The sequence below is a fragment of the Glycomyces sp. MUSA5-2 genome, assembly GCF_037034145.1.
Lineage (GTDB): Bacteria > Actinomycetota > Actinomycetes > Mycobacteriales > Micromonosporaceae > Glycomyces > Glycomyces artemisiae.
Genome location: NZ_JBAGKG010000005.1, coordinates 55745 through 111814 on the forward strand (window position 1 = coordinate 55745; position 56070 = coordinate 111814).

At 72.9% G+C, this 56070-nt stretch carries 50 protein-coding genes and 2 tRNA genes (2 of these 52 only partly in view); 20 read left to right on the forward strand and 32 right to left on the reverse strand.

Annotated features, from left to right (window positions below):
- Together panC and WA640_RS16675 are read right to left on the reverse strand one after the other, a co-directional pair.
- A protein-coding gene (panC, locus tag WA640_RS16670; RefSeq protein WP_335989044.1) for a pantoate--beta-alanine ligase crosses the window boundary here: on the reverse strand, positions 1-812 show its 5' portion. The gene continues 16 nt to the left of window position 1, outside the view; 812 of the gene's 828 nt are visible here — the first part of the coding sequence; its start codon is at positions 810-812; the stop codon falls past the left edge of the window.
- Positions 809-1711, reverse strand: coding sequence for a Rossmann-like and DUF2520 domain-containing protein (locus WA640_RS16675; protein WP_335989046.1), 903 nt, complete (start codon positions 1709-1711; stop codon positions 809-811). The genes panC and WA640_RS16675 overlap by 4 nt, the downstream gene beginning before the upstream one ends.
- 126 nt (positions 1712-1837) lie before the next feature.
- Between WA640_RS16675 and WA640_RS16680 the strand changes: the two genes are divergently transcribed.
- Positions 1838-2767 (forward strand): SAM-dependent methyltransferase, encoded by a 930-nt coding sequence (locus tag WA640_RS16680; protein WP_335989047.1) that lies wholly within the window; start codon positions 1838-1840, stop codon positions 2765-2767.
- Positions 2768-2831: 64 nt separating this feature from the next.
- Here WA640_RS16680 and WA640_RS16685 read toward each other — a convergent pair whose 3' ends face one another.
- The gene (locus WA640_RS16685; protein ID WP_335989048.1) at positions 2832-3749 is read right to left on the reverse strand and encodes an AraC family transcriptional regulator; all 918 of its coding nucleotides are present in this window, start codon (positions 3747-3749) and stop codon (positions 2832-2834) included.
- 30 nt (positions 3750-3779) lie between these two features.
- The gene (locus WA640_RS16690; RefSeq protein ID WP_181245659.1) at positions 3780-3935 is read right to left on the reverse strand and encodes a hypothetical protein; all 156 of its coding nucleotides are present in this window, start codon (positions 3933-3935) and stop codon (positions 3780-3782) included.
- 85 nt (positions 3936-4020) lie between these two features.
- Between WA640_RS16690 and WA640_RS16695 the strand changes: the two genes are divergently transcribed.
- The gene (locus WA640_RS16695) at positions 4021-5658 is read left to right on the forward strand and encodes an ABC-F family ATP-binding cassette domain-containing protein (RefSeq protein ID WP_335989049.1); all 1638 of its coding nucleotides are present in this window, start codon (positions 4021-4023) and stop codon (positions 5656-5658) included.
- Between the two features lie 87 nt (positions 5659-5745).
- Here WA640_RS16695 and WA640_RS16700 read toward each other — a convergent pair whose 3' ends face one another.
- From WA640_RS16700 to WA640_RS16710, 3 genes are all read right to left on the reverse strand, one after another.
- Positions 5746-6948: a cytochrome P450 gene (locus WA640_RS16700; RefSeq protein WP_335989050.1), complete on the reverse strand. Its 1203-nt coding sequence runs from the start codon at positions 6946-6948 to the stop codon at positions 5746-5748.
- A 127-nt stretch (positions 6949-7075) separates the two neighbouring features.
- Positions 7076-7903, reverse strand: a complete 828-nt coding sequence (locus tag WA640_RS16705) for an HAD family hydrolase (RefSeq protein ID WP_335989051.1) — start codon at positions 7901-7903, stop codon at positions 7076-7078.
- Positions 7904-7967: 64 nt separating this feature from the next.
- Positions 7968-8822, reverse strand: coding sequence for an HAD family hydrolase (locus tag WA640_RS16710; RefSeq protein WP_106362935.1), 855 nt, complete (start codon positions 8820-8822; stop codon positions 7968-7970).
- Between the two features lie 129 nt (positions 8823-8951).
- Here WA640_RS16710 and WA640_RS16715 point away from each other — a divergent pair, with 129 nt between their 5' ends.
- Positions 8952-9317, forward strand: a complete 366-nt coding sequence (locus WA640_RS16715) for a DUF488 domain-containing protein (protein ID WP_106362934.1) — start codon at positions 8952-8954, stop codon at positions 9315-9317.
- Positions 9318-9501: 184 nt separating this feature from the next.
- On the opposite strand, the gene serS is transcribed toward WA640_RS16715, so the two are convergent.
- Complete coding sequence (serS, locus tag WA640_RS16720; protein ID WP_106363419.1) at positions 9502-10761, reverse strand: serine--tRNA ligase; 1260 nt, start codon at positions 10759-10761, stop codon at positions 9502-9504.
- A gap of 65 nt (positions 10762-10826) precedes the next feature.
- On the opposite strand from serS, the gene WA640_RS16725 reads away from it, so the two are divergent.
- From WA640_RS16725 to WA640_RS16745, 5 genes are all read left to right on the forward strand, one after another.
- Positions 10827-11168 (forward strand): metallopeptidase family protein, encoded by a 342-nt coding sequence (locus WA640_RS16725; RefSeq protein WP_442904777.1) that lies wholly within the window; start codon positions 10827-10829, stop codon positions 11166-11168.
- 219 nt (positions 11169-11387) lie between these two features.
- Positions 11388-11771 (forward strand): TOBE domain-containing protein, encoded by a 384-nt coding sequence (locus WA640_RS16730; RefSeq protein ID WP_106362932.1) that lies wholly within the window; start codon positions 11388-11390, stop codon positions 11769-11771.
- Positions 11772-11798: 27 nt separating this feature from the next.
- A complete protein-coding gene (gene modA / locus WA640_RS16735) occupies positions 11799-12572 on the forward strand; it encodes a molybdate ABC transporter substrate-binding protein (RefSeq protein ID WP_335989055.1) in 774 nt (257 codons plus the stop codon).
- A gap of 24 nt (positions 12573-12596) precedes the next feature.
- Positions 12597-13397, forward strand: coding sequence for an ABC transporter permease (locus tag WA640_RS16740; RefSeq protein WP_106362930.1), 801 nt, complete (start codon positions 12597-12599; stop codon positions 13395-13397).
- The gene (locus WA640_RS16745) at positions 13394-14482 is read left to right on the forward strand and encodes an ABC transporter ATP-binding protein (RefSeq protein ID WP_335989057.1); all 1089 of its coding nucleotides are present in this window, start codon (positions 13394-13396) and stop codon (positions 14480-14482) included. The genes WA640_RS16740 and WA640_RS16745 overlap by 4 nt, the downstream gene beginning before the upstream one ends.
- A gap of 73 nt (positions 14483-14555) precedes the next feature.
- Here the strand turns inward: WA640_RS16745 and WA640_RS16750 are convergent, their stop codons facing one another.
- The 4 genes from WA640_RS16750 to pheA form a co-directional block, all read right to left on the reverse strand.
- Positions 14556-15857, reverse strand: coding sequence for an MFS transporter (locus tag WA640_RS16750; protein ID WP_335989059.1), 1302 nt, complete (start codon positions 15855-15857; stop codon positions 14556-14558).
- Between the two features lie 123 nt (positions 15858-15980).
- Entirely contained in the window at positions 15981-16712 is a 732-nt protein-coding gene (locus WA640_RS16755) for a helix-turn-helix domain-containing protein (protein ID WP_335989060.1), read from the reverse strand.
- Positions 16713-16770: 58 nt separating this feature from the next.
- Positions 16771-17409 carry a GOLPH3/VPS74 family protein gene (locus tag WA640_RS16760; RefSeq protein WP_335989061.1) on the reverse strand — a complete coding sequence of 213 codons (639 nt, stop codon included), beginning with the start codon at positions 17407-17409 and terminating at the stop codon, positions 16771-16773.
- 59 nt (positions 17410-17468) lie between these two features.
- Positions 17469-18386, reverse strand: coding sequence for a prephenate dehydratase (gene pheA / locus WA640_RS16765; protein ID WP_335989062.1), 918 nt, complete (start codon positions 18384-18386; stop codon positions 17469-17471).
- 238 nt (positions 18387-18624) lie between these two features.
- Between pheA and WA640_RS16770 the strand changes: the two genes are divergently transcribed.
- Together WA640_RS16770 and WA640_RS16775 are read left to right on the forward strand one after the other, a co-directional pair.
- Positions 18625-18697: transfer RNA gene (locus tag WA640_RS16770), tRNA-Glu, on the forward strand.
- A gap of 88 nt (positions 18698-18785) precedes the next feature.
- Positions 18786-18860, forward strand: a tRNA-Asp gene (locus WA640_RS16775).
- Between the two features lie 56 nt (positions 18861-18916).
- On the opposite strand, the gene WA640_RS16780 is transcribed toward WA640_RS16775, so the two are convergent.
- Positions 18917-19183: a hypothetical protein gene (locus WA640_RS16780; protein WP_335989063.1), complete on the reverse strand. Its 267-nt coding sequence runs from the start codon at positions 19181-19183 to the stop codon at positions 18917-18919.
- Between the two features lie 201 nt (positions 19184-19384).
- Here WA640_RS16780 and WA640_RS16785 point away from each other — a divergent pair, with 201 nt between their 5' ends.
- Complete coding sequence (locus WA640_RS16785; RefSeq protein ID WP_442904768.1) at positions 19385-21433, forward strand: RNA degradosome polyphosphate kinase; 2049 nt, start codon at positions 19385-19387, stop codon at positions 21431-21433.
- Positions 21433-22317 (forward strand): NUDIX hydrolase, encoded by an 885-nt coding sequence (locus WA640_RS16790; RefSeq protein ID WP_335989065.1) that lies wholly within the window; start codon positions 21433-21435, stop codon positions 22315-22317. The genes WA640_RS16785 and WA640_RS16790 overlap by 1 nt, the downstream gene beginning before the upstream one ends.
- A 60-nt stretch (positions 22318-22377) precedes the next feature.
- On the opposite strand, the gene WA640_RS16795 is transcribed toward WA640_RS16790, so the two are convergent.
- Positions 22378-25467 (reverse strand): glycoside hydrolase family 3 C-terminal domain-containing protein, encoded by a 3090-nt coding sequence (locus WA640_RS16795; RefSeq protein WP_335989066.1) that lies wholly within the window; start codon positions 25465-25467, stop codon positions 22378-22380.
- 231 nt (positions 25468-25698) lie between these two features.
- Between WA640_RS16795 and WA640_RS16800 the strand changes: the two genes are divergently transcribed.
- Both WA640_RS16800 and WA640_RS16805 read left to right on the forward strand, forming a co-directional pair.
- Positions 25699-28194 (forward strand): Hsp70 family protein, encoded by a 2496-nt coding sequence (locus WA640_RS16800; protein ID WP_335989067.1) that lies wholly within the window; start codon positions 25699-25701, stop codon positions 28192-28194.
- Positions 28191-28700 carry an SRPBCC domain-containing protein gene (locus WA640_RS16805; protein ID WP_335989068.1) on the forward strand — a complete coding sequence of 170 codons (510 nt, stop codon included), beginning with the start codon at positions 28191-28193 and terminating at the stop codon, positions 28698-28700. Before WA640_RS16800 ends, WA640_RS16805 begins: the two co-directional genes overlap by 4 nt.
- A 106-nt stretch (positions 28701-28806) precedes the next feature.
- On the opposite strand, the gene WA640_RS16810 is transcribed toward WA640_RS16805, so the two are convergent.
- The 3 genes from WA640_RS16810 to WA640_RS16820 all read right to left on the reverse strand — a co-directional run bounded on the left by WA640_RS16810 (position 28807) and on the right by WA640_RS16820 (position 31730).
- Positions 28807-29802, reverse strand: a complete 996-nt coding sequence (locus WA640_RS16810; RefSeq protein WP_335989069.1) for a chaplin family protein — start codon at positions 29800-29802, stop codon at positions 28807-28809.
- A 315-nt stretch (positions 29803-30117) separates the two neighbouring features.
- On the reverse strand, positions 30118-30540 hold the full coding sequence (locus WA640_RS16815) for a hypothetical protein (protein WP_146147982.1): 423 nt from the start codon (positions 30538-30540) through the stop codon (positions 30118-30120).
- Positions 30541-30980: 440 nt separating this feature from the next.
- Positions 30981-31730 carry a DedA family protein gene (locus WA640_RS16820; protein ID WP_335989652.1) on the reverse strand — a complete coding sequence of 250 codons (750 nt, stop codon included), beginning with the start codon at positions 31728-31730 and terminating at the stop codon, positions 30981-30983.
- 224 nt (positions 31731-31954) lie between these two features.
- On the opposite strand from WA640_RS16820, the gene WA640_RS16825 reads away from it, so the two are divergent.
- A complete protein-coding gene (locus WA640_RS16825) occupies positions 31955-33136 on the forward strand; it encodes a hypothetical protein (protein ID WP_335989070.1) in 1182 nt (393 codons plus the stop codon).
- Positions 33137-33155: 19 nt separating this feature from the next.
- On the opposite strand, the gene WA640_RS16830 is transcribed toward WA640_RS16825, so the two are convergent.
- The 4 genes from WA640_RS16830 to WA640_RS16845 form a co-directional block, all read right to left on the reverse strand.
- Positions 33156-33998 carry a hypothetical protein gene (locus WA640_RS16830; RefSeq protein WP_146147981.1) on the reverse strand — a complete coding sequence of 281 codons (843 nt, stop codon included), beginning with the start codon at positions 33996-33998 and terminating at the stop codon, positions 33156-33158.
- Positions 33999-34135: 137 nt separating this feature from the next.
- A complete protein-coding gene (locus tag WA640_RS16835; RefSeq protein WP_091033022.1) occupies positions 34136-34495 on the reverse strand; it encodes an ArsR/SmtB family transcription factor in 360 nt (119 codons plus the stop codon).
- 526 nt (positions 34496-35021) lie between these two features.
- A complete protein-coding gene (locus tag WA640_RS16840) occupies positions 35022-36041 on the reverse strand; it encodes a LacI family DNA-binding transcriptional regulator (RefSeq protein WP_335989072.1) in 1020 nt (339 codons plus the stop codon).
- A gap of 34 nt (positions 36042-36075) precedes the next feature.
- Positions 36076-36942 carry an HAD family hydrolase gene (locus WA640_RS16845; RefSeq protein WP_335989073.1) on the reverse strand — a complete coding sequence of 289 codons (867 nt, stop codon included), beginning with the start codon at positions 36940-36942 and terminating at the stop codon, positions 36076-36078.
- A 225-nt stretch (positions 36943-37167) separates the two neighbouring features.
- On the opposite strand from WA640_RS16845, the gene radA reads away from it, so the two are divergent.
- Positions 37168-38568: a DNA repair protein RadA gene (radA, locus tag WA640_RS16850; RefSeq protein WP_106363415.1), complete on the forward strand. Its 1401-nt coding sequence runs from the start codon at positions 37168-37170 to the stop codon at positions 38566-38568.
- Positions 38569-38756: 188 nt separating this feature from the next.
- On the opposite strand, the gene WA640_RS16855 is transcribed toward radA, so the two are convergent.
- The gene (locus WA640_RS16855; RefSeq protein WP_442904778.1) at positions 38757-39125 is read right to left on the reverse strand and encodes a MerR family transcriptional regulator; all 369 of its coding nucleotides are present in this window, start codon (positions 39123-39125) and stop codon (positions 38757-38759) included.
- Between the two features lie 60 nt (positions 39126-39185).
- On the opposite strand from WA640_RS16855, the gene WA640_RS16860 reads away from it, so the two are divergent.
- Entirely contained in the window at positions 39186-39953 is a 768-nt protein-coding gene (locus WA640_RS16860; protein ID WP_335989075.1) for an alpha/beta fold hydrolase, read from the forward strand.
- 11 nt (positions 39954-39964) lie between these two features.
- On the opposite strand, the gene WA640_RS16865 is transcribed toward WA640_RS16860, so the two are convergent.
- Positions 39965-42703, reverse strand: a complete 2739-nt coding sequence (locus WA640_RS16865; RefSeq protein ID WP_335989076.1) for an ATP-binding protein — start codon at positions 42701-42703, stop codon at positions 39965-39967.
- 69 nt (positions 42704-42772) lie between these two features.
- A complete protein-coding gene (locus WA640_RS16870) occupies positions 42773-43375 on the reverse strand; it encodes an NADPH-dependent FMN reductase (protein WP_106362913.1) in 603 nt (200 codons plus the stop codon).
- A 237-nt stretch (positions 43376-43612) separates the two neighbouring features.
- On the opposite strand from WA640_RS16870, the gene WA640_RS16875 reads away from it, so the two are divergent.
- The gene (locus WA640_RS16875) at positions 43613-44983 is read left to right on the forward strand and encodes an MFS transporter (RefSeq protein WP_146147980.1); all 1371 of its coding nucleotides are present in this window, start codon (positions 43613-43615) and stop codon (positions 44981-44983) included.
- Here the strand turns inward: WA640_RS16875 and WA640_RS16880 are convergent.
- Positions 44980-47787 carry a helix-turn-helix transcriptional regulator gene (locus tag WA640_RS16880; protein ID WP_335989078.1) on the reverse strand — a complete coding sequence of 936 codons (2808 nt, stop codon included), beginning with the start codon at positions 47785-47787 and terminating at the stop codon, positions 44980-44982. The genes WA640_RS16875 and WA640_RS16880 overlap by 4 nt on opposite strands.
- 177 nt (positions 47788-47964) lie before the next feature.
- Between WA640_RS16880 and WA640_RS16885 the strand changes: the two genes are divergently transcribed.
- Complete coding sequence (locus tag WA640_RS16885) at positions 47965-48564, forward strand: hypothetical protein (protein WP_335989079.1); 600 nt, start codon at positions 47965-47967, stop codon at positions 48562-48564.
- 205 nt (positions 48565-48769) lie between these two features.
- On the opposite strand, the gene WA640_RS16890 is transcribed toward WA640_RS16885, so the two are convergent.
- The 5 genes from WA640_RS16890 to WA640_RS16910 all read right to left on the reverse strand — a co-directional run bounded on the left by WA640_RS16890 (position 48770) and on the right by WA640_RS16910 (position 54183).
- Positions 48770-49684, reverse strand: a complete 915-nt coding sequence (locus WA640_RS16890) for a hydroxymethylglutaryl-CoA lyase (RefSeq protein WP_335989080.1) — start codon at positions 49682-49684, stop codon at positions 48770-48772.
- A gap of 59 nt (positions 49685-49743) precedes the next feature.
- Complete coding sequence (locus WA640_RS16895; protein WP_335989081.1) at positions 49744-50340, reverse strand: TetR/AcrR family transcriptional regulator; 597 nt, start codon at positions 50338-50340, stop codon at positions 49744-49746.
- A gap of 190 nt (positions 50341-50530) precedes the next feature.
- Positions 50531-51382 carry a mechanosensitive ion channel family protein gene (locus WA640_RS16900; protein WP_335989082.1) on the reverse strand — a complete coding sequence of 284 codons (852 nt, stop codon included), beginning with the start codon at positions 51380-51382 and terminating at the stop codon, positions 50531-50533.
- A gap of 75 nt (positions 51383-51457) precedes the next feature.
- A complete protein-coding gene (gene dcd / locus WA640_RS16905; protein ID WP_106362905.1) occupies positions 51458-52033 on the reverse strand; it encodes a dCTP deaminase in 576 nt (191 codons plus the stop codon).
- A gap of 32 nt (positions 52034-52065) precedes the next feature.
- Positions 52066-54183 (reverse strand): hypothetical protein, encoded by a 2118-nt coding sequence (locus WA640_RS16910; RefSeq protein ID WP_335989085.1) that lies wholly within the window; start codon positions 54181-54183, stop codon positions 52066-52068.
- Positions 54184-54281: 98 nt separating this feature from the next.
- On the opposite strand from WA640_RS16910, the gene WA640_RS16915 reads away from it, so the two are divergent.
- A complete protein-coding gene (locus WA640_RS16915) occupies positions 54282-54992 on the forward strand; it encodes a glycosyltransferase family 2 protein (protein ID WP_335989086.1) in 711 nt (236 codons plus the stop codon).
- On the opposite strand, the gene WA640_RS16920 is transcribed toward WA640_RS16915, so the two are convergent.
- Positions 54993-55592, reverse strand: a complete 600-nt coding sequence (locus WA640_RS16920; protein ID WP_335989088.1) for a LutC/YkgG family protein — start codon at positions 55590-55592, stop codon at positions 54993-54995.
- Positions 55589-56070, reverse strand: the final stretch of a protein-coding gene (locus tag WA640_RS16925) for a LutB/LldF family L-lactate oxidation iron-sulfur protein (RefSeq protein ID WP_335989090.1). 937 nt of this gene lie beyond the right edge of the window; 482 of the gene's 1419 nt are visible here — the last part of the coding sequence; its start codon lies beyond the right edge, outside the window — the gene reads right to left on this strand; its stop codon occupies positions 55589-55591. Before WA640_RS16925 ends, WA640_RS16920 begins: the two co-directional genes overlap by 4 nt.

Sequence of the window (56070 nt, forward strand, 5' to 3'; positions counted from 1 at the left end):
ACTTTCACGGGGGCGTTGTCGATCAGGCGGGTCGTGCCCGCCTTCGCGGCGATGAGGATCCTCGCCGGGCCCCGGTCGGGGGCCTCGCCGAGGTCGTTCGCCCGGACGGCGACATAGTCGACGTCCAGGCCGGGCTCGGCCGCCAGGACCTTCTGGGCGGCGGCGAGCGGGTCGGGGGAGGTCTGGGCGGCCTCGATCGCGCGGGGGATCGCGAGCGCGGCGGCGCGCTCGGCCGCCGACAGGAACACGTTGCGGCTCGACCGGGCCAGGCCGTCGCCTTCGCGGTCGGTGGGGACGGCGACGATCTCGATCCCCATGTCGAGGTCGCGCACCATGCGCCGGACCATCGCGAGCTGCTGGAAGTCCTTCTCGCCGAACATCGCGACGTCAGGGCGGGTCAGGTGGAACAGCTTCGCGACGACGGTGAGCACGCCGGTGAAGAACCCGGGCCGCGACGCGCCTTCGAGGAGCTCCCCGTCCGGGCCCGCGTGCACCGTCGTCAGGCCCTCGCGCCCGTCCGGGTACATCTCGGCGACGCTCGGCGCGAACACGAGGTCCACGCCGTCGGCCTCGCAGATCGCCAAGTCCGCGTCGAGGGTCCGCGGGTACTTGTCGAGGTCCTCGTTCGGGCGGAACTGGAGCGGGTTCACGAACACCGTGACGATCACCGAGTCGGCGACCTCCTTGGCGCGCTTGAAGTTCGCGCGGTGGCCCGCGTGGAGCGCCCCCATGGTCGGGACGACCGCGACGCGCCCGGGCAGGGCGGCGCGGGCCTTCGCCAGGTCGGCCTTGGTGTGAACGAGCGCCGTCATGGCGTCTCCTCCTTGTCGGGGTGGGCGAGCACATCGAGCAGGCCCTCGGCGTCGGCGCTCTTCAGGCGCCCCGAGTCGAGGGCGCGCTCGGCGGTGCGCCGGGCCATGGCCCGGTAGGTCTCGGCGATGTCGGTGCCCGCGAGGGCCTCCAGGTGCCGGGCGACCGTGCCCGCGTCGCCGCGGGACACCGGCCCGGTGAGGGCCGCGTCGCCGTGCCGCAGGGCGTTGTCGAGCGACGCCGACACCAGCGGCGCCATGAGCCGCTCCGGTTTCGCGATGCCGATGGCGCGCAACTGGTCCGCGGCGTCGTTCACGAGGGTCATGAGGTGGTTCGCGGCGTACACGAGCGCCGCGTGGTACCGGGCCCGGTCGGCCTCGTCCACGTGCTCGGGCTCCCCGCCCATCTCCAGGACCAGCGCCTCCCCGACGAAGCGGGCCTCGGCCTCGCCGGTGACGGCCCACGAGATGCCGTTCAGGCGCTCCAGGTCCTCGTCGCGGCCCGTGAACGTCATCGCCGGGGCCAGCGCGATCGTCAGCGCCCCCGCGTCGCGCGCCGGGCGCAGCGCCTCGACGCCGAGCGCGCCGGAGGTGTGGACCCAGATCTGGCCGGGCCGCACGGGCAGCGAGGCCACGAGCGGGCCGATCGCGTCGTCGGGGACGGCCACGAGCACCAGGTCCGCGGCGGCGGCCACGTCAGGGGGAGGGAGGATCTCGGCGCCCGGGAGGTGCCGGGCGACGCGCTTGCGGGAGTCGTCGGATACGGCGGAGGCGGCCACCACGCGGTGGCCGGCGCGGGTGAGGGCCGCCCCGACGACGGAGCCGACCCGGCCCGCGGAGACGACGCCGACCGCGAGCCGTGAGGCCGGTCGCTGCGACGCGCCGCTGCGCTGCTGATCCATGATGCTGATCCAGTCCTTCGGAAGGTACCGGTCATTGCTTACGCGTTAATTGTGCGTCTCCGGCTCGGCAACGCCAGCCCGGGAGCCCCCGAGTGGTCATTCTCACTGCACGCCTAGGGTCGGTGCATGGCCGGATTCGAGCGGTGGGGCGAGGCGATGCGCCGCGCCCTCTACGGCCCCGGCGGGTTCTACCGGCGCGAACTCCCCGCGAACCACTTCGCGACCAGCGCCCAGACCAGGGCCTTCGCCGCCGCGATCGCACGGCTCGCGACCGAGACGGACGTGCGTCTCGGGCGGCCCGACGGATTCACCGTGGTCGACGTCGGCGCGGGCGGCGGCGACCTCCTCGCCCACCTCGCCGCGCTCCTGCCCGACCGCATCGCCCTCACCGCCGTCGAGCTCCGCCCCCGCCCGAGCGGCCTCCCCGAGCGCGTCGCGTGGACTCCTGAGCCGCCCGAGCGCATCACCGGGCTGCTCACAGCCTGCGAACTGCTCGACAACGTCCCCTGCGACATCGCCGTGGTCGACGCCGAGGGCGTCCGCCGCTACGAGGAGGTCGACCCCCGCGGGGCGGTCCGGTCCGGCGCGCGCCTCGACGCGGCCGACGCGGACTGGCTCGACCGGTGGTGGCCGGTCAAGGCCCCGGGCGAGCGCGCCGAGATCGGCCGCCCGCGCGACGAGGCCTGGCGCGCCCTGACCGCCCGCCTCGACCGGGGCACGACCCTCGCCGTCGACTACGGCCACACCGCGGACGCCCGGCCCGAAGGCGGCACCCTCACCGGCTTCAAGGACGGCCGCCTCGCCGCCCCGATCCCGGACGGCACCTGCGACCTGACCGCCCACGTCGCCGTCGACGCGATCGGCGCCGACCGCGTCATACGCCAGCGGGACGCCCTGCGGGCCTTGGGGATGCGGGGCGAGCGGCCGCCGCTCGGCCTGGCGCGCACGTCGCCCGTGGAGTACGCGCTGGCGCTCGCGGCGTCGGGCGAAGCGGCCCGGCTCGCCGACCCGGCGGGGCTGGGCGCGCACTGGTGGATGCGGACCGACAAGGACTGATGCGGCGCCGCGGCGTCCCGGGCGGCGCGTTCGGCCAGGTCCGCGGCACCGCGTCCGGCTCGGCTCAGACGGCGGCCTTCGCGCGGTACGCCGTGGGGCTCGTGCCTTTGCGGCGCTTGAACGCGTTGCTGAACCCGAACTGGTCGGCGTAGCCGACGGTGCGGGCGATCTGGGCGACGGTGAGGTCGGGGTCGGCGAGGAGCTCTTCGGCGAGCTCCATGCGCCGCGCCGTCAGGTACGTGAGCGGCGGCTCCCCCATGACCTCGGTGAAGCGCTTGGCGAGCAGCGCCCGGGACACGCCCGCCTGCAAGGCGAGCCCGGCGACGGTCCAGGGCGCGGCCGGGCGGGTGTGGATGGCCTCCAGGGCGGGCCCGGCGACGGGGTCGGCGAAGCCGCGGTACCAGCTCGGCGCGGCCTCGGCCTGCTCGTCGAACCAGGTGCGGAGCGTGCAGACCAGGCCCCAGTCGAAGAGGCGGTCGATGTACGCCTGCGTGCCGGGCTTGCGCGAGGCGAGGTCGTCGGCGCACACGGCGAGGAGCGAGGAGGTCTCGTCATCGTCGTCGACGACGACCACCGGCGGGAGGGCGCGCAGGAGCCGCTCGTGGCGGCGCCCGGTGGCCCGGTAGGCGCCCACGAACAGGTCCGTGGCGGGCCCGTCGCCGCCGGGCGGCGCGGCCTCGTAGGCGCATGCCTCGGGGTCGAAGCAGGTGAGCCAGTAATCGAGGTGCGGGCGCTCCACCGACGCCGCGTCGTCGGCCATGCGGAACGGCTCGTGGCCGCGCACGACCGCGGTCTGGCCCTCCTTCACGGGGACGGCGGTGCCGTCGGCGAGGAGGATCACGCCGCCGCCGCGGGCGACGGTGACCATGGTGAGCGGGGCCCGGTCGTCGAACCGGACCACCCAGGGGGCCTTGAGGAGCGCGTCGCCGAGGATCGCGCCTTCGGCGCGGATGCCGCCGAGGAGTTCGCTGAGCGGGTCCATGCCGCAATGGTAAGGAGGGGTCCGGGGGGATCACACCCGCGCGAGCAGCCATCCGATCCCGGCGATGAGCGCGATCAGTCCGAACGCGACGTAGATGGCCAGCTCGACCCAGTCGCTGGCGGACAATCGCCGCCAGAAGCCCTTGGGGGTCCGCTCGGGACCGCTGGAGTCGGGGGTGTCGTTCATCGCTCCAGCGTATTCAGGTCCCCGGGGCCGCGGCCACCGCCGCAAACGCTTTGACGGGCGGAGCACGTCCGACCACAATCGCGGGATGGGATTCGCAGACCTCTCAGGCGTGGGATACGTGCTCGGCGACGGGCGGACGCTGTTCTCGGACGTGTCGTTCCGTGTCGGCGAGGGCGCGAAGGTCGCGCTCGTCGGCGCGAACGGGACGGGCAAGACGACGCTGCTCCGGATCGTCACGGGCGACCTGAAAGCCGACTCCGGGACGGTCGCGCACGGCGGCGGCCTGGGCGTGATGCGCCAGCTCGTGGGCATGCGCGAGGGCGAGCGGCCGCTCGGGGACCTCGCCGCCGAGCTGGGCCCGCCGCGGCTGCGCGACATCTGGAAGCGCAGGCGGAAGGCCGAGGCGCGCATGGCGGGCGGCAACGAGCGCGACCAGCTTGCGTACGCGCAGGCCCTCGCCGACTGGGGCGAGGCGGGCGGGTACGAGTTCGAGGTCGTGTGCGACACGGTCGCGGTGTCGGTGCTGGGTCTGCCGTGGACGGAGGTCGAAGCCCGGCCGCTGCGCACGCTCTCGGGCGGCGAGCAGAAGCGGTTCGCGCTGCACCTGCTGCTCCGGGGCCGCGACGAGGTGCTCGTGCTCGACGAGCCGGACAACTTCCTCGACGTGCCCGCGAAACGCGAACTGGAGCAGGCGATCCGGGAGTCGGACAAGTCGATCCTGTTCGTCTCGCACGACCGGGAGGTCCTCGCCAACACCGCCGACCGGGTGGTGACGCTCGAAGCGGGCACGGCGTGGACGCACGGCGGCGGGTTCGCGACCTGGCACGAGGCGCGCACCAACCGCCACGAGCGGTTCGAGGAGCTGCGGCGCCGTTGGGACGAGGAGCACCACAAGCTGCGCGAGCTGATGCTCATGTACAAGAACAAGGCCGCGTACAACGACGGGATGGCCTCCCGGTACCGGGCCGCGCAGACGCGGCTGCGGAAGTTCGAGGAGGCCGGGCCGCCGCCGGAGCCGCCGCGCGACCAGGACATCCGCGTGAAGCTCGAAGGCGGGCGCACCGGCAGGCGCGCGGTCGTGTGCGAGCAGCTGGAGCTGGAGGACCTGACGTTCCCGTTCGACCTGGAGGTCTGGTACGGCGACCGCGTCGCGGTTCTGGGCGCCAACGGGACCGGCAAGAGCCACTTCCTGCGCCTGCTCGCCCGCGGCGGCACCGACCCCGAGCAGGGCGTGGTCGCCGAGCTGGAGCCGGTGCGGCACACCGGGACCGCGCGCCTGGGCGCGCGCGTCCATCCGGGGCACTTCTCGCAGACGCACGAGCATCCGGAGTTCGCGGGCCGCACGCTGCGCGAGATCCTGTGGGACGGCGACCGGGACCGGCCGTCGCTGGAGCGGTCGAAGGCGATGAGCGCCCTGTCGCGCTACGAGCTCGCGCTCCAGTCCGAACAGGACTTCGGGACGCTCTCGGGCGGGCAGCAGGCCCGCTTCATGGTGCTGCTGCTGGAGCTGTCGGGCGCGACGTGCCTGCTCCTGGACGAGCCGACCGACAACCTCGACCTGGCGAGCGCCGAGGCGCTCGAAGAGGGCCTGAAGTCGTTCGAGGGCACCGTCATCGCGGTGACGCACGACCGCTGGTTCACGCGCGGCTTCGACCGGTTCGTGGTGTTCCAGCGCGACGGCGAGGTCGTCGAGTCCGACGAGCCCGTCTGGGACGTTCGCTGAACCTCTTGCGCCGCATATAGAAGGCGCGACCGGGATCGCCACTGGTGGACGACGGTCCCGGCCGCGCCGGTCAGGGGCGGCGGGCGTTCACCAGGCGACGGGCAGCGTGTGGACGCCGTAGACGTTCATCTCGCTGCGCATGGGGATGTCCGCGGAGGGCACGGCCAGGCGCAGGCCCGGGAAGGCCGCGAAGAGCCTCGCGAAGCCGATGCGCATCTCGACGCGGGCGAGCTGCTGGCCCACGCACTGGTGGATGCCGTGGCCGAACGCGAGGTGCCCCTTGGCGTCCCGTTCGACGTCGAGGTCGCCCGGGTGCTCGTACCTGCCGGGGTCGCGGTTGGCGGCCTGGAGGGCGACGGTGACGTGGTCGCCCGCGCTGATGCGGCGGCCTTCGATCTCGGCGTCCTCCTTGGCGATGCGCATGACGCCGTTGTGGGCGACGGTGAGGTACCGCAGGAGCTCCTCGACGGCCGCGGGCCACAGCCCGGGGTCGGCGGTGAGGCGGGTGAGCTGCTCCGGGTGCTCCAGGAGCGCGATCGTGCCCAGGCCCAGCATGTTCGCGGTGGTCTCGTGGCCCGCGACGAGGAGGATGAGGCCGATCCCGGCGGTCTCGACGTCGTGGAGGTCCCCGTCGGCGGCGAGCACGGAGAGCATGTCGCCGCCGGGGTCGGCGCGCTTGGCGGGCACGAGCTGCACGAGGTACCCGAACAGCTCGGCCATGGCCTTGTTGCGCTCCTCCACGGAGAGCGAGAGGTCGAGCATGTCGGTCGAGTTGCGCTGGAACGCGTCCCGGTCGGCGTACGGGACGCCGAGCATCTCGCAGATCACCAGCGACGGGACGGGGAGCGCGAACTCGCGCACCAGGTCCGCGCCCGGCCCGGCGGCCCGGAGCACGGCGAGGCACCCGTCGACGATGCCGGCGATGCGCGGCTCCAGGTCCTTCATGCGCTTGACGGTGAACACGCCGGCGACCTTGCGGCGCAGGCGGGTGTGCTCGGGCGGGTCGAAGAACAGGAAGAACCCGGGCGGCACCTGCTCCGATATGGACACGAACACGTGCGGGAGGTCGGTGGGCGAGTGGACGAACCGCTCTGCGGTGGAGAACCGCGGGTCGGCGAGGATCCGCCGGGACAGGGCGTGCCCGGTGGCGAGCCACCCTTCGGCGCCGTCGGGGTAGTACCTGATGCGCCGCAGCGGCTCGTCCTGGAGCGCAAGGAGGGCCGCGGGCGGGTCGTAGCGGGTCTCCCTGCGGTAGGGCATCCCGTGCGGCAGGTCGTCGGATGGGGGCATGCGGTGTCTCCCTGTGCGCGAACGTGCTCGGCCAGTGATCCCACCAGGGAGGAGCCTATGGCCGTTCGCGCCGGGGCGCAACGGATCTGCGCCGCTTGTCCTTGATCCGACAGTGCCGCGGGCGGGCCTACGGCAGTTCGAGGAGCGCCTCGACGTACTGGGCGACGCCGTCGTCGTTGTTGCCCGCGGGGGCGATCTCGCTGGCCGCGGCCTGCACCCACGGGTGCCCGTTGGGCATGGCGACCGAGTGCCCGGCGGCGCGCATCATCGACAGGTCGTTGGTGGCGTCGCCGAAGACGAGCACGTCGGACCAGTCGATGCCGAACTTGTCGAGCACGACCTGGATCCCGGCGGCCTTCGTCACCCCCACGGGGCACACTTCGAGCATCCCGACGCCCGATTCGGTGACGGTGACCAGGTTCTCGTCGATGACGTCCTGCGCGGCGACGAGCAGCTCGGGGCCCGAGTGGTGGTCGGACACGAAGTAGCCCTTGACCATCGGGCCGGTGAACGCGACGTCCCGGGGCGCGGTCTCCAGGCGCACCGCCGGCCACGGCCAGTCGGGCATCTCGTCGCCGGTGAGCGGCCGGTCGGGGTCGGCGGGCTCGGCGAGCGCGCGCACCGGGCCGACCTCGGCTTCGATGAGCCGCAGCGCCTCGTGCAGGATCTCGCCGTCCACGGACCGGTCGGCGAGCTGCACGACCGTGTCGTCGTAGCGGCACTCGTACACGAACGCGCCCTGGCCGAGGACGAGGAAGTCCGCCGAGGGGACGTCGTTGCGGCACATGTCGAGCAGCCGCGGTCCGCGGCCGGTGGCGCCCACCAGGATCACCCCGGAGGCGGCGAGCCGCTTGAGCGCCGACATCGTTCGGGGGGAGACGGACTCGTCCGAGCGGACGACCGTCCCGTCGAGGTCCGTCGCGACGAGCTTCGGGAGCCGGGCCAGTTGGATCATGCGTCCTCCTCGGTAGTCTCGACCCGCTGCCGCGAATCGCTCGTTCGTCGAACCTCCGCCGGGATCAGGGGAACCAGCGGGCCAGCACCTTCGCGACGCCGTCCTCCCACACCGAGGGCGCGACCTCGTCCGCGGCGGCCCGCACGTCGGGGTCTGCCTGCGCCATCGCGACGGCGTGTCCGGCCCACGCGAACATGGTCAGGTCGTTGTGGGCGTCGCCGAAGACCACGGTGTCGGCCGATGATACGCCGTAGCGCTCGGCGATGCGGGCGATGCCGGTCGCCTTCGTCACCCCGGGCGGTCCGATGTCGACCCAGCCGTTGTAGCCGACCTCCACGTGGTACGCGAGCGGGTCGAGGGCCGCGCCCTCGGCGAGCCGCATCGCGTGCGGGCAGCGCGTGGCGCTCCCGTACTTGTTGTCGGAGGCCACGCGCGCGACGATCCGGGCCGCCGGGCGGTCCAGGAGGTCGTCGAGGCCGATGACCCCGGCCCACTTCGCGTGGAAGTCCCGCTTGAAGCCCTTCGTGTGCCACCAGCCGTCGAGGCCGTGCGCGACGGCGAACTCCACGGCCCCGTCCGCGGCGAGGAACGCCTCGACCGCGGACCGCACGTCCACCACGGCCTCGTAGGAGACCTCGCCGCGGCCCAGGTCGAACTCGGCGGCGCCGTGGTTCGCCGACGCGAACCCCTCGTCGAGCCCCAGGTCCGTGGCGGTGCGGATCGTGCCCCACAGGGCCCGGCCGGTGACGACCGCGACCGGCACGCCCGCCTCCCTGACCCGCCCGATCGCGTCGATCACGGCGCGGCTGGGGGTCGTGAGCTGCTCGTCGTGGTAGTCGACGACGGTGCCGTCGAGGTCCACGGCGACGAGCTTCGGGGGCTGCTCTCTGCTCAACGGGGCCGGGGCGATGTCTGACACGCCTCAACGGTAGCCCGGCGCGGGTGAACGGCAGGGTGTCGAGCGGCTGAACTCACGTGGCCGGCCTCATGAAAGCTGCAATCGCACCAAACACCCTCATCACTGGCCGAAGGGGCATACCGTGCGTACATGTCCGACATCACGATCGAACGCGTCTACGACTACCGCCGGGACCCGCAGCGGGCCGGGACGGTGTTCCTGGTCGACCGGCTGTGGCCGCGCGGGGTCAGCAAGGAGGACCTCGACGGCGTCGAGTGGGCCCAGGACGCGGCGCCCTCCCCGAACCTCCGCATCTGGTTCGGCCACATGGCCGACCGCTTCGAGGAGTTCACCGGCCGCTACCGCAGCGAACTCGACGGCCACCCCGAACGCGCCCAGCCGCTCCTCGACGCCGCCCGCCAGGGCCCCGTCACGCTCCTCTACGCCGCCAAGGACCCCGAGGTCAACCACGCCCTCGTCCTCAAAGCCTGGCTCGACGAGCAACTCTCGGATTAGCGCCGCCCGCCGAAATGTCGGACCCCCGTGGCACGGTCTTTGAACCGGGGGCCCGCAGGTTGGGCGGGACGCGCGACCAAAACGCGGCTTGGGCTGCCCGCGAACCGAACCGGCCGCCAGCGAAAAAACGGCCCGCCGACCTGGAGGTCGGCGGGCCGTTTCGTTGCCCCGGACTGCGTCCGGGCTACTTCTTCGGCTCGATGACGTCCTTGCCCAGGAACGGGCGCAGCGCCTTCGGCACCGACACCGAGCCGTCGGGCAGCTGGTGGTTCTCCAGGATCGCCACGATCCAGCGCGTCGTCGCGAGCGTCCCGTTCAGCGTCGCCGCGACCGCGTTGCGGCCCTGCTCGTCCCGGTACTTCACGTTCAGGCGCCGCGCCTGGAACGTCGTGCAGTTCGACGTCGACGTCAGCTCCCGGTAGCGCCCCTGCGTCGGCACCCACGCCTCGCAGTCGAACTTCCGCGACGCCGACGTCCCCAGGTCGCCCGCGGCCACGTCGATGACCCGGTACGGCAGCTCCATCTTCTGGAGCATCTGCTCCTCATAGGACAGGAGCTTCTCGTGCTCCGCCGCCGCGTCCTCGGGCCGGCAGTACGAGAACATCTCGACCTTGTCGAACTGGTGCACCCGGATGATCCCCCGCGTGTCCTTCCCGTACGAGCCCGCCTCGCGCCGGAAGCACGACGACCAGCCCGCGTACCGCACCGGCCGCGTCAGCTCGCCCAGGTTCTCCCCCGAGTGGTACGCCGCGAGCGGCACCTCCGAGGTCCCGACCAGGTACTGCTCGTCGCGCTCCAGGTAGTAGATCTCGTCGGAGTGCTCGCCGAGGAAACCCGTGCCCTCCATGGCGTCCGGGCGCACCAGCACCGGCGGGATCATCGGCGTGAAGCCCGTCTCCACCGCCTGCGCCATCGCCAGGTTCAGCATCGCCAGCTGGAGCAGCGCCCCGTCGCCGGTCAGGTAGTAGAACCGCGAGCCCGAGACCTTCGCGCCCCGCTCGGTGTCGAGCAGGCCCAGCGCGGTGCCGATCTCCAGGTGGTCCTTCGGGTCCTCGATCTCGGTGCGCTCGCCGACCTCGCGGAGCACCACGTAGTCGTCCTCGCCGCCGGGCGGCGCGGCCTCGGCGACCAGGTTCGGGATGGCCTTCCCGGCCGCGTCGAACGCCGCGGCCGTCTCGGTCACGCGCGCCTCGGCCTCCTTGACCTCGGCGGCCAGGGTCTTCGTGCGTTCGAGCAGCGCCTGCTTCTCGTCGGCGGCCGCGCCCGCGATCCGCTTCCCCAGGCCCTTCTGGTCGGCGCGGAGCGTCTCGAAGGCCTGGAGCGCACTGCGGTGCTCGGAGTCGGCGGAGAGCAGGGCGTCGACGGCGTCCGGGGACGCGCCCCGCTTGCGCTGGCTGTCGCGGTAGGCGTCAGGGTGCTCTCGCAGTGCTCGCAGATCAATCACGTCCACAGATTACCGGCCGGGCCGCGGGCCTCCCCAGCGCATATTGTGGGCGTGTGGCGGTAGATATGGACGAGGCGGACTTCGAGGCGGCGGTGTCGGACGCGCTCGACGCGGTGCCCGCCGAACTGATGGCGATGCTCGACAACGTGGTGATCCTGGTCGACGAGGAACCCGAGGGCACGGACAAGGATCTCCTGGGCCTCTACCAGGGCACGGCCCTCACCGACCGCGGCTGGGAGTACGGCGGGGTCCTCCCCGACACCATCACGATCTACCGCGGCCCGACCCTGCGCATGTGCTCCACGCCCGAGGAGGTCGTGGAGGAGGTCGCGGTCACGGTCGTCCACGAGATCGCCCACCACTTCGGCATCGAGGAGGAGCGCCTCCACGAACTCGGCTGGGGCTGACGGGGCCGCTTGCGGGCGGCGGGACCGCGCTTTGAGGGCAGCACAAACCGCCGTTCGGCCGCGCGTCCCGACCAACCCGCGGGCCCCCGGTTCAAAAACCGTGCCACAGGGGTCCGACATGCTGGCGGCGCCGCAAACACGAGGGTTTCACGCTAACGAGTTTGCAAATGCAAGCAGTTGTCAGCACTGGCGTCGCATCCGCGAGGTTATGCTCGTACGGTGACGACGTTTCGCATCGGGGAGGCCGCCGAGCTGCTCGGGGTCTCCGCCGACACCCTCCGCCGCTGGATCGACGCCGGGCGGCTCGACGCCGAGCGCGACGAGCACGGGCACCGGGCGATCACCGGCGCCGACCTGGCCGCGTTCGCCCGCGACCGGGCCGCCGCGCCCGACGGCAACGGGACCTCCTCGGCGCGCAACCGGCTGCGCGGCATCGTCACCGCGATCGTCAAGGACCAGGTCATGGCCCAGGTCGACCTCCAGGTCGGCCCCTTCCGGGTCGTGTCGCTCATGAGCCGCGAAGCCGTCGACGACCTCGGCCTTGAAGTCGGCTCGCTCGCGACCGCGGTCGTCAAGTCCACCAACGTCGTCGTCGAAGCCTGACGGCCAGCGCCGAACCGGGAGCCCCGCATGCGCCGCACCACACCCGCCCTCGCCCTCACCGCCGCCCTCGCGCTCGCCGCCCTCACCGCGTGCAGCGGCGGCGGCGACCTCGACCAGACCGACCCCGACATCGCGCCGAAGACCCTCACCGTCCTCGCCGCCGCTTCCCTCACCGAGGCGTTCACCGAGATCGGCGACCAATTCGAGGCCGAGCACCCGGGCGTCACCGTCGAGTTCAGCCTCGCCGCCTCCTCCGACCTCGCCGCGCAGATCACCGAAGGCGCCCCCGCCGACGTGTTCGCCTCCGCCGACCAGAAGAACATGGACAAGGTGGTCGACGCCGGCGCCGCGGTCGACCCGCAGGTGTTCGCCCTCAACCAGCTCGTCATCGCCGTCCCCGCAGGCAACCCCGACGGCGTCGCCGGCCTCGCCGACCTCGCGGGCCTCGACTTCGCCGCCTGCGCCGCGGAAGTCCCCTGCGGCGCCGCCGCCGAGACCGCCATCGCCGCTTCCAGTGCCGACCTCACGCCCGTCACCTACGAGGCCGACGTCAAGTCCACCCTCCAGAAGCTCACCCTCGGCGAAGTGGACGCCGCGCTCGTCTACCGCACCGACGCCATCGCCGCCGACGACGAGGTCGACGCCGTCGAGTTCCCCGAGTCCGCCGAGGCCGTGAACGCCTACCCGATCACCGCGCTCGCCGACGCCCGCGAAAGCCACCTGGCCGCCGAGTTCACCGAGTACGTCCTCGGCGACGACGCCTGGTCTGTCCTCGAAGCCGCCGGATTCCAGCGGCCCTAGCCGGAGACGGAGGAGGGGAACGCCATGCCCGCCAAGCGAACCCGGCGCCGCCGCGTCCCGGCCGCGCTGCTCGCGCCCGCCGCGGTCGGCCTCGCGTTCCTCATCCTCCCCCTCGCGGGCCTCCTCGCCCGCGCCCCGTGGACCGAACTGCCCGCGCGCCTCGCCGAGCCCGCGATGCTCGACGCCCTGCGCCTGTCCCTCGTCACCGCCACGCTCGCCACCGCGCTGTCGCTCCTGTTCGGCGTCCCCATCGCGTGGCTCCTCGCCCGCGGCGACTTCCCCGGCCGCAGCCTCCTGCGCGCGCTCGTGACGGTGCCGCTGGTGCTCCCGCCCGTGGTCGGCGGCGTCGCGCTGCTCCTCGTGTTCGGGCGCAGCGGCTTCGTCGGGTCGTGGCTCCACGAGCGGTTCGACGTCACGATCCCGTTCTCCACCACCGCGGTCGTCCTCGCGATGACGTTCGTGTCGATGCCGTTCCTCGTCGTCTCCGTCGAAGGCGCGCTGCGCGGCGCCGACGTGCGCTTCGAGGAGGCCGCCGCGACCCTCGGCGCGGGCCGCTGGACCGTCTTCTCCCGCGTGACGCTCCCGATGATCGCCCCGGGCGTCCTCGCCGGGGCGGTGCTGTGCTGGGCGCGGGCGCTCGGCGAGTTCGGCGCGACCATCACGTTCGCCGGGAACTTCCCCGGCCGCACGCAGACCATGCCGCTCGCGGTCTACCTTGCGCTGCAATCGGACCTGGAGGCCGCGATCGTGCTCAGCCTGATCCTCCTCGCCGTCTCCGTGGCGGTGCTCGCGTCGCTGCGCGACCGCTGGACGGCCGTCGCATGAGCGGCCTCGACGCGCACCTGGTCGTGGACCGCGGGTCCTTCCGCCTCGACCTGCGCCTGACGGCCGCGCCCGGCGAGACCGTGGCCCTCCTGGGCCCCAACGGCGCCGGGAAGACCACGGCGCTGCGGGCCCTCGCGGGCCTGGAGGCGCTCTCGGGCGGGCACATCGACCTCGACGGGACCCTCCTCGACAGTGCCGGTCTCGACAGTGCCGGTCTCGAACACCCCTCCGGGGCCGCGCGCTGGGTGCCGCCCGAGCACCGCCGCATCGGCGTCGTCTTCCAGGACTACCTGCTGTTCCCGCACTTGAGCGCGGTCGACAACGTCGCGTTCGGGCCGCGGCGCCGCGGCCTCGGCCGCGGCGAGGCGCGGGCCCTCGCGGCCGACTGGCTCGGCCGGGTCGGCCTGGGGGACTTCGGGAAGCGCCGCCCCGGGCAGCTCTCCGGCGGGCAGGCGCAGCGCGTGGCGCTCGCGCGGGCGCTCGCCACCGACCCGGCGCTGCTGCTCCTCGACGAGCCGCTCGCGGCCCTCGACGCGCGCACCCGCCTCGACACGCGCGCCGAGCTCCACCGGCACCTCGCCGGGCTCGCGGGCCCGGCGGTACTCGTGACGCACGACCCGGTGGACGCGCTCATGCTCGCCGACCGCCTCGTGGTCGTCGAGGACGGCCGCGCGGTCCAGGAGGGCGACGCCGAGTCGATCACGGCCCGGCCGCGCACCGACTACATCGCGCGGCTCGTAGGCCTGAACCTGTACCGCGGCAACGCCTCCGGGCGGACCGTGGCGCTCGCCTCGGGCGAGTCGCTCGCGACCGCGGAGCCTATGGAGGGCGACGCGTTCGCGGCGTTCCCGCCGAGCGCGGTGGCGCTGTTCCGGTCCCGGCCCGACGGGAGCCCGCGCAACACGTGGCGCGCGGTCGTCGCCGGGGTCCACCGCCACGGCGACCACCTGCGCGTCCAGCTCGACGGCCCCCTCCGCGCGGCGGCCGACATCACCCCGGCCGCCGCCGCCCAGCTCGGCCTCGAACCCGGCCAGGAGGTCTGGGCCGCGGTGAAAGCCACCGAGATCCGCGCCTACCCGGCTTGACGTACAGCGAGGGCCGGAGGCACGCACCGCCTCCGGCCCTCTGATTTCCTGTTTCCTATCGGCGGGCCTGCTTTCACCATCCCCGTGGCGGGTGCGGCGCTAAGGCAGCGGCGCCCGCGAGGGCGCGCTCCGGGGCGGGCCGGGCGGCGGGGGTGCCGCCGGTGCCGTCCGCTCGGGCGGCGCGGCGGATGAGGGGGAGGCAGGCGAGGACGATCGCGATCGAGACGAGGCCGACCGCGATGAACGCGGTCTGCACGTCCATGACCGTGGACATCGCGCCGCCGAGGAGGAACCCGATGAGCTGGGCCGCGTTGACGCGGCCGTTCACCGCGGCGTTCGCGCGGCCCCGGAACGCCTCCGGCACGCGGCGGGCCACCGCGATGCCCAGCGCCGAGTTCTCGCCCGCGTTGAACATGCCGCCGATCAGGTTGAGCGGCACCATGAGCAGCACCGACGCGAGCGGCACGCCCTGCCCGATGCACACCAGGCCGACTCCGGCGAGGCACGCCATGAGCATCCACGCGAGCTGCACGTCCCGGTCGAGGCGGCGGATCAGCGCCGCGGCGAGCCACGCCCCCGCGACCATGCCCACGGTCCAGCAGGACCTGATGAGGCCGTACATCGACTCGGTCGCGTCGTAGACCTCGCGGACGAGGAACACGCTGAGGACGTTCACGGCGCACATCGCGGCGATGACGGCGCTGAGGCCGAAGACCATCGCGGTGAGCAGCCGGTCGCCGCCGAGCCGCCACGGGGCCGCGTCCGTCGCGGCCTGCGCGGCGGGGTCGCGGCGCACGCCGCCGCGGCGGGTGCGGATGTCGAGGCAGAACAGGACGCGCAGGAGCGCGAACCCGGCGGCGAGCATGAGGGCCGCAGCGGCGGAGTGGGCGCCGATGACGACCCCGGCGAGGGCCGGTCCGGCGGCGAGGCCGGTGAGGGTGCCGGTCTGGACCATCGCCACGGCGTGCGGGAGGTCCTTCGGGCGGGCCATGACCGGGACGAGCGCGCTCACGACCGGCATGTTGACCGCGGTGCCGCAGGCGTTCAGGATCACCAGCGCGAATAGGGCGATCAGGTTGTCGGTGAACGCCATCGCGACGATCGAGGCGGCCTGGAGCAGGCCCGAGCAGGCCATGAGGGTGCGGCTGTCGAAGCGGTCGGCGAGGCGGCCGGTGACCGGGGAGAGGACCACGAGGGGGAGGGTCGCGCAGATGATGAGCGCGGCGATGGCGATGCCGCCGTAGCCGTCGGTCTGGAGGCGGAGGGTGAGGGCGAAGTCGGCCGTGAACATGGCCGTGCCGGCGAGGAACGCGCAGGCCGCGGAGGTGTAGACGTCGGACCAGCGGGTCCCGTCGAGGAAGGATGTGAAAGACATATTTCGAAGATACGCTTTCACGTCTGATTGCGAAAGAGGTTTTTCAGATTTTTTCGAAGTAGTTCTTTCACGACTTTCCGTGAGGGGCCTGCGGAGCGGGCGGGCGCGCCGCCCGCCCGGTGCTCAGACGTGCGGGAACAGGCGGAACAGCATGTCGAAGACGATCGTGCCGTCCTCGGGGTCCGGGCCCGCCTCGGCCCGCTCCAAAGTCATGTTCGCGAACTCGGCCTCCAGCTCGTGGAACCGCCGGATGAACTCCGCCGACTCCGCCGGGGTCAGCCGCAGCCGCGCCTGCGTGGTCACCGAGGCGTCCCGGATCTCGCGGCTCGCGTCGAGCCGGACGTCGAGCCAGCGCTCGAAGTTGCGCTCCTGCTGGTCGCTGAAGACCCGGCCCATGGTGCGCTCGACGATCCGGTCGGCGGGCGTGGCGTCGTCGTCGGCGGAGATCGAGAAGCTGTAGAGCTTCAGGCGCCACACCCGCTCGCGGGCGTCGCCGCGGCTCGGGGCCTCCTCGATGAACCCGGCCTTCGCGAGGGTCCGCAGGTGGTAGCTCATCGCGCTCGGCGTCATGCCCGCGACCTCGGAGATCTCGGTCGCGGTGGCGCCGTCGAAGCCCTGGGCGCGGCGCGCGGCGAGGAAGTCGAACACGGCCATGCGCGCGGGGTGGGCGAGGGCCTTCATGCGCTCCGGGTCGCTGATCTTCTCCTGGTCGGGGAGCTGCTTCCCCTTCGGTCCCGCGGAGGGCGGGACCGGCGGGACGGGCGGGACCGGAATGCCGGGCGGGATCGGTATCGCCGGGGGCGTCGGGACCAGCGGCGGCCCCCCGTGCCGATGCGAAGGAGATGTTTCAGACATGCCTCAAGTCAACCACGCCGCGGCGGCGACCGCACCCAGGACCGCTCGCGGGTCCCTCTCAGGCGCCGCCGCCGGAGCTCGCGGCGGCCGCCGACGCGGCGTCCTTGTGGCTGACGGCCTTGCGCACGGCCTCGCCGACCCACGAGTCGCCGCCCATGGCCTTGAGCTCCTTGCGGGAGGGCCGGGACGCGCGGTCGGGGAACGCTGCCGCGTCGATGCGGATGGCGCTGACCAGGGACAGGAGGGCCTTGGTGCGGTCGTCGAAGGCGCGGCCGGTGCGGGCGGCGGCGCTCAGGCGGGCGCGGGCGTCGGCCTTCGGGTCGGGCGTCTGCGGGAGGTACCGGTTCAAGGGGAACAGGCCGAGGGCCTTGCCGCGCTCATGGCGCAGGGCGCCGCGGGCGACGAGCGCGTCGAGGACGGTCCGCTTGAGGCCCTTGGCGGTCCGCTCGACCGTGACGCGGGCGATGCGGGGCTTGTCGGCGCCGATCGCGGCGAGCCCGGCGTCCACGACCGGGTCGCCCGTGGGGGCGGAGTCGAGGACGCGGACCTTCCCGGACTCGACGCCGACGCGTCCAGCGAGCGCGAGCTCGTAGAGGACCGCGCCGGCGAGTCCGAGTTCGAGGTGGCCGCCGGACCGGTCGCGGCCGGTGGTGTCGTCGTGGGCGAGGAGCGCGAGCTCCTCGGGCAGTGAGGCCATGGCCCCAGACTAGGCGGGGGAGACGCGGCGCGGGGTCCGCGCGCCCGCGGGAGGGGCCGTCAGGCGGCGCCGCCGGTGCGCAGCCGCTCCAGCCAGGCCGCGGCGTCGGCGAAGTCGGCGTCGCTGAGGCCCTCGGGGTGCGGGACGGGCCGGTCGGAGTGGTCGCGCGGGTAGGACCCGAGGTACCTGACGTCGGCGCAGATGCGGCGCAGCCCGGTGAGGGCCTCGCCCATGCGGGCGTCGGCGAGGTGCCCGGTGCAGTCGAGGAAGAACGCGTACCTGCCGAGGCCCTCGCCGGTGGGGCGCGACTCGATGCGGGTGAGGTTGATCCCGCGGATCGCCAGTTCGGTGAGGACGGCCAGGAGCGCGCCGACCCGGTCGTGGTCGATGTAGACGACGAGGGAGGTGATGTCGTTGCCGGTGGGCTCGGGCGGGGCGGCGGGCCGCACGACGTGCACGAAGCGGGTCTCGGCCCCGGAGCTGTCGCCGATGTCGAAGGCCTGCACGGGGAGTCCGGCGGCCTCGGCGGTGAAGGGCGCGCACACGCAGGCGTCGAACTCCCCGTCGGCGACGCGCTGGGCGGCCTGGGCGGTCGAGAGCGCCTGGTGGACGACCGCGTTCGGCAGCTCGCGGCGCAGGTACCCGCGGGTCTGCGCGATGGCGTGCGGGTGGGAGGCGACGGTGGCGATCTCGGCGAGGGGCTTCGCGGAGGCGAGCACGAACGTGACGGGGAGGACGACCTCCCCGGCGATGACGAGCGGGTCGCCGCCGACGAGCTCGTCGACGGTGAGGGTGACGGTGCCCTCCTGGGAGTTCTCGATCGGCACGAACCCGGCGCCGACGTCGCCGCGGCGGACCGCGTCGAGGACCTCGGGGATCGAGGGCATCGGCACGGTGGCCGCGCCCTTGGCGGCGGGCAGCCGGCGGAGCGCGGCTTCGGTGAAGGTCCCGCGCGGTCCCAGATAGGCGAACTCCATGGACCAACGCTAGCAAGGCGGTCGGCGCGGGGCCGCGAGCAGCGCCTCCGGGCGCCGCGCGGGCCGCCTTGAGACCGTGCCTTGCAACCGTGCCTTGAGACCGCGGTCTCAACGGCCACCCTCCTTCGGAGGGCCCTCCGTGGTCACGTATGCTTGTCGAGCCCAAGCGGAATTCCGCGGTGGTGAGCCGGAGAAAACGGAATGCGACACTCTTTGCCGCGTGCCAGGATCAACGTGCGCCCCCATCGTCTAGTGGCCTAGGACGCCGCCCTTTCAAGGCGGTAACACGGGTTCGAATCCCGTTGGGGGTACAGCCCAGACGCGGCGCCGGTCACACGGACGCGGATGGTATAAATGAAGAGGTCTTGCGACCTTGAGGACTCGGCAGAGTTCAGTCAAGGTCCCGTAGAGCAGCTAGGAGTGCTCGCCACCCTGTCAAGGTGGAGGTCGCGGGTTCAAATCCCGTCGGGACCGCAGAAGGGAAAGGCCCGCTGGTTCGCCAGCGGGCCTTTTCCGTGTGTTCACTGCGCTCAATAGGACGGCGGCTCCTCCGGGAGGTACTCGTCCGGGACCGGGTCGCCGGGGCGCGGGCGGTCGTCGCCCGCGGCCGTGTCGGGCTCCTCGGCGGCCAGCTCCTCGGCGAGCGGGGCGCCGCGGCGCTCCTCGTCGGCGGTCATGCCCCACCGGTCGGCCTCGCTGTAGTCGCGGGCGTCGAGGATGTCCTCCTCGACGTCCTCACCCTCCTCCTCACCGTCGTCGATGTAGCCGTACGGGTCGCCGTCGTTGTCGTCGCTCACGGCGCCTCCTCTCCGCTGTGGTTTCGGCTCCGGCGCCCAGTGTTCCCCGACCAGGCCGTCCCCGCACGCGTTCGCCGCAGACCGGCGCGGACGCGCTGCCAGCGGGACTCCCCTGTGGTCACGGAACGTGATCCGGCGATCATGAGCGGATTTCAAAGCGCGTTCACCACGAGTTCATTTTCTTCGTTAACCTTGTGATGTATGACGAATAGTGACCCTGTTCCCCTCGTTGACGCCGGTTTGCCACCCGACCGGTTCCTCGATCGCGAGGAGAGCTGGCTGCGGTTCAACGGGCGCGTCCTGCGCCTGGCGCAGTCGCCCGAGCTGCCCCTGCTCGAACGGGTCCGGTTCCTCTCGATCTTCTCCAACAACCTCGACGAGTTCTTCATGGTCCGCGTCGCCGGGCTCATGCGCCGCCTCGCCACCGGCCTGCCCGTGCGCACCTCCACGGGCCGCTCCCCGCACGCGCTCCTGGGCCGGATCGCCGGACTCGCGCACCAGCTGAGCATCGAGCACGCCGAGTACTTCCGCGACGAGATCGCGCCGCTCCTCGCCAAGGAGGACATCGCGATCGTCCGCTGGGCCGACCTGGAGGACGTCGAGCGCGCCCGCATGCAGGAGCTGTTCCGCACCCGCGTGTACCCGGTGCTCACGCCCCTCGTCGTCGACCCCGCGCACCCGTTCCCGTACATCTCCGGGCAGTCCCTCAACCTCGCCGTGCAGGTCCGCGACCCCCGCAACGGCACCACCCGGTTCGCGCGCGTGAAGGTCCCGCCGCTGCTGCCGCGGTTCATCGCCGTCGCCCCCGGCCGGTTCACGCCCCTTGAGGACGTCATCGCCGCGAACCTCGCGCAGCTGTTCCCCGGCATGGACGTGCTCGCCCACCACACGTTCCGCGTCACCCGCAACCAGGACCTGGAGATCGACGAGGACATCACCGAGAACCTCCTCCAGACCCTGGAGCGGGAGCTGCTGCGCCGCCGCTTCGGGCCCGTCGTGCGCCTCGAAGTCGAGGACACCATCGACCCGCGCGTCCTCGACCGGCTCACCGCGGAGCTCGGCGTCGACGACGAGGTCGTCTACCGCCTCCCCGGGCCGCTCGACCTCGCCGGGCTCGACGCCATCGCGAACATCGACCGCGCCGACCTGAAGTACCCGCGGTTCCGGCCCTCCGAGCGGGTCCTGCCGCCCGAGTCCGACCTGTTCGCCGTCATGCGCGACCGCGACGTCCTCGTCCACCACCCCTACGACTCGTTCACCGCCTCGGTGGAGCGGCTCATCGAGGAGGCCGCCGCGGACCCGAAGGTCCTCGCGATCAAGCAGACCCTGTACCGCACCTCCGGCAAGTCCCCCATCGTCGACGCGCTCATCAACGCCGCCGACGCCGGGAAGCAGGTCGTGGTCGTCGTGGAGATCAAGGCCCGCTTCGACGAGCAGGCGAACATCGACTGGGCGCAGAAGCTGGAGCAGGCCGGCTGCCACGTCATGTACGGGATAGTGGGCCTCAAGACGCACTGCAAGCTCTCGCTCGTGGTGCGGCAGGAGGCCGACGGGACGCTCCTGCGGTACACGCACGTGGGCACCGGCAACTACCACCCCACGACCGCGCGCCTCTACGAGGACTTCGGGCTCCTCACCACCGACCCCGAGGTCGGCGAGGACGTCAACGCCGTGTTCAACCACCTCACCGGCTACTCCCGCGACGTCGACTACCACCGGCTCCTCGCCGCCCCGCACTCCCTGCGCCCCGGCCTCATCGAGCGCATCGAGCGCGAGATCGACAACCACAAGGCGGGCCTGCCCGCGCGCCTGCGGTTCAAGTGCAACTCGCTCACCGACGAGGGCATCGTGGACGCCCTGTACCGCGCCTCCCAGGCGGGCGTCCAGGTCGACCTGCTCCTGCGCGGCATCTGCGTGCTCCGGCCCGGCGTGCCCGGCCTGTCCGAGAACATCCGCGTCCGCTCCGTGCTCGGCCGTTTCCTCGAACACTCCCGGGTGTACGTGTTCGAGAACGGCGGCGACCCGGAAGTATGGTTGGGCAGCGCGGACCTCATGCACCGCAACCTCGACCGCCGGGTCGAGGTCCTGGTGCGGGTCCTCGGCGACGCCCATCGCGCGCAGCTGACCTCGCTCCTGGACCGCGGCATGGACGACGGCACGCGGACCTGGCGGCTCGGCCCGCTCGGGCTGTGGTCCCGCCCGAGGGGCGGCGCGGACCTCCAGGAACAACTCATGCAGGAGCACCGTTGATGCAACCCGAGATCCTCGCCGCAGGCGCCGTGCTCTGGCGCCCGGGCGAGGACGGCCGCCCCGAGCTGGCCCTCATCCACCGTCCCAAGTACGGCGACTGGACGTTCCCGAAGGGCAAGCTCAAGCGCGGCGAGCACCTCCTCGCCGCCGCCCAGCGCGAGGTCTTCGAGGAGACCGGCATCCGCCCCGTCCTCGGCCGCCCGCTCGCGCCCTCCTTCTACGACAAGGAGGGGAAGCTCAAGCGCGTCGACTACTGGTGCGCGACACCGGCAGCCGACGGCGAGGCCGTCGACGAGGCCGTGGACCCGCGCGAAGTGGACGACCTGGAGTGGATCCCGCTCGACCGGGTCGCCGAGCGGCTCACCTACGAGCGCGACCAGCCCGTGCTGGAGGACTTCTCGCGCGAGATCGCCCGCGAGACCGTCCCGATCGTGTTCGTGCGCCACGCGATCGCGATGTCGAAGGCCGACTGGTTCGACCAGGACGAGCTGCGGCCCTTGAACCAGCGGGGCCGCGAGCGCGCCCAGCAGCTCGAAGTGCTGCTCGCCGCGTTCCCCGCGGGCGCCGCGTACTCCTCGTCGAGCGCCCGCTGCCTGGAGACGCTCCTGCCGTACTGCGCCGCCGAGGGCGTCGCCGTGACCGGCCTGCCCGAGTTCACCATCGGGACCCTCAAGCCCGCCAAGGCCACCGCGCGCCTCGACGAGATCATCGAGTCGGGGAGGCCCGCGGTCGTGTGCGGGCACGGCGAGCACATCGACGAGATGATCGCTTACACGAGCGGCCGCCTCGGCACCACGGTGCCGGTGGGGCCCTTGGAGAAGGGCGAGTTCGTGGTCTTCCACACCGCGGGCGGGCGGATCGTCGCCACCGAGCACCACGACTAGAGCGCAGCATGAAGGGGGCGGGACCGTTCGGTCCCGCCCCCTTTCTTCTATGCGATTCGCTTAGCGGGCCAGGCGGATCGTGTCGATGTAGATGCCCCCGGAGCGGAAGACCAGGTACAGGTCCTGGGTTCCTTCGGCGCCGGTGAGGGGCGCGGTGACGTCGGCGAAGGACTGGAGGCCCGCGGTCTTCGGGACCTCGACCTCGGCGAGGAGCGGTCCGTCGGGGGCCGCGGCGCGGACCTCGATCACCGGGTCACTGAGGTCGGCCCAGTCGGCGGTGGTCGTGGCGGTGCGCAGCTCGATCGCCTCGGCGCCGTCCAGGACGGCCCTGGTGAAGCCGACGTGGCTGCCCGCCCGGCGCGAGCCGGTCGAGTGGTAGCCGCCCTCGCGCTTGAGGGTGTTCAGCTTCGCGACCTCCCAGTAGGTGAGGCCCTCGGCGATCGTGGCCTTCTCCCAGACGTTCGCGGTCCGGGAGAGGTCGAGCGGCGCGATCGTCTCGCCCTGGATGCGGACCTCGGCCTCCGGGCCCTCGCTGTCGGTGCCGATGCCGAACAGGTAGTCGCCGGTCTCCACGATCCGCTTGCCGCTCACCACGTCCCACACGAACAGGTGCTGCGGGTCGACCTCGATCTCCACGCGGCGGGTCTCGCCGGGGGCGATGTCGCGGGCGCGGGTGAACCCGGCGAGCCGCGTCCCGGGGACGCGGTCGCCGTACGCCGACTCGCCGATGCTCGCGAACAGGAGCACGACCTCGTCGGAGGTCCGGTCGCCGGTGTTGGTGACGTCGACCGCCGCGGTGAACCGCTCGGTGGCATCCACCGTGGACGGAGCATGGAGGTCGCCGTACTGGAACGCGGTGTAGCTCAGGCCGTGCCCGAACCCGTAGACCGGCTCGGCCTTCGAGTACTGGTAGGTGAGCCCGGCGCTGATGACGTCGTATTCGAGCATGTCGACGTCGCTGACGCGGAAGGCCTCGGCGCGCGGGCCCGCCTTCGGGAGCGAGGACGTGTCGGCGAGCCAGGTCGAGGTGAGCCGCCCGGCCGGCGAGTAGTCGCCGCTGATCGCGTCGGCCAGCGCGGGGCCGAGGGCCTGCCCGGCGTGGGAGGTGTAGAGGATCGCGGCCACGTTCGGGTCGGCGGCGATGTCGCCGATCGCCAGCGGGTAGGCCGAGACCACGACCACGACGGTGCGGCCGGGCTTGGCGGCGGCGACCTCGCGGACGAGGTCGGCCTGGCGCGGCGCGAGGTCGAGGCCGGGGCGGTCGAAGCATTCGCGGGCGTTGACCATCGGGTGGTTCCCGACGAGCACGACGGCCCAGTCCGCTTCGGCCGCGACGGCCGCGGAGGCTCCGGGTCCGTTCTCGACGATCGTCTCGGAGAGGACCGGCTCGGCCGGGCCCTTCACGAGCGGCAGCGTGCCGTCCGCGGCGAGGCACAGGTGGAAGGGGCCGTCGGCCTCGGCGGGCACGTGGTTGACGCCGAAGAGCTCGACCGCTCCTCCGTCCGCACCGCCGTCGCGGCGGTAGTGGAGGTTCTGGTGGGTGAACCAGGCGTCGCCGTCCTCCATGACGTCGGTGACGGCTTCGAGGCGCGGCCCGCCGCCGCCGGAGGCGCCGGCCTGGTTCTCGAAGGTGGCCGGGCCGTCGCTGCGCTGCAACAGGTTCGCCTGGACGAACTTGCCGGTGGCGTTGTGGCGGAACATGTGCTGCTCGTGCGCCCAGTCCCAGACCTCGAACGTCTCGGTCGCGCCGAGGTCGTCGGACCGGGCGGCGACGGCGCCGTCCTCGGCCACGGTGACGTACTTGCCGCCCGCCTGCCAGGCGACGGTGTCGTTGCCGCTGTGGTGGGTCACGTTTCCGAAGCGCTCGCGCAGGGCCTGGAGGGGGCTGGGGCGGCGGTCGGCGGGGACGGTGGGGCTGTAGAAGTCGCGGAGGTTGAGGTCGGCGAGCGGGCCGACGACGGCGACGCTCGCGGCCTCGGGGAGGGGCAGCGCGTGCTGCTCGTTCTTGAGGAGCACGAGCTGCTCGCGGGCGGCGCGGTGCGCGAGCGCGAGGTGCTCGGGCCTGTCCTGCGGGTGCGGGTCGGCCGGGACGAGGTTGTACTCGCAGGCGTCGCCGTCGAGCTTCCCGGTGCGGACGAGGAAGCGGAGCCAGTCGCGCACCGCGCGGTCCACATGGGACATGTCGACGCCGAGGACGCCGCGCTCGACGGCCTCGCCCGCGTTGGGCACGAACGGCAGCTCGGAGCCGTCGTGGAAGTGGCTGACCCCGGCGAGGAGCATGAGCGCGGAGGCGTAGACGCCGTTCTCGTCCGCGTCGATCGCGAGGCCCTGCTCGGCCGCGAGGGCGGTCGGGTAGGGCACGTCGCCGCGCGGGTCGACCTGCCAGGTGTCCCACGGCTCGGCCTTGGTGGTGTGCAGGTTGACGCCGTCCCAGCCGTCGGGGAGGAAGAAGAACTCGCCGTCCGCGGCCCATTCGCCGCGGAGGGTCTGCATGAGCGGCGAGATGATCGAGGGCACGCCGTTGACGTTGTTGTAGGCGGTCATCGCGCCCATGACCGCGCCCGCCTCGACCGGCATCCGGTAGGGCACGGCCTGGTACTCGTGGAGGGCGCGCACGCTCATGGACGACGAGCTCTGCGAGCGGTGCCATTCGTGGTTGTAGCCGAGGAAGTGCTTCATCTGCGTGAAGGTCTTGACGTACACGGGGTGGCGCCCGCGCAGGCCCCACGCGTAGGCGGTGGCCATGGCGCCGACGTGGAGCGGGTCCTCGCCGAAGCCCTCCTCGAAGCGGCCGGCGAGCGGGTTGGAGCGGATGTCGGCGACGGGGCCGAAGGAGGCGTACACGTCGGTGTCGCGGGCGCGCACCTCGTGGGCGACGGCTTCGCCGACGGCCTCCAGCAGCTCGGTGTCCCAGGTCGCGCCGAGGCCGATGGCCTGCGGGAAGAACGTGGCGTCGGGCTTCTTGCCGGAGCTGTGCAGCACCTCGTTGAAGGCGTTGCCGAAGGCCGGGAGGATGCTGCCGTCGGCGAGGACGGTCTCGGGGATGCCGTTGAGGCAGGCGAGCTTCTGCTCGTCGCTCATGAGGGCGAGCAGGGCTTCGACGCGCTCGGCGACGGGCCTGGTCGGGTCGAGGTGGGCGGGAGCGCTCATGCGGGTCCGATCGGTCGGCGTCAGTACCCCACGACATTACGACGGACGACCGAACAAATTCAAGCGGGTTAGGAGTGGCGAATGTGAACGGAGCGCCCGGGGCAAAACGGACACGGGGTGGCCCCCCGTTTTCAACGATGCCACCGGGTGCCGACAGGGCCCGGGGGCGGGAACCGGGCGGCCGCCCGCGCGGGCCGTTCCGTGTTCGTTCGGTTCGTTACGATTCCTGTCATGAGCCCCGGCCCCCAAGGAACCTCGCTCGGCGTCGACTTCGGCACCTCGCACACGATCGCGGTCGTGCGCCGCGCCGACGGGAGCGTGCGGCCGCTGCTGTTCGACGGCGCCCCGCTGATGCCCTCGGCGGTGTGCGCCGACGGCGACGGCGGGCTGCTCGTCGGCAAGGACGCGGTCCACGCGGGCCGCAGGCACCCCGAGCGCTTCGAGCCGAACCCGAAGCGGCTCATCGACCTGCCCTCGACCCTCCTCGGCGAGCGCGAGTTCGCCGTCGCCGACCTCATCGCCGCCGTCCTCGACGCGGTCGCCGACGAGTGCCGCCGCGTCGTCGGCCGCCCCGCGCAGACGACCCTGACGTTCCCCGCCGAGTGGGGCCCGGCCCGCCGCCGCGTCCTGGAGGACGCCGCCGCGCGCTCCGGGCTCGGCGCGGTCCGCATGGTGCCCGAGCCGGTCGCCGCGGCGACCTACTACGCGGAGACCCTGAAGCACCGGGCCGCGGTCGGCTCCTCGATCGTCGTCTACGACCTCGGCGCGGGCACGTTCGACGCGAGCGTGGTGCGCCGCACCGAGACCGGGTTCGAGACCGTCGCCCTCGACGGCCGCGGCGACCTCGGCGGCCTCGACATCGACGCGGCCCTCATCGAGCACCTCGGGTCGGTCTACGGCGACCGCGACGGCTGGAAGCGCCTGGTCAACCCCACCACGATCGAGGAGCGCCGCTCCTTCCGGGAGTTCCAGGAGGAGGTGCGCGGCGCGAAGGAGCGCCTCTCGCGCCACCAGCAGTCGGACATCGCGATCCCCCTCCTCGACGTCGAGGCGCACCTGACGCGCACCGAGCTGGAGCAGCTCGCCCGCCCCCACCTGGAGCAGACGATCCGCGTCACCCAGGCCGTCATCCGCGCCGCGGGCCTGAACCTCGCCGACTCCGCGGGCGTCTTCCTCGTCGGCGGCGCGAGCCGCATGCCCCTGGTCGCGACCCTGCTCCACCGCGAGCTCGGCGTCGCCCCCACGGTCCTCGACCAGCCGGAGGTCGTCGTCGCCGAGGGCTCGGTCCTGTGGTCGGGCCCCGACACCTCGACCCTGTCGCTCCAGCGCCCCTACACGCCGCCCGCGCGGCCCGCCCCGTCGCCGCTGACGCCCCAGACCGCCGTCTCCCTCGCCCCGCACACCCCCCACGCCCCGCGCACCTCCTACCGCCAGGACAGCCCCCCGCGGACGGCCCCCGTCCCGCAGTCCCCGCCCGCGCCCTCGGCGCAGGCGCTCCCGCCGCGCACCGCCCAGCCCGTGACGCCCCCGATGTCGGTGTCCGGCAGCGACCCCGAGCCGCCCGAGACCGACGCGGACCGGCTGCGCCGCAAGAAGGTCGGCCGCCGCCTCCTCGCCGGGTTCATCGCCGTCGACCTGCTCATCGTCGCCGGGCTCGCCTGGTACTTCAACCGCGACGAAGGCGAGGACGTCGACCCCTTCGACTCCGGCGTCATCGCCACCGCGTTCGAGCCGAACTGGGCGACCGCCGAGGCCGGCACGCTCCTCTCCGAGATCACCGGCGCTCACACCGACCACGTCCAGTCCCTCGCCGCCGCCGAGAACAACGGCGAGACGACCCTGTTCTCCGCGGGCGACGACGGCGTGATCCGCCGCTGGTCCATGACGACCGGCGAGCTGATCCGCGAGTTCGACCTCGGCACCGGAGTCCTGGCCCTGTGGCCCGTCGTCACCTCCGCGGGCAGCGAGTACGTGGTGGCGATCGGCACCGGCCTCGTCCCGTACCTGTGGACGCCCGAGACCGACGAGTTCTCCGCCGCCGGCGTCCCCGACATGATCGCCGAGGGCACCGCCCCCGAGTACCACCGCGTCGGGTCCATCGAGTGGACCGCCTCGCTCGGCGTGCTCTCCGGCACCGACTACGAGCTGTACGACCTGGAGAACGAGACCTCGCTCGCGCGCCACGCACTCCCCGACGGCTACGGCTATCCGCGGTTCTACACCACCCAGGACGGCATCTCGATGAACGTCGTCGCCGTCACCGGCGACCAGACCGTCGACATCGTCGACGGCGGCACCGGCGACCCCATGGGCCTCGACATGTCCGACGACCACATGGACGGCGTCATCACCGAGGCGTTCGGCGTCGTCTACTACTGGTCCACCCCGTACGCGATGATCTACGGCGACGACGGCTACCTGCACTTCTGGGACCTTGAGAACCAGGCGCCCGCGCTCTCCTTGCTCGCATACGGCGACAAGAAGGACCAGTACCACTACGAGATGGTGGACATGGCGCTCGACGGCGCCGTCGAGCAGTCCCTGCTGTGCCTCAGCAAGGCGGGCGACGCCGGCGCGATCGCCGTCTCCACAGGCGAGACGGTCGACTTCACCCTGGACGGCGGCGCCGCGCCCCTCAAACTCGTGGACGTCACCGTCGACGGCGTGCAGTACGCCGTCACCGGCGACGACCAAGGCAACATTCAATTCTGGAGTCTGGGACAGTGATCATCCTGGTCGTCGCGGCCGTCATCGTCGCCGCAATCACCGCGTACGCCATCTGGGCCGGGGGCAAGGAGCACCGGATCGAGACGACCGCGCACCTCGAAGCCCGCGCGAACGAGGTGTGGGCGGTCCTCACCGACTTCCCCGCCTACGGCGAGTGGAACCCGTTCATCAGGGAGATCTCCGGTCTCCTCGCCGAGGACGAGCGGCTCGAAGCGACCTTCGTGCAGGGCAATGGGAAGCCGATGACGTTCCGCCCGCGCGTCCTGCGCGTCTCGCCCGCCCGGCAGATCCGCTGGCTCGGGAAGCTCGGCCCCGGGGGCCTGTTCGACGGCGAGCACTACTTCGTGCTCGAACCGCAGCAGGACGGGACCACGGTCCTCACCCACGGCGAGCGGTTCACCGGCATCCTCGTGCCGCTCATGGCGAGGACCCTCGGCGACACCGAGCGCGGCTTCGCGTCGATGAACGAGGCGCTCGCCGCCCGCCTCCACGAGAAGCCCGAATAACTGACGCGACTTCGCGCCGCGGCCCGTCGGGCCGCGGCGCGATTCGCTGTACTTCTCTTCTTCGGGGCCGCTCCTGGCCGGTGCGGTCCCCGTTGCGTTGCGGGTCTTAGAGGACGCCCGCGCCGGCCAGCTCGGTCACGCCGGAGACCGCGTCGGAGGCCGTGTCCGCAACACCTTCGGAGGTGGTGTTGCCGACCAGGCCGCCGGTGAGGCCGCCGACGACCGGGGCGCCGCTGACGACGCCGCCGACCGTGTCGAGACCGGGGACGGGGAGGGCCTCTTCGTTGAGGTCCACGTCCGCGGCCTCCATGTCGCCCTGGTCCAGGCCCTTGTGGCTGTCGTGGCCCTCGTGGCCGCCGGGGATCTCGGCCTCAGAGCCGCCGTCGCAGGAGGCGGTGGCGACGCCGAGGATCGCGATGGCGTTGCCGCACACGTTGACCGGCGCCTGGATCGGCGCGAAGATCTGGTTCCCGTTGCCGAGGCCCACGTTGTCCTGGGTGGTCAGGTGGCCCGCGCCGGAGTAGTCGGCGTCCGCGCCGCCCTCGCAGCCCGCGTCGGACACGCCGCCGATGGCGATCGCGTTGCCGCAGGCGTTGATCGGGGCCTGGATCGGCGCGAGCAGCTGGTTGCCCGAGAGCGCGCCCCAGTTGCGCTGGGTCGTGGTGTTGCCCGACTCGGTCACGTGCCCCGACTCGGCGACGTTGGCGCTGGAGCCGCCGTCGGACCCGGCGCCCGAGTGCCCGCCGACCGCGGCGGCGATGCCGCTGACGTCGACCGGGACCTGGACGGGGGCGAACGCCTGGTTGCCGTTCGCCAGACCGGTGTTGTTCTGGGTGGTCAGGTGGCCCGCGCCGCCGAAGTCGGCGTCCGCGCCGCCCTCGCAGCCGGCGTCGGCGGTGCCGAGGACGGCCGCGGCGACGCCGCAGATGTTGACGGGCACCTGGATCGGGGCCACGACCTGGTTGCCGGAGACGGCCCCGACGTTGCCTTGCGTGGTCGTGTCAGGCCCGGTGGCGTGCGCGGTGCCGGCGCCGGCGACGAGGACCGCCCCGACGGCGACGAGTCCGGTCTGCGCGGTCTTGCGAGCCCATGAGTTAGTCACGAAGTCTCACCTTTCAGGGAAATGGTTGTTGCTGTTCCATCACGTCCCCCGTGAAGCTCCGTGGCTCCGATGGCTTGTGCGCGTTCGGAGGCGGGCTGGGTCCCACCTCGTCACAGGGTGCTATCGAAACCGGGAGAGTTGTGGTGCGCGGGCGGCGGGCCGTCCGGTGCGGCGGTTCGCGGGCAGGCTCGCGCGGCCTCGGCGGTGCACCGCCTCAGCGCGTTCGCTCGTCCTGCGGACCGCCGCGGGCCGGACGGGCCCGTCGTCCGTGTCGGGCCGGGCGCGGCGGGCGCCTGGCCGTCGTATGGGGCCGCCCTAGAAGGGCAGCGGGACCGGGAGGCCGCCGCCGAGGCCGCCGAGCAGGTCGTCGACCGGCAGGGCGTCGAGCGGGCCGCCCTGCGGCTCCTCGTCCTTCTGGTCCTGGCCGCCCTTGGCCGGGTTCTCGGCGGGCTTGTCGGTCTTCGCCTCGGCGTCGGGACCCGAGGGCACCAGCATGTTGAGGCCGGGGACCGCGGAGACCGCGTCGAGCCCGGGGACCTGCTGGGTCAGACCGCCGGCCATGCCGGTGACCTGGTCCGGAGCGACCGGGAGCCCCCCGAGGGCCTCCGGAGTCGCCGCGACGAGGTCGCCCGCGGACTCCTCGACGCCGTTGTCGGCGGCCTGAGCGGCCGTCCCCGCGAGCAGCAGAGCCCCCGTGGCGAGGCCCCCGACGAGGCCCGCCGTACGCACAGTGCGCATCTTCATCTGCTTGTTTTGCCTTTCTTCGTACCGTCCGGGTCCGGCGACTGGGGAAGCAGCACGGACGGACCGCGGAGCGGTGCAAGATCGCTGAATTGTCGGTTCACCAGCGGCTGATGGCGGCGGCGCCGGTTGCGGCGCCCGCTCATGCGACCCCCAGCCGCGACCGCACCGGCTGGATCGCCGGCGGATCGGGGACCGCGCTCGCTGTCCAAGGACCGGTGACACTCCGGTCCGGCCGCATCGCGTGCGGCCACCCTGAATAACTGGAGAGGCGGGGGCGCGGTTACGCCCAGACGCGAAGAAATTCGAAAATGATGCGACGTTGCGCACCCGAAATGTGAGGATGACGCATATGCCCGAGTCGGGGGTGTTCGGGGGACGCGGAACGGCCCTTCACGCGAACGCGAAGGGCCGTAAAGAAAACGGAGTGATTCCGGCTACTGCACCCGGCGCAGGATCATCGTGTCCGAGTGCCCCGCACCGCCGTTCTGATCCTGGCCGCCGCCGTTCCGCTTGTTGCGGATGATCTTCATAGTGCGCTGCACCACGAACCACAGGAACAGGACGCCGATGATGCCGACGACGATCTTGCTCAGCAGCCCCGAGTACTCGTTGAGGATCGGCTCGATCGCGGGGCCGAACGCGAAGCCCAGGCCGATCCAGATCCCGTTCCACACCACGGAGCCGACGAGGGTGTAGCCGGTGAACTTCCAGAACGGCATCTTCTCGATCCCCGCCGGGACGGAGATCGCGCTGCGCACCAGGGGAAGGCAGCGGCCCGCGAGCACCGCGACGCCGCCCCATCTGGCGAAGACCTTCTCCGAGCGCTCGAAGTCCTTGAGCTCCAGGAGGGGCAGCTTCTCGAACAGCCACCGCGTGCGCTCGCGCCCGAAGAAGTAGCCGACGTAGTAGAGGATGTACGCGCCGGCCATCGAGCCGAGCGCGGCGAAGAACATCGCGAGCCAGAAGTTCATGTGCCCCTGGTAGGACAGGAACCCCGCCACGGGCAGGATGAGCTCGGAGGGGATCGGGGGGAAGACGGACTCGATCGCGAGCGCGAGGCCCACGCCCACCTCACCGAACCTGGTGATCAGGTCGAGCACCCACCCGATGATGCCGTCGTATTCGTCGGCGTGGGTGACGTCTCCCGTGGAGGCGGCCGCCAGTGCCAGTGTTCCGCTGAGCATGTTGGTCACGCGGCCAGCGTAACCGGCTCGCGTTCGAGCCCGCCTCGGTCATCGGACCGAGCCCCGGGGGCCGCGCGGCCGACCCTCGCGGCGTGCGGCGCGGGAGGCGTTCGGCCAGGTGTCGCGCGGCGTGCGGGGCCGGGCCATACTTAGTGGTAATTCCGCGCTTCTAACGGCTCGCACGGCCGAACAGCGCTCGGCTATCGCAGGTTGAGGGGGCTTCGATGAGTCGCACGGTCGGGCCGTACAACGATGTCGCGACCGCGCGCGTCGAAGGGGCCTACGAGCTGTGCGAGGGCAGCGACGAGGGCGGGCGCCCCGTCCAGATCCTCACCCTCGGCTCCACCTCCTCCAAGGACCCGGCCCGCCGCGGCCTCCTGTCCGACACCGTGGCCTGGGCGTACGCGACCGCCGGGCCCGAGGACGCCCCGATCCTCGTCGCCGACCTCGAAGCCGAGCAGCCCTACGTCGTGGTCCTGAAGGACCCGCGGCTGCGCGGCGCCGACCGGATCATGGACCGCCTGCTCGCGCTCGGGCCCGCCACCGGGCCGCTGCCCGTGGGGCCCGCGGCCGCGGCCCAGCGCGCCGCGCACCAGATGGCCGCCGCGCAGCGCTCCGCGGCCCCGGCCTCGCCGGTCGGGCCGGCCTCGGCGAACGCTCGCGGAGCCGTAAATTTCGCAGGGTCGCCGCCGCCGATCTCCCCGCCCGTGGTCATCATCGCGCCGCCGAAGAAGCGCTCGCAGCTCGTGCCGATCCTCGTGGGGATCGGCTCGGTCGTGGTGATCCTCGCGCTCGTCGTGGGCGTGTGGGTCCTCCTGTCGGGCGGCGACGACCCGGCCGGGTCGTCGGCCGAGCCCTCGGACACGACCGAGGCGGGCGCGACCACCGAGGCGCCGTCGGAGGCGGCCGAGGAGGGCGAGCCGGAGAACGAGGTGCCGCAGTGGGACGCCGACGCCCCGGAGGAGCGGGTCGGCGGGACGCTGTTCGCGGAGGGCGACGCGACCCGGACCGTGGCGTACGCGGGCTGGCCGTTCGCGTTCCGCGTGCCGGAGGCGTTCTCGTGCAGCGAGTCCGGGCAGACCGCGGTGTGCACCGCCGACGCCGGGGACTCGAAGATCACCGTGGGCTGGGAGCCGTGCGCGGGGCGCTGCTCGACCTCGGACCGGGACGCGATGCGCGGGGAGCTGCCGTACCAGCCGCTCCAGATCTTCCAGAACGGCGACATCGGGGTGTCCGAGCGGACGCAGGTGTCGGGCCGCTGGCGCGGGGCCTTGAGCGTGTTCACCGAGGCCGAGGACGGCGTGTTCCACGCGTGGTCGAGCGTCGACGTGGCGGACTTCCGCTCCGAGGAGTGCTGGCAGGTCTTCAACGACGTGCTCAACCAGGCGATGGCGAAGGCCGTCTAGGTCCTCTGCAAGGGCCGGTCTAGCGCCGGTCCCAGGCGTCGAGGGCCGCGGTGATGATCTCCGTGGAGGACGGCGAGGGCTGCGGGATGCCGGGCGTGAGCCCGTGCTGCGCAAGGAGTTCGGAGTACTGGTCGCTGCCGTAGGATCGCAGGAGGTTCTGGGCGGCCTCGCGCTCGTCGTCGCCGATCCCGGCGGCCACGTACATGGGGTACTCGAACTGGGCGACCTGGGTCGCGCCCGTCGGGGCCTGGAGCTGCTCGGCGCCGCCCGCGTTGTGGGCGGCGACCTCGGGGGCGGACATGACGGCCGCGCCGTCGCCGCCTTCGGCGGTGTACTCGTCGACGCCGAAGATGACGATCCACATGAGGCTCGCGGCGTGCTGCCGCGGATCCTGAAGGGCCACTTCGGTCTCGTCGGGCAGGACCTGGTCGGTGCTCTCGCCTTCGGGGAGGGCGAGGCCGACCGCGCTGGCGGCGGTGGACTCCTGGAGGACCTCCCACTGCTCCGCGAGACCTGCATCGGGGAGGTTGCGCCACAGGCCGGTCTCGGGGATCCACACGTCGGCGCCGGTGTCGGCGACCGCGTTCCCCGCGACGGAGGTGACGGTGATGTCGGCGCACACGTCGGAGCCGCGCGAAGGGGCGCCGCCGCCCGCGGCGATGAAGTCGTCGAGGACCGCGGCGATCTCGGGCGCGGCCGCGACCTGGAGCTCCACCTCCGTCCCGCAGGACTGGACGTGGGCGATGGCGGCGTTGAGCGTGTAGGCGGTCACCGGCGCGAAGACGGCGAGCAGCGCCGCGCCTCCGAGGAGGCGGCGGCCCTCTTTCGAGAGGCGCCCTCGCTTGCGGTGCACACCTGCCATGTGACGAGTGTATGACCTGGGGCAAACGCCGTCGAGGTCACGTTTTTCAGTTATCCCAAGGGGACCGAGCGTTACCGCACGTCACCGGACGTCCCGGGCCGGGCCGAGAATCGGCCCGGCCCCGGCGTCCGCTGGGGTCACCGGCGGCGCGGGCGCCGCTTCGGCGGCGTCAGCAGGTCGGCGACGATCCGCATCGTCTCGGGGACGAGGCGGAAGTAGGCCCACACCCCGCGCTTGTCGCGCTGGACGACCCCCGCCTCGGCGAGGATGCGCAGGTGGTGGGAGACGGTGGGCTGCGAGAGCCCGAGCGGTTCGGTCAGCTCGGCGACGCATGCCTCCTGCTCGGGAGCCGCTTGGATGAGGCTGATGAGCTGGAGGCGGTTCGGATCGGCGAGTGCTTTGAGGACACCCGCGATGCGCTCCGCGTCGGACTTGGAGAGCGTTTCGCCGCTGACCGGCGAGACTGGCGTCTCGGCCTCGACGGTGACTCGCACCATGATCGTGTTCCTTCCGGATTGGTTCCAGTCGGGACCGGATTCGGCCGCACTGCCATTAATCCAGTTCCAACCCTGAATATGCCTCCGCGGTGTGGCCGGGCGGTAACGACGACGCTTCCGGCTCGCAAAGGCTTTCGGTTCCGTTGGACCGCGAATCGGGCTGCACCAGGGCCCGGTCCGGATCCACCGCCGAGATTACGCCTGCACTGCCAGCGGGGCCACCGCCGACACTTGATCATTTCGCAGGCCGCAGGACCGGCTATTGAGTTGAAGCCGCACTACCAGGAGTTATATTGAAATCTCCCTATGTTTAAGCGGTTGCCGATTTCACGGTGAGAGCGGATTCACCCACGTCGATCGATCGACATCCCAACATATAGAACAGCTCTGATTCTTGATGTTAGCGCGCACCGGGCGGAAATGCGGCCCGCCTGCGTTTCCACTCGGTTACATCGACTTGAGAAAAACCACATTTTCGGACAAGACGAAGGGCGGGGCCGTCCGGCCCCGCCCTGCTCGAAGCGATTCAGGCGCGCGGGGGCGCCGTCGAGTCGCGCTCGATGAGCTCGGCGTCGACCGACAGCTCCTCGGGGTAGTCCTCCTCCTCGACGAGCGCGGCCTCCAGGGCCCGCACGCCCATGTCGTGGAGGGGCAGCGCCACGGTCGTCAGCGACGGCGTGAGGTCGCGCACGATCGGGATGTCGTCGAACCCGGCCACCGACACCTGCCCGGGGATGTCCACGCCGCCCTCGCGCAGGGCCGTGCACAGGCCCGTTGCCTGCACGTCGGAGGTCACGAACACCGCGGTGGGCAGCTGCGGGCCGTCGAGGAGCCGCCGCCCCGCCTGGTAGCCGCCGTCGCGGGTGAACTCGGCCGGGACGTGCACGACCTCGGCGTCCGCGGGCAGCGCCGACAGGAACCCCTCGCGCCGCTCGCGCACCACCTGGAGCTGCTCGGGCCCGGCGACGACCGCGAAGCGGCGGTGGCCCAGCTCCGACAGGTGCCGCGCCAGACCGGCCGCGCCCTCGCGGTTCGCGGGCCGCACGACCCGCCCCGGCAGGCCCGGCTGGCCCACCGACACCACGGTCGCGCCCAGTTCCAGCAGGTCCGACAGGTGCTCGGAGAGGCGCTGCTCCGCGGCCTTGTCGGTGGTCCGCGACCCGGCGACGATCACCGCGCGCGGGCGGTAGCCGCGCAGCGAGTCGAGGTGCTGCACCTCGGAGTCGGGGTCGATGCCGGTGTCGGCGATGAGGACTCGCACGTTCCGGCGGGCCGCCTCGGCGAGCACGCCGCCCGCGATCTGCCCGAAATAGGGGTCGGTGACATCGTGGAGCAGCAGGGCCACGGTCTGCGAGGTGGCGCGCGCGAGCACCTGCGCGCCGACGTTGGGGGCGTATCGCAACCGTCGCGCCGCCTCGCGGACCCGCTCGCTGAGCTGGTCGCTCACCCGGTGCGGGGAGCCGTTGAGCACGCGGGAGGCGGTGGCCACCGAGACGCCGGCGGCTCGGGCGACGTCGGCCAGACGGGCCGGTTGTTTGCGTTCCATCTCGCTGAGGCTACTCATCTGCGGAAAGCGCTGCTCAAGCGGTCCGGAGGCGCCGATCCCTCCACACTCGCCAGACCACGTACGCAACTGCGGCAACACCGAGGCCCGCGGCCGCGACCTTGAGCGGACTGGGCCCGGACAGCTGCGGGCGCAGGGCCACGGGGCGCCGGAACGTCAGCTGCGGCCACCCCTCCTCCTGGGCGAGGCGCCGCAGACCGCGGTCGGGGTTGACGGCGCGCGGGAAGCCGACGGCGCGGAGCATCGGCTCGTCGGTGATGGAGTCGGAGTACGCGAACGACGCGTCCAGGTCGATGCCGCGCTCGGCCGCGAACAGGCGCATGGCCTCGGCCTTCGCCGGGCCCGCTGCGTAGAAGTCGATCTCGCCGGTGTACCGGCCGTCGGGGCCGACGACCATGCGCGAGGCGATGACGTCGGTCGCGCCGAGCATCCGCCCGATCGGGACGACCATCTCCTCGCCGGAGGCGCTGACGAGGACCACGGCGCGGCCCGCGGAGCGGTGCGCCTCGATGAGCGCGGCGGCCTCGGCGTACACGGCGGGGGCGATCAGCTCGTCGAGCGTCTCCTCGACGATGGCCTTGACCTCCTCGGCGGGCCAGCCGCGGGAGAGCTCGGCGACGGAGTCGCGGGTGCGCGCCATCTGGACCTCGTCGGCGGAGCCGCCGAGGCGGAAGAGGAGGTGCGAGTAGGCGACCTTGAGGACGTCGCGGCGCGCGAGGAGCCCGCCCTGGTAGAGCGGGCGCGAGAACGCGAGGCTGCTCGCCTTCGCGATGATCGTCTTGTCGAGGTCGAAGAAGACCGCGCCGCCCTGCGACCGGGCCGGCGCCGGGGCCGCCTCCAGCGCGAGTGCCCGTGAGCCGTCGCGGTGCTCCGCTGCGTTCATGCCGCAAGTGTAAACAGCGCGGCAAACCCCTTTCGGCCACTTGTCGCACCGCGGAAGCGACGTGTCGGGGCAGGGACGAGGGCGCCCCGCCGCCGGGCACGGCGAGAGCCGCCGCGGCACTGGGGATGGGCCCCCGGTCGGCAATCGTGCCAGGCGGGTCCGACAATCCGCGCCGCCGGTGCTTCGAACAGCCGGTTGTCGGTCGCGGGCCGTAAGCTGGGCGCCATGTCGAAGAGCCAGCGGATCGCCTACGCCTGCGGGGCATGCGGGGCGCGCGTCCCGAAATGGGTCGGGCAGTGCCCCGAGTGCGGCGAGTGGGGGTCCATGGAGGAGTCCGCGGCGCCGCCGCGGCAGGCCTCCGGCCCGTCGGGGGGCGGGAGCGCGGTGCGGCGCCCGGCGATGCCCGCGCTGAAGATCGGCACCGTCTCCGCCGAGCAGGCCGCGAGCCTGCCGACCGGGGTCGGCGAGTTCGACCGCGTCATGGGCGGCGGCATCGTCCCCGGCGGCGTCACGCTCATCTCCGGGGAGCCGGGCGTCGGCAAGTCGACGCTGCTCCTCGAAGTGGCGCACCGCTTCGGCGAGGCCGGGTACGGGCGCGCGCTCGTCGCCACGGGCGAGGAGTCCGCGGCCCAGGTGCGCCGCCGCGCCGACCGCACCGGATGCCTCTCCGAAGAGCTGTACCTGGCGGCCGAGACCGACCTCGGCGCGGTCCTCGGGCACATCGAGGACGTCAAGCCGGGACTGCTCGTCCTCGACTCCGTGCAGACGGTCCTCGCGCCCGACACCGACGGCGTCCCCGGCGGCGTCACCCAGGTGAAGGCCGTCGCCACCGCGATCACGCAGGAGGCCAAGGCGCGCAACATGGCCGTGATCCTCGTCGGGCACGTGACGAAGGACGGCAACATCGCCGGGCCGCGCGCCCTGGAGCACCTGGTCGACACCGTCGTCCACTTCGAAGGCGACCGGCACTCGATGCTGCGGCTGCTGCGCGGCGTCAAGAACCGGTTCGGGCCCTCCGACGAGGTCGGCTGCTTCGAGATGACCGAGGACGGCATCGTCTCCCTCGCCGACCCCTCCGGGCTGTTCCTCGACGACGCGCCGAACGAGCCGACCCCCGGCACGTGCGTCACCGTGACGATGGAGGGCCGGCGGGCGGTGCCGGTGGAAGTGCAGGCGCTCGTGGGGAAGTCGGTGAAGGACGGCGCGATCCCGCGGCACACCGTGTCCGGGCTCGACCAGGCGCGGCTGAACATGATCCTCGCGGTGCTCACGCGCCGCGGCGGGATGCGGCTGCTCGACCGGGAGGTGTACGCGACGACGATCGGCGGCATCCGCGTCCGCGAGCCCGCCTCGGACCTCGCGCTGGCGCTGGCGCTGGTGAGCGCCGAGCAGGAGATCGCGGTGAGCGCCGACCTGGTCGCGATCGGCGAGGTGAGCCTCACGGGCCAGGTGCGCCGCACGGTGAACGCCGACCGGCGCGTCTCCGAGGCCGCCCGCCTCGGCTTCAAGACGGCGATCGTCCCGAAGGGCTCGGTCTCCGAGCGCCACCGCATCGAGGTCGTCGAGGTCGAGACCATCAACGACGCGAAGCAGGCGGCCGCCCGAACCTGGGCCCGCCGCGGCTAGCGACGGCGGACTGTCGGACCCGGCTGGCACGATTGCAGACTGGGGGCCCACCCCCAGGGTCCCGGCGGGCCGTTCGGCTGCCCGGAATTCCGGGCGCCGCGATCGGAGCGGCGCCGATGTCGGACCCCGCTGGCACCATTGCAGACCGGGGGCCCACCCCGCGGGATTCGGGCGGTGCGTGTGCTGCCCTAGGGCGGTCCGGGGCGGAACGGCTGGGCGGTGATGCCGTCGACCTGGTCGGCGAGGAGGGTGCGCTTCTCGGTGAGGGCGGCGATCTGCTGGTCGAGGCGGTCGAGGCCGTCGTCCAGGACCGCGCGGGAGTGGTCGCAGTGGCGCATGCCCTTCTCGCAAAGGCACGGCATGAGCTCGCGGATCGCGCGCGTGGTCAGGCCCGCGTCGAGGAAGGCGCGGATCTGCTCGACCGCGGCGGGGGCATCGTCGGCGTAGGACCGGTAGCCGTTCGAGTCGCGTTGCGGCACAAGGAGCTCCTGCTCCTCGTAGTAGCGCAGCAGCCGGGTGCTCACGCCGGTGCGGCGCGACAGCTCGCCGATCAGCATCGTGGCCTCCATCACGTTCATTGGACCTTCACACTGGTGTGAAGCCATAACGTCCGGGACATGACGAACATTTCCACTGCTCCGATCGCCCTGTCCACCACCGTCACCGGCTCCGGCCCTGGGATCGTCCTCGCGCACGGCGCGACCGGGGGCGTCGAACCGAACTTCGGTTCGCTCATCCCGCTCCTCGCCGAAGGCCACACGGTCACCGGCTCCGACTACCCGGCCGACGACACGCATCTCGAACTCGACGCCCTCGCCGACGCGCTCGTCGCCGACGCCGTCACCGAGCGGTTCACGCTCATCGGCTTCTCCCTCGGAACGGCCGTCGCCGTCCGCGCCGCCGTGCGCCACCCCGACCGCGTCGCCGGACTCGTGCTCGCGGCCGGACTCGCCAAGGCCGACAACCGGACCCGGCTTGGGATCGACGTCTGGCAGACGTTCCTGGAGCGGGGCGACCGGGAGTCGTTCGCGCGGTTCGCGGTCCATGCGGCCTTCAGCCCCGGGTTCACCAACGGGCTCGCGCCGGAAGCCGTCGCCGAGGCCGTCGCGGGCATCGCCGGGCGCGAAGCGGGCGGCGCCGCCGCCCAGCTCGACCTGGTCCAGCGCGTCGACATCAACGCCGACCTCGCCACCGTCGCAGTGCCGACGCTGGTCATCGCCGCGACCGGGGACCTCCTGGTGGACCCCGCCAACCACCGGCAGCTCGCCGCGGGCATCCCGGGCGCCGAGTACGCCGAGGTCGAGTCGGGCCATGTGATCATGGCCGAGCGGCCGGAGGAGTGGCACCGGCTCGTGCTCGACTTCCTCCAGCGCCACGGGCTGTAGCGACGCGAAGCCTAGAGGCCCAGCTTCGCGAGTTCCGTCCGCGACGCCACGCCGAGCTTCGGGTACGCCTTGTACAGGTGGTACCCGGCGGTGCGGGGGCTCAGGTACAGGTGCTCGCCGATCTCGCGGTTGCTCAGGCCCGCCGCCGCGAGGCGGACCACTTGCAGCTCTTGGGGAGTGAGCCGTGCGGCGAGGTCGGGCGCGGCCTCGACGGGGCCCGCGTCGCCCGCGGCGCGCAGCTCGCGGCGGACCCGCTCGGTCCACGGCTCGGCGCCGAGGCGCTCGAACACCGCTGCGGCCGAACGGAGCCGGGACTTCGCCTCGTTGACGCGGCGGGCGCGGCGCAGCCACTCGCCCAGGAGCAGGTCGGTGCGGGCGGCCTCGAACGGGAACGCGTTCCCGGCGAGCTCGGCGGCGCGGTGGAGGCCCGCGGCCTTCTCGTAGTGGGCGCCCGCGTCGGCTTCGGCGGCGAGCAGGCCCAGGCAGCGCTCCACGAGCGCGGCGGCATGGTCCTGGCCGCCCGCCGCGGCCCACTCGGCGAACCAGTCGAACGCCTTCTCGGTGCGGCCGGGCTCGCCCGCGCGCACGCCGGCCTCGACGGCGACGGGCACGTACCCGAGGGCGTCGCCGGGCGCGTGCGAGTCGAGGTGGGCGGCGAGGCGGTCGAGGGCCTCCTCGTTGCGGCCCAAGGAGAAGTCGAGGAGCGCGGTGGCGACGTCGATGGGGACGAGGTTGTTCCCGGGAGAGTCGCGCTCGGCGGCCTCCACAAGGGACCGCGTCAGGTCGGCGTCGCCGCGCAGGGCCGCGACGGGCGCGAGGACGTACGCGCGGGCCTTCACCGGCCCGATCCGCTGCCCCAGCTCCACGGAGAGCTCGACGGCGCGGGCGGCGAGCGCCTCGGCATCCTGCCAGCGCCCGCGGTGGAACTCGGTGAGCGCGTTCAGGGTCAACAGGCGCGGGAGGGCCCCGGCGGCGCCGGATTCGCGGGCGACGCGGACGGCGCCCGCGGCGGTCTGCTCGGCGGCGGCGATGTCGCCGACGAGGGTCTGCCACCAGGCGATCATGGCGCGGTTCTCGGGGCTGACGGCGTCGCCGAAGCCGACGTGGATCGCGGTGAGCCGCCGCAGGGACTCGACGGCCTCGGTGACGGTGTAGGCGCACGAGCGGTTGAACCCGGCGGTGGCGACGGCGAGGTCCTGGACCCACGCGGAGTGGTCGATGGCGAGGCGCTGGGCGTGCTCGGCGGCGACTTCGGCGCGGGAGAAGTCGCCTGCCTGCCAGGCGAGTTCGACGGCGCGGAACAGCGGGTACCCGGCGGCCTCGGGCTGCGCGGCCGTGTAGTGGTCGGCGGCCTCCATGTAGAGCCGGTAGGACTCGCGCACGTCGTTGTCCCAGGCGGCGACCATCGCGGCGGTGAGGGTGGCGCGGGCGAGGACGGCCCGGTCGTTCGTGGCCCTGGCGATCTGGAAGACGAGTTCGCGGGCTTTGGGGCCGTTGCCCGCCGCGGCGGCGGCTTCGGCGGCGCGCAGGAGGCGCCGTCCGCGTTCGGGCCCTTCGGGGGTGAAGGCGGCGGCGCGTTCGAACGTGGCGTACTCGACGCCGTGCCCGCCGCAGGTGGAGGCGCATTCGGCGGACGCTTCGAGGGCCGCGGCGATGGTCTCGTCGGGTCCGGTCGCGGCGGCGGCGAGGTGGAAGGGCCGCCGGTGGTCGTCGGGGTCCATGACGTCGGCCAGGACCTGGTGCGCTTCGAGGCGCCGGTAGACGGGCGCGCCCCGGTAGGCGGCGGAGCGGATGAGCGGGTGCCCGAACGCGAACCGCCCGCCCTGGAACCGGACGAGGTCGTCGGCTTCGGCGGGGGCGAGGTCGGTGAGGCGCGCGCCGAGCTTCGCGGCGGCGTCGAGGACGAGCGCGGGGTCGGCGGTCTCGTCGGCGGCGATGAGGAGCAGGAGCGTGCGGGTGGCTTCGGGGAGCCGGTCGATGCGGTCGCCGAAGACCTGCGTGAGGCGGGTCGTGGTCGAGCGGGCGCCGGTCCAGTCGACGGCCGACCGGGTGTCGGGTTCGGCCGCGGGCAGTTCCAGGAGCGCGAGCGGGTTCCCTTCGGCGGTGCGCAGGACGCGGGCGTGCGCGTCGGCGGGCAGGCCCGCCAGGCGCGCGGAGACGAGGGCCCCGGCGGACGCGTCGTCCAAGGGCCCCAGGCGCATCTCGTCGAGGCCGGGCGTGGGGAAGTCGGGCGCGTAGCCGTCGCGGACGGCGAGGACCATCGCGACCGGTTCGGCGGCGAGGCGCTTGGCGATGAACAGGAGGACGGCCGCGGAGTCGGGGTCGAGCCAGTGCGCGTCGTCGACGACGCACAGCACGGGGCGGTCGGCCGCGGCGGCGGCGAGGAGGCTCAGTGCGGCGAGGCCGACGGTGAACCGCAGGTCGCCGGGGGGCGCGGCCTTGTCGGGGACCGCTTCGAGGCCGAGGGTCCGCGAGAGCACGCACGCGTGGTGCTCGGGGATCGATTCGAGGTGCCCGGTGAGCGGCAGCAGGAGCGCCTGGAGGCCCGCGAAGGACCAGGAGTGCTCGGATTCGACGCCGGTGCAGCGCAGCACGGTGAAGTCGGCGGCGGTCTCGGCGGCGGCGGCCGCGAGGCTGGACTTGCCGATCCCGGCCTCGCCGCGCACGACCAGCGCCGAGCCGTGTCCTTCGCGGGCCCGGGCGAGGCGGTCGGCGAGGGCGGCGGTCTCCGTGTCGCGTCCGTACAGCACGGTTCCAACGGTACCGCCGCCCGCCCGGTTCGCCCTTGGCGCGGCCACTGGGCGGGAATGTCCGGTCCGCTAGAACGGGGACGGCATGGGGGTCGCGGCGCGGGCGTTCGCGAGGGCGCGGGCCCACCAGTGGAGCTCGTCGAGGAGGGTCTTCGCGGCGGGTTCGGACTCGTCGAACTTGGTGAACTCGCCGCGCTCGTCGAAGTGCTGGTAGAACCGCGGGAACGCGATGGTGTTGCGGATCGTCATGGTGCGCAGCTCGGGGAAGATCTGCCGCAGGTGCTGGGCGGCGTTCTGGCCGCCGGTGACCTTGCCGCCGTAGGTGACCATGGCGACGGGCTTGGCGGCCCACTCGTTCATGTAGTAGTCGACGGCGTGCTTGAGGGCCGCGGGGATCGACATGTTGTACTCGCCGGAGACGACCACGAACGCGTCGGCGCGGTCGAGGCGCTCGGCGAGGGCGGCGACGTTCGCGGACGGGTCGCTCGGGGTGGACCACATGTCCTGTTCGGCGAGGTGCTGGGGCAGGTCGGCGTCGAGCAGGTCGATGAGGTCGACGTCGAACCCGCCGTGGCGCTCGGCGACGCCGGCGATCCAGTTCGCGGGGGCGGGGGCCCAGCGGCCCTCGCGGGTCGATCCGATGATGACGGCCAGGTTGAGCTTGTCGGTCATGGCGGTTCCTTCACTGTCGTGGTTCGGGACCGAAGCTATGGGCGGACCGACGTGGCCCACATCCGTCGACCGACTGGCCCGCGACTGGAACCGCACGTGACGGAAGGGGCCCTGCTGCTGAAGGACCGGGGGCATGCGGCCGGTCCGCGACCGGTGCGGGCCGGTCCGGGGTGACCGCGCCGTTTCCGGTCACGTGACGGATGCCCGGCCGGTCGGCCGGTCAATACGGTGGCCGCCATGACCACTGCAACGAAAGCGGCCCCGGAGGCCGCCGCCACCCGATGGGGGGCGATCCTCGCCGTCGGCTTCTCGCAGCTCGTCGTGGCGGGCGCCATGTCGAGCATCGCCGTCGCGCTGCCGCTCATCCGCACCGAGTTCGGGGTGTCCGAGGCCGCCACCGCGTGGGTGCTCCTCGCGTACGCGCTCCCGGTGGGGGCGGTCGCGATCGCCGCGGGCCGCCTCGCCGACCGCGCGGACCTGCGCGCGGTCGCGGTGTTCTCGATGGCCGCGCTCACCGTCGCCTCCGTTGCGGCGGCGCTCGCGCCGTCGTTCGGGCTGCTGCTGGCGGCCCGCGCGGTCGGCGGGCTCCTCGGGGGGCTGCTGTTCGGGATGACCGGCCGGATCGTCGTCACCTCGTCCTCGCCGGAGCACCGCGGCCGGGCGATGTCGGCGATCGCGCTGATGATGACGGTGGGCGGCATGGGGATGGTCGGCGCGGGCGGGTTCGTCGTGGCCGCGTTCGACTGGCAGGGCCTGTTCTGGGTGTTCGCGGTCATGGGCGCGGCGGCGGTCGCCGCGGTCGCGGTCGCGGTGCCCTCCAACGGGACCGGCCTGCCGCGCCCGGACCGGGCGCTCCTGGTCGACACGGTGACTTCGGGCGGCGCGATCGCGTCGTTCCTGCTCGCGTTCGAATACGTGGACACGGCGCCGTGGATCGCGCTGGGGGCCTTCGCGATCAGCGTCGTCCTCGCGGCGGCGTGGGTGCGCCAGCCGTCGTCGGCGGCGACGGTGGGGCTGCTGCGGTCGCCGCAGCTGGGCGGGGCGCTGCTGAGCCTCACGCTCCTGTCGGGGGTGACGGGCCTGCTCAACTTCAGCCTCCCGTACCTGCTCACCGACGTGCAGGGCGCGCGCCCGGAGCTCGTGTCGACGGTGATGCTCGCGTTCATCGGCGGGGTCGCCGCCATGACGCCCGTCGCGGGCTGGCTCGCCGACCGGTTCGGCCCCGGCCGGGTGTCGCTCGTCGGCGCGGTCCTGGTCGTGGCCGCGATCGTGCCGCTCATCCTCGTCGGCGAGGACTCCGGGCTCGTGGGCCTCGGCTCGCGGATCGGCCTGCTGGGCTTGGCGTACGGCGTGTTCAACAGCCCGATGAACACGTACCTGCTGGCGTCGGCCCCGCCCGAGCAGTCCGGGACTGCGGGCGCGTTCATGGCGACGACCCGCACGATCGGGTCCTCGCTCGGCCCGGTCCTGGCCGCCCTCGCCTGGGGCCTCGGCGCCACGGCCGTGGACGGCTACCGCCTCTCGGCGTGGGTGGTCGCGGCGATGCTCGTCGCGGGCGCCGCGCTCCAGGCCACCACGAAGCCGTGGCGGACCCCGAGGGCCGCTTAGAGGTCGAGCTTGGCGAGCTCCGTGCGCGAGGAGACGCCGAGCTTCGGGTACGCGTTGTACAGGTGGTAGCCCACCGTCCGGGGGCTGACGAACAGCTGCTCGCCGATCTGGCGGTTCGTCAGCCCGTCGGCGGCGAGGCGCACCACCTGGAGCTCCTGCGGCGTCAGCAGTTCGGCGAGGTCGGGCTTGGCCTCGACGGCGGTCGAGTCGCCCGCGGCGCGCAGCTCGCCCTGGGCCCGCTGGGTCCAGGGGGCGGCGCCGAGGCGCTCGAAGACCTCCGTGGCCTCGCGCAGGTGCGCCCTCGCCTCGTTGATCCGCCGGACCCGGCGCAGCCACTCGCCGTAGACGAGCTCGGTGCGGGCCCGCTCGAACGGGTCGATGTCGTCGGCGCGGTGCAGCTCCACGGCCCGCGCGAAGTGCGTCCCGGCCTCCGCCTCGGTCGCCATGAGCGCCCGGCAGCGCTCCACGAGCGCCTCCCAGTAGGAGCGGCCCGTCGCGTCGGCCCAGTCGGCGAACCAGTCGAACGCCTCCTTGACCTCGGCGAGCCGCCCGGCCCGGAACGCGGCCTCCACGAGCGTCGGGACCTGCGTGAGCACCTCCATGGGCGTGACGCCCTCGGCGATGCGCAGCAGCCGGTCGAACGCCGCCTCGTACCGGCCGAGCCCCAGCTCCATCAGGCCCAGCGCCGTGTCGGCGGGGACCACCGAGTCGTCCGGGGCGTCCTGGATCGCGGCGGCCACGAGCTCGCGGCAGCGCCGCTCCTCGCCGCGGATCGCGGCGATCGGCAGCAGCACCCAGATGCGGGCCTGCATGAGGACGCGGCGGTCGTTCTGCTCGTGCGCCAGCTCGATCGCGCTCGACGCGGCCGCCTGCGCGTCCGCGTACCGCCCGTAGTGGAGCTGCGTCTGGGCCTGCACCAGCAGCGCGCACACCAAGGGGCTCAACGCGCCCCGCTCGCGGCAGTCGCGGACCTGCTCGGCCGCGGCCTGGTACGCGGCGTGCACGTCCCCGGCGAGGAGCCGCCAGCGCGCGGCGAGGACCTGGTCGTAGGCCTTGAAGTCCTCGTGCAGCGGCTGGTAGTAGTCGTAGAGGGACCGCAGCGCGTCGACCGCTTCGCCCGCTGTGTCGCCGGGCTGGCGGTTGAGCCCGGCGGCGGCGCGGGCGAGGCGCCTCGTCCAGGCGTTGTTGGTGCCGCCGTACTTCGACGCGAGGCCCGACGCGTACTTCACCTTCGCGAAGTCCCCGGTCTCCCAGGCGTTCCAGACGCCGCGCAGCAGCGGGTAGCCGGTGTTCTCGTGGCCGGTGGCCGCGTAGTGCTCGGCCGACTCCATCCACACGTCGAAGCCCTTGGAGTGGCCGGCCCAGGACAGGATCGTCGCCCGGATGAGGGCCGCGCGGGCGAGGAGCACGTGGTCGTCGGTGAGCCGCTCGGCGGCCTCGGCAAGCTCGACGGCCTTGCCGGTCATGCCCGCGGCGTAGGCGCACTGGGCGGCCTCGACGAGACGCCGGCCCCGGCGGCACGGGTCGGGCGTGAAGCTCGCAGCCCGTTCGAGCGCCGCCATCTCGGCGACGCAGCCGCCGCGCTCGGCCTCGTACGACGCGATCGCTTCGAGGGCCGCGGCGGCCTTCTCGTCCAGGCCCGTGGTCGCGGCGGCCAGGTGGCGGGCGGCGCGGATGTCACCGTCGCCGAACGCCTCCGACAGGGCCCGGTGGGCCTCGATGCGGCGGGCCCGCGGCGCCGAGTGGTAGGCGGTGGACCGGATCAGGGGGTGGACGAACTCGATGCGGCCCCGGTGGTACCGCAGCAGATCATCCACTTCGGCCGGTTCAAGGTCGGCGAGGCTGGAGCCCATGCGGGCCGCGGCCTCGGCGATCACCGCGGTCTCGCCGGTCTCCTCAGCCGCCGCGAGCAGCATGATCGTGCGCGTGCGGTCCGGGAGCGCGATGATGCGCTCGGTGAACGCCTGCTTGATTCGCGACGTGGTGGAGTACCGGCTGTTCGAGGTGTCGGCGCGCAGCAGCGACTCCTCGTTGTCGGCGGCCGGCAGCTCCAGGAGCGCCAGGGGGTTCCCCTCGGCCATCCGCAGGATCCAGTCGCGGCTGGTGAACGGGATCTCGTCGGCCCGCATGTCCAGGATCGCCTGCGACGCGGGCAGGTCCAGCGGCCCCAGCGTCAGCTCCGGGATGCCGGGCGCCGGGAAGTCCGGCGCGAACCCGTCCCGCACGACCAGGACCATCCCGATCGACTCGGTCGAGAGGCGCCGGGCGGCGAACAGGAGCGCGTTCGTGGAGTCGCGGTCCAGCCAGTGCGCGTCGTCGATGACCACGTACACCGGCTGCTTCGCGGAGGCGTCCACAAGGAGGTTCAGCAGCGCCAGCCCCACCTGCAGCGAGTGCGCCCGGCCCGCGCCGTCGGCCATGCCGAGGGCCGTGCGCAGCGCGTCGGCCTGCGCCGCGGGCAGCCGGTCGAGGCGGTGCAGCAGCGGGTGCAGCAGCATCTGGAGCCCCGCGTACGACCACGTGTGCTCGGCCTCCACGCCCAGGGTGCGCAGGACCGTGAAGCCCTCGGCGCGGGGGATGACGGCGTCGACGATCGCCGACTTGCCGATGCCCGGCTCGCCGCGGACGACGAGCGCGCCGCCGTGGCCCACCCGGGCGCCGTCCAGGAGCGCCTGGATCGAGTCGAGCTCCCGGTCGCGGCCGTACAGGACGGCGCGGAGCGCGGGCGCGGGCGATTCGCCGTACGCCTGGGCCGCAGGGCCCTCGCGCAGGGACTGCGGTGCGGGGCCGTATGCAGGCGACAAGGCGACTCCATCCTCAGGACGACCGGGGACGCTTCCAGCGTATCCGCGCCCGAGCCCAGTCGCATCTGTCATTCGACTGGGGTGCCCGGCCGCCCGGGGGACCGGGTCCGCGGACCGGTCGCCGGGCCCGGTCGATCGACTGGGGCGCAATCATTCCCGCGCGCCTACGGTCGAGCCATGACCGCATCCATGGAGACCCGGAAGGCGCCTGCCGGCCGCCGCCCCGCACCCCGGCGCTGGGCGACCGCGCTGTGGGCGGCGTACGCGCAGGCCGTCGCCTTCGGGTCGGGTGCGGTGACCGCGTTCCTCGCCGCCGACGCCGCCGCCGAGTTCCACGCGCCTTCGGGGACGCGGCTGTGGCCGCTGGGGGCGTTCGCGATCGGCTTCACGGTCACGGTGGGCCTGGTCCCGCGGACCGGCCCGCTCGGCCGGGCCCGCGCGGCCGGCGGCATCGGCGCCGGCGCCCTCGCCCTGTTGGCACTGGCGGCGGCGCTGGCGCCGGGCTTCGCGTTCGCGGTGGCGGCGTGCGGCCTGCTGGGGGTCGCCTCGGGCGCGGTGGTCGCGGTGTCGGGGCGGGTGCTCGCGGCGGCGGAGGTCGGGGACGGCTCCGCGTCAGTGGGCCTGTCGGCGGCGGCGCTCCTGGCGGGGATCGCGGCGGGGGTCCTGTCCCTGCTGGCGCTGCCCCTGTACGGGTGGCGCGGCGTGTTCGGGCTGCTCGTGGTCGCGGCGGTGCTCGCGGCCTGGAAGTTCGCCGAGCATGTGCCGAACGACACCTAGCGTTAGCGAAATGTGACGTGAGGTTCGCCCGAGTTGCGTGTTGGCTTTGAGGTTCGAATGTCACGATGATGACGTCCGGGTATTCGGAGGTTTTACCCGGCACGCGGGCACCGGCCGTCCTGTGGCGGTGTCCGGAAGAAGGCCCCGGGGAGGTTCGAGACCCCGGGGCCTTCGCTCTGCCCTAGAGCCCCTTGGGCTGTGCCGCTTACAGCCCTTCGGGCCGCGGCGAGAGCCTGGTGCGCGGGCCGGCGCGGAGGACGCCCGATTCGAGGGGGCGGCCGACGATCTCCTGGGCGAGCTCGGCGGTGCCGATGAGGGCGTCGAGGTCGACGCCGGTGTCGACGCCCATGTCGTGGAGCATGTGGACGACCTCCTCGGTGGCGACGTTCCCGCTGGCGCCGGGCGCGAACGGGCAGCCGCCGATGCCGCCGACGCTCGCGTCGAACTCGGTGACGCCCCGGTCGAGGGCCGTCAGCAGGTTCGCGAGCGCGGTGCCGCGGGTGTCGTGGAAGTGCATGAGCATCGGCAGGCCGGTGTCGACGGCGTCGAGGAGGTCGGTGACGCGCCGCGGCGTGCCCATCCCGGTGGTGTCGCCGAACGCGATGCGCCCGGCGCCCGCGGCCTCGGCGGCCTCGACGATCCGGGCCACCTGCGCCGGGTCGATGTCGCCTTCGAAGGGGCAGCCGAAGCTCGTGGCGATGATGACCTCGACGGCCGCGAGGTGCTCCTTCGCGAGCGCGCAGATGTCCGGCAGCTCCGCGAGCGACTCGGCCACCGTGCGCCCGACGTTCGCGCGGTTGTGCGTCTCGGAGGCCGAGACGACGACCTCGACGGCGGTGAACCCGGCGTCCAGGGCCCGCTCGACGCCGCGCCGGTTCGGGGCGAGCGCGGAGTAGCGGATGCCGGGGTGCTTCTCGACCGCGGCCCACACGTCGGCGGCGTCGGCCATCTGCGGGACCGCCTTGGGGCTGACGAAGCTCACGGCCTCGATGCGGGAGAGGCCGGTGCGGGCGAGCGCGTCGATGAGGCGGATCTTGTCGGCGGTGGGCACCGGCGGCTCGTTCTGGAGGCCGTCGCGCGGGGCGACCTCCCTGAGCGTGACCCGTTCGGGCTGGTGCATGCCGCCTCCGTCCGTCGTTGGACCCGATACCCGCCCATGCTATCCCGCAGGGCGGGACGTCAGCCCGGGTCGAGCGCGCGCAGGGCCGCGGCGCGCAGGAGCGCGGCGGTCTCGTCGGCGGAGACCTCCTGGCCGAGCGAGAGGTACGGCGTGGAGTTCATGAGGCCGAACGCGCCGTGCGCGAGGACGCGCGCCTGCTCGGGCTTGAGGCCCTCGCGCAGGCGGCACAGGACCCCCACCCACTCCTCGACGTACACGCGCTGGAGCTTGCGGACCTCGCGGCGCGGCTCCTCGGGGAGCCGGTCGAGCTCGTGGAGGTGGAGGATGACGATCTCGGGCGAGTCGATGACGACTTCGAGGTGGAAGTCGACGAGCGCTTCGAGCGCGGCCTGCGGGTCCTCGGAGTGCACGGACGCCCAGTGGCGCCCGCCCGCGAGGAGCCGCTCGGAGACGGGGATGAGGGCGTCGGCGAGCATCTGCTCCTTGCCGCCCTTGAAGTGGTGGTAGAGGGCCGGGCCGGTGATGGACGCGGCGGCGCCGATGTCGTCCATCGACACGCCGTGGTAGCCGTGCTTGGCCAGCAGCTTGACCGCGACGTCGAGGATCTCGCGGCGGCGCTTGGACCCGCCCCGTCCCCCTGCTGTTTGCGTTTCCACCCAGATGAGGTTACTCGGGCGTAGTCCTGCGAGCACGGAGCAAAAGCCCACTTTCATCGGGATGCGGGCCCCGGAACGCGGACCGGCCGCACCCCCCGTGCTCGGGATGCGGCCGATCGTGGAGCAGCGTGTCGAGCTGCGTTCATGTCGCGGTGCGGGAGACCGGACACATGGACTCCCGTCGCGGACGTCAGCGGGTGCTCGGGTCCGAGGGCCCGCCCCGGCCCGTCGCGCCGGGTTCGCCCATCGTGGGCGCCGCGGGCGCGCCGGTCGGCGGCATCGGCTCCTGCACCTGCGTGTTCGCCTCGGCGCCGTAGCGCTCCGAGGAGTACGTGGTCGACATTGAGGCGGTCGCGTCGTGCGTGCGCGGCGACTGCATGTCGTCCTTCATGCGCGAGGCCTCGGTCTCGGCGCTGGAGAGCATCCGCTCCCAGCGCTCGCGCATCGGCGCGATGAGGCCGCCGCCGACGCCGACGATGGTCACGCCCGCGACGATCGACAGGACGGTCCACAGGATCGGCGTGGTCACCGTCGTGGCGATGCCGACCTGGCCGAGCGCGGCCACGGCGCCGAAGAAGATGATGGCGACCTGGCAGATCCGCGCCACGGTCCGCCCGTAGCTGGTGTTCTCCAGGGTCCCGTCGACGAGCTTGAACACCGCGTTGGCGACCGCGAAGGCGACCACGACGATGACGAGCGCGACGAACAGCAGCGGCAGCCAGCCCACGATCTGGTTGAGCAGGGTCGACACCGGGTTGTTCCCGAACGCCCCGAACGCCAGTTGCAGCGTGAACAGCAGCAGCATGTAGTAGACGACCCGGCCGAGCAGGTCGCTCAGCTCGAACTTGCCGGTGAAGCGGCGCAGCCCCGAGCGTTCGCCGACCCTGTCGAGGCCGACCCGGTTGAGCAGTTTCCCGACGAGGCGGCCGATCCATTTCGAGATGAACCAGCCGACGACGAGGATGGCGATGAAGGCGAGCGCCCGCGGCAGGAACGCGATGACGCTGTCCATCATGTTCTGGAAGCTCTGCGTGAAGTTCATACCCCGACCGTAGGCCGGATAGCACCCGTATTCAGGAGTTTCGCTCGATTGGCACCCGGAGTGCGCGGTCAGGGCCTACGTGGGCCAGGTGCGCCAGTGCATCCACGACTTGGACGGGGTGGGGCCGCGCTGGTCCTGGTAGCGGGAGAAGTTCGCGCCCTGCCCGTAGGGCTTCTCGGCGGGGCTGGAGAGCCCGAACAGGCACAGCTGCCCGATCTTCATGCCCGGCCACAGCGTGATGGGCAGGTTCGCGACGTTCGAGAGCTCCAGGGTGACGTGCCCCGAGAAGCCCGGGTCGATGAACCCGGCGGTGGAGTGGGTGAGCAGGCCGAGGCGCCCGAGGCTGGACTTGCCTTCGAGGCGGGCGGCGAGGTCGTCGGGGAGGGAGATGACCTCCAGGGTCGAGGCGAGCACGAACTCGCTCGGGTGGAGCACGAACGGCTCGTCGTCGGCGACCTCCACGGGCGAGGTCAGCTCGTCCTGCTGCCGGGAGGGGTCGATGTGCGTGTACTTCTGGTTGTTGAACACCCGGAAGCGGCGGTCGAGGCGCACGTCGATGCTGGAGGGCTGCACGAGCACCTCGTCGAACGGGTCGATGCCGAGGCGGCCCGACTTGACGGCATCGAGGATGTCGCGATCGCTAAGCAGCATGCGACCAGGCTAGTGGCCGCACCCCCCGCAGGTCAGCCGCCCCCGCCGGGGATGGCGTACCCGACCGTGCCGAGGTCGGTGAACTCCCAGCCCTCGGGCACGAGGTCGGCGCACTGGTCGAGGTCCTCGGCGCACACGATCGCGTCCACCGAGTCCGGCTCGGGCGGGTCCTGGCCGGGGACGACCGATTCGAGCGCCACGATCTCGGTGCCCTCGGGCAGGAGGATCCACCACGGGTACTCCCACGAGTCGTTGCCCTGCACGATCCCCACGGTCTCCGGGCCCGTCGCGGCGACCGCGTCGGCGGCGGCCTCGTACTGGGGGAGCCATTCGAGGCGGCGCACGAACCGCTCCTCCATGTCGGTGAGGCTGAAGACCGACCACGCGCCGGTGAGGCGCCGCGGGTACCCGTACGCCACCGTCAGCAGCCCGGCGACGGACGCGAGGGACGCGACGACGGCGATGAGGGCGACGGCGGCGCGGCGGCGGCGCTTGTCGCCGACCGTGCGGGCCACGCCCTTGACCATGGCGGCGGCGAGGAGCCCGGCCGCGGGCGCGGCGAGCACGATGAGGAAGACGACGAGGCGGTTGACCCACGGCTGCCAGGACACGGTGCAGGCGACGCCGATGAAGGCCACGGCGAGCGCGGCGGCGTAGGCGCGGCGCAGCCGCGGGCCCTTGACGGCGAACCACACGAGCCCGGCGAGGGACGCGAGGCCGGTGAGCGGGAACGCCGCGCGGTCCTCGTCGGGGTACCACGCGGGGACCGGGAACTGACTGGTGCCGAACGTGATCCGCGGGTCGTTGACATCGACGCCGAGGAGGTTCGCGAGGCCGTTGATCGCGCCCGCCGTCGCGTCGGAGAGGAAGAACAGCGGCGTGTCCAGGCCGGTCTGGGCGATCCGGAGCGCGTTGACGAGGAGCAGCCGCGGGTCGGCGGTCTGCACTCCGATGGACTCGCGGAGCATCGGCGGCCCGAGGGGGCTTCCGAACGCCTCCTGCATGCGCCACAGGAACGGCCCGGCGACGGCGAACCCGAGCGCGATGACGGCGAGGGAGGCGAGGACGGTGCGGCCGCGGGAGGTCCACGCGCGGGAAGCGTCGGCGCGCGAGCAGCGGCCGGGGCTGCGCCCGCACAGGCACGGGCGGCGGCGGTGCCCGTCGCGCACGAGCCGCCCGATCCCCCAGATGAGGAGGAGCGGCGCGGCGGCGAGGAGCCCGGTGGTCTTGGTGACGGCGATGAGCCCGAGCGCGAGCCCCAGATAGAGGGCGTCCGGGGCGGGCGCGGCGGCGCGCAGGGCGCTCCCGTCGGCGTCCCCGGGGCGCGTGAACTCGTCGAGGACCACGGTCGCCAGCGCCGCGACCCACGCGGCGGCGACCAGGTCGACCTGGGTGCTGGTGGCCTGGAGCAGCACCTCGGGGGTGGTGGCGAGGACGAACACGGTGGCGAGCTGCGCGGTCGGGCCGCCGCCGAGCTGCGCGGTGATCCGCGAGGCGGCGAGGACCGCGCCGACCCCGGCGAGGTACTGGAGGAGGTTGTACGCGCTGTCGCCGCCGGAGAGGAGCCGCAGGTGCGCGAGAAGGTACTCGGCGCCGGGACCGAGGTCCACTTGGCGGTGGATCCCGGTGGGGTACACGGCGACCGACGCGTTCTGCACCCAGTGCTCGATGCGCGGCAGGTGGTAGGTCTGCGAGTCGAAGTTGTTGGGGGAGGACGCGATCGCGAGGACCGCGGCGCTGATGGCGAGGATCGCGACGACGCAGCCGAGGGCCCACTGCCAGGCGGGGGCCGCGGCGGCGGCGCGCTTGGTGCGCCGCCAGGTGCGGCGGGTGGCGCCGCGGCGGGACCGCAGCTCCTCCTTGAGGACGTCGAGGGACTGGCCCCGCCCGCCGTCGACGTCCCTGACGCAGCGGACGACGACCGCGGCGGCGATGGCCGCGGTCGCGCCGATCCACGCGGCCAGCACGGTGGCCGGCGTGAGCGCGTGCCCCACGGATGCGGCCTCGACGACCGCGATCGCGAAGGCGCCCAGCAGGAGCGCCGCCCGGATCACCGCCAGGCGGGCCGGGGCGAGCACGGCCCCGTCGCGGGGGCGGAGGGCGTAGGCGAGCGCCGGAAGCAGGGCGAGGAGCCACAGGACGAGCAGCACCGCTCCATTCAACACGACCGGTCCGGCGGATGCCGCTCTGGCGGCAGCGCGTTATGGTTGTGCAATCGTGTTCGGACACGAGGGGATGGAGCAGCAAGATGCTGTTGTCGGTACTCGTCCCGGTTTTCAATGAGGAACGCCTCGCCGCCGGGACGCTGAAAGAGCTGCTCGCGGTGGACTTCCCCTGCGAGACCGAGATCGTCGTCGTCGACGACGGCTCCAGGGACCGCTCCTGGGAAGTGCTCCAGTCCTTCGAGGACAATGCCCGGGTCAAGCTGATCCGCCACGACCGCAACAAGGGCAAGGGCGCGGCCATCCGCACCGCCGCGAAGGCGGCCGCGGGCCAGAACATCGTGGTGTTCGACGCCGACGGCGAGTACGACGCCTCGGACCTCCCCCGCCTCCTCGCGCCGGTCCTCGAAGGCAGGGCCGAGGTCGTGTACGGTTCGCGGTCCTTCGGGTCCCATTCGGCGTATTCGTTCTGGTACGTCATGGGCAACAAGGGGATCACCCTCGCCGCGAACATCCTCTTCAACTCGTACATCTCGGACCTGGAGACCTGCTACAAGCTCCTGCCGCGCGAGATGTACCTGGACCTGAACATCCGCTCCGGCGGCTTCGGCATGGAGGCCGAGCTGACCGCGAAGCTCCTCAAGCGCGGCATCCGCCCCTACGAGGTCCCGATCTCGTACACGGCGCGCAGCCGCGAGGAGGGCAAGAAGATCACCTGGACCGACGGCGTCCAGGCCCTGTGGCTCCTCGGCCGCGAACGCGTCCGCCGCTCCGGCCGCCCCGGCATCGGCCGCTAGCTACTCCGGCGCTTCCAAGAGCACGACGTCCAGTCGGCGGGGGCCGTGCACGCCCTCGACGCGCTGGAGCTCGATGTCGCTGGTCGCCGACGGCCCCGAGATCCACGTCTGCGGCGCGGTCGGGTCCAGCCGCGGCAGCGCCTCCGCGAGGTGCCCCCGGATCTGGTCCCGGCGCACCACGACCACGTGGTGGTCGGGCACGAGCGTGAGCGCCCGGCGGCCCTGGGCCGCCCCGGCGTCGAGCATGATCGTCCCCGAGACCGCAACGGCCGCAGCGCAACCGGTGAGCACGGCGTCGACGCCGTCGAGCTCCTCTGTCGTCAGGCCGCGGTCCTCGACGAACTCGGCCGAGCCGCGCCGCCACTCCGCGGGCAGGTCCGCGGGGACCGCGACGCGCACGGCCCCGCCGAGCGCCTCGGTGATCGCGTCGAGACCGTGGTGCACGTTCGCCTTGTAGTCCACGAGCCGGTCGATGAGCATCGCGACCACGTCGACCTCGGCGTCCAGGCTGCGCCGGTACTCGCGCGGCACGGGCGGCGCCTCCGAAGCGCCCTCCAGCGCGCGGCGCATCCGCGCCAGGATCTCGTCTCTGGCGCTCACCGGTCGCGCTCCTTCCACCAGTCCCGGAAGGACTCCTTCGGCGGCACCGGCAGGTCCCGGCTCACCGTCCACTTCGATACGGGCCACGGCATCCGCCGCACGAACCCCTTGCGCCGCCACGGCATCGACCCGAGCCGGGCCGCCTTGAGCGCGGTCCGCCACAGGCGCGGGCGGGCCATGACCGCTTCCGCGGCGCCCATCGCGGCCTTCTCGGCGACCGGGTGCGGGCCCTGCTGGCGCAGGTGCACGAGCACTTCGGGGATGTTGATCTTCACGGGGCAGACCTCGTAGCAGGCCCCGCAGAGGCTTGAGGCGTACGGCAGGTCGTCGTGCTTCCCCGGCTCCAGCTGCGGGGCGAGGATCGCGCCGATCGGGCCGGGGTAGACGTGCCCGTAGGCGTGGCCGCCGGTCCGCTCGTACACCGGGCACACGTTCAGGCAGGCCGAGCAGCGGATGCACGAGAGCGCCTGGCGGCCGA

Excerpts from the sequence above, each read along its gene's own strand:
- WA640_RS16870 (WP_106362913.1), bottom strand. The coding sequence starts at position 43,375 with ATGACCGACAAGCTCAACCTGGCCGTCATCATCGGATCGACCCGCGAG.
- WA640_RS16830 (WP_146147981.1), bottom strand. The coding sequence starts at position 33,998 with ATGGCAGGTGTGCACCGCAAGCGAGGGCGCCTCTCGAAAGAGGGCCGC.
- pheA (WP_335989062.1), bottom strand. The coding sequence starts at position 18,386 with ATGGAGTTCGCCTATCTGGGACCGCGCGGGACCTTCACCGAAGCCGCG.
- radA (WP_106363415.1), top strand. The coding sequence starts at position 37,168 with ATGTCGAAGAGCCAGCGGATCGCCTACGCCTGCGGGGCATGCGGGGCG.
- WA640_RS16820 (WP_335989652.1), bottom strand. The coding sequence starts at position 31,730 with ATGCTCAGCGGAACACTGGCACTGGCGGCCGCCTCCACGGGAGACGTC.
- WA640_RS16840 (WP_335989072.1), bottom strand. The coding sequence starts at position 36,041 with ATGGAACGCAAACAACCGGCCCGTCTGGCCGACGTCGCCCGAGCCGCC.
- modA (WP_335989055.1), top strand. The coding sequence starts at position 11,799 with ATGCGCCGCACCACACCCGCCCTCGCCCTCACCGCCGCCCTCGCGCTC.
- WA640_RS16715 (WP_106362934.1), top strand. The coding sequence starts at position 8,952 with ATGTCCGACATCACGATCGAACGCGTCTACGACTACCGCCGGGACCCG.
- WA640_RS16705 (WP_335989051.1), bottom strand. The coding sequence starts at position 7,903 with ATGATCCAACTGGCCCGGCTCCCGAAGCTCGTCGCGACGGACCTCGAC.
- WA640_RS16785 (WP_442904768.1), top strand. The coding sequence starts at position 19,385 with ATGACGAATAGTGACCCTGTTCCCCTCGTTGACGCCGGTTTGCCACCC.
- WA640_RS16860 (WP_335989075.1), top strand. The coding sequence starts at position 39,186 with ATGACGAACATTTCCACTGCTCCGATCGCCCTGTCCACCACCGTCACC.
- WA640_RS16835 (WP_091033022.1), bottom strand. The coding sequence starts at position 34,495 with ATGGTGCGAGTCACCGTCGAGGCCGAGACGCCAGTCTCGCCGGTCAGC.
- WA640_RS16680 (WP_335989047.1), top strand. The coding sequence starts at position 1,838 with ATGGCCGGATTCGAGCGGTGGGGCGAGGCGATGCGCCGCGCCCTCTAC.
- WA640_RS16690 (WP_181245659.1), bottom strand. The coding sequence starts at position 3,935 with ATGAACGACACCCCCGACTCCAGCGGTCCCGAGCGGACCCCCAAGGGC.
- WA640_RS16700 (WP_335989050.1), bottom strand. The coding sequence starts at position 6,948 with ATGCCCCCATCCGACGACCTGCCGCACGGGATGCCCTACCGCAGGGAG.
- WA640_RS16685 (WP_335989048.1), bottom strand. The coding sequence starts at position 3,749 with ATGGACCCGCTCAGCGAACTCCTCGGCGGCATCCGCGCCGAAGGCGCG.
- WA640_RS16790 (WP_335989065.1), top strand. The coding sequence starts at position 21,433 with ATGCAACCCGAGATCCTCGCCGCAGGCGCCGTGCTCTGGCGCCCGGGC.
- WA640_RS16745 (WP_335989057.1), top strand. The coding sequence starts at position 13,394 with ATGAGCGGCCTCGACGCGCACCTGGTCGTGGACCGCGGGTCCTTCCGC.
- WA640_RS16900 (WP_335989082.1), bottom strand. The coding sequence starts at position 51,382 with ATGAACTTCACGCAGAGCTTCCAGAACATGATGGACAGCGTCATCGCG.
- WA640_RS16845 (WP_335989073.1), bottom strand. The coding sequence starts at position 36,942 with ATGAACGCAGCGGAGCACCGCGACGGCTCACGGGCACTCGCGCTGGAG.
- WA640_RS16740 (WP_106362930.1), top strand. The coding sequence starts at position 12,597 with ATGCCCGCCAAGCGAACCCGGCGCCGCCGCGTCCCGGCCGCGCTGCTC.
- WA640_RS16695 (WP_335989049.1), top strand. The coding sequence starts at position 4,021 with ATGGGATTCGCAGACCTCTCAGGCGTGGGATACGTGCTCGGCGACGGG.
- WA640_RS16755 (WP_335989060.1), bottom strand. The coding sequence starts at position 16,712 with ATGTCTGAAACATCTCCTTCGCATCGGCACGGGGGGCCGCCGCTGGTC.
- WA640_RS16675 (WP_335989046.1), bottom strand. The coding sequence starts at position 1,711 with ATGGATCAGCAGCGCAGCGGCGCGTCGCAGCGACCGGCCTCACGGCTC.
- WA640_RS16795 (WP_335989066.1), bottom strand. The coding sequence starts at position 25,467 with ATGAGCGCTCCCGCCCACCTCGACCCGACCAGGCCCGTCGCCGAGCGC.
- WA640_RS16760 (WP_335989061.1), bottom strand. The coding sequence starts at position 17,409 with ATGGCCTCACTGCCCGAGGAGCTCGCGCTCCTCGCCCACGACGACACC.
- WA640_RS16875 (WP_146147980.1), top strand. The coding sequence starts at position 43,613 with ATGACCACTGCAACGAAAGCGGCCCCGGAGGCCGCCGCCACCCGATGG.
- WA640_RS16890 (WP_335989080.1), bottom strand. The coding sequence starts at position 49,684 with ATGCACCAGCCCGAACGGGTCACGCTCAGGGAGGTCGCCCCGCGCGAC.
- WA640_RS16915 (WP_335989086.1), top strand. The coding sequence starts at position 54,282 with ATGCTGTTGTCGGTACTCGTCCCGGTTTTCAATGAGGAACGCCTCGCC.
- dcd (WP_106362905.1), bottom strand. The coding sequence starts at position 52,033 with ATGCTGCTTAGCGATCGCGACATCCTCGATGCCGTCAAGTCGGGCCGC.
- WA640_RS16725 (WP_442904777.1), top strand. The coding sequence starts at position 10,827 with ATGGACGAGGCGGACTTCGAGGCGGCGGTGTCGGACGCGCTCGACGCG.
- WA640_RS16825 (WP_335989070.1), top strand. The coding sequence starts at position 31,955 with ATGAGTCGCACGGTCGGGCCGTACAACGATGTCGCGACCGCGCGCGTC.
- WA640_RS16855 (WP_442904778.1), bottom strand. The coding sequence starts at position 39,125 with ATGCTGATCGGCGAGCTGTCGCGCCGCACCGGCGTGAGCACCCGGCTG.
- WA640_RS16885 (WP_335989079.1), top strand. The coding sequence starts at position 47,965 with ATGACCGCATCCATGGAGACCCGGAAGGCGCCTGCCGGCCGCCGCCCC.
- WA640_RS16750 (WP_335989059.1), bottom strand. The coding sequence starts at position 15,857 with ATGTCTTTCACATCCTTCCTCGACGGGACCCGCTGGTCCGACGTCTAC.
- WA640_RS16800 (WP_335989067.1), top strand. The coding sequence starts at position 25,699 with ATGAGCCCCGGCCCCCAAGGAACCTCGCTCGGCGTCGACTTCGGCACC.
- WA640_RS16815 (WP_146147982.1), bottom strand. The coding sequence starts at position 30,540 with ATGCGCACTGTGCGTACGGCGGGCCTCGTCGGGGGCCTCGCCACGGGG.